This window comes from Bradyrhizobium jicamae (genome assembly GCF_018130695.1).
Classification (GTDB): Bacteria; Pseudomonadota; Alphaproteobacteria; order Rhizobiales; family Xanthobacteraceae; genus Bradyrhizobium; species Bradyrhizobium jicamae_B.
The window spans coordinates 1-56,439 of sequence record NZ_JAFCJX010000023.1 but is presented as its reverse complement, the minus strand read 5'-3'; the positions used below and the strand labels follow the sequence as shown (position 1 = coordinate 56,439).

Annotated in this window: 53 protein-coding genes and 1 tRNA gene (1 of these 54 only partly in view); 27 read left to right on the top strand and 27 right to left on the bottom strand. The window is 64.1% G+C overall.

Going from position 1 to position 56,439, the window contains the following annotated elements; all coding sequences use genetic code 11:
- A protein-coding gene (locus tag JQ604_RS29095; protein ID WP_212364124.1) for an enoyl-CoA hydratase/isomerase family protein crosses the window boundary here: on the bottom strand, positions 1-735 show its 5' portion. 96 nt of this gene lie to the left of the window's left edge; 735 of the gene's 831 nt are visible here — the first part of the coding sequence; its start codon is at positions 733-735; its stop codon lies beyond the left edge, outside the window.
- 327 nt (positions 736-1,062) lie between these two features.
- Here JQ604_RS29095 and JQ604_RS29090 point away from each other — a divergent pair, with 327 nt between their 5' ends.
- The 9 genes from JQ604_RS29090 to JQ604_RS29050 all read left to right on the top strand — a co-directional run bounded on the left by JQ604_RS29090 (position 1,063) and on the right by JQ604_RS29050 (position 12,068).
- Positions 1,063-1,851: an ABC transporter ATP-binding protein gene (locus tag JQ604_RS29090; RefSeq protein WP_212364123.1), complete on the top strand. Its 789-nt coding sequence runs from the start codon at positions 1,063-1,065 to the stop codon at positions 1,849-1,851.
- Positions 1,848-2,624 (top strand): ABC transporter ATP-binding protein, encoded by a 777-nt coding sequence (locus JQ604_RS29085; protein WP_212364122.1) that lies wholly within the window; start codon positions 1,848-1,850, stop codon positions 2,622-2,624. Before JQ604_RS29090 ends, JQ604_RS29085 begins: the two co-directional genes overlap by 4 nt.
- Positions 2,621-4,468 carry an AMP-dependent synthetase/ligase gene (locus JQ604_RS29080; protein ID WP_212364121.1) on the top strand — a complete coding sequence of 616 codons (1,848 nt, stop codon included), beginning with the start codon at positions 2,621-2,623 and terminating at the stop codon, positions 4,466-4,468. Before JQ604_RS29085 ends, JQ604_RS29080 begins: the two co-directional genes overlap by 4 nt.
- Complete coding sequence (locus JQ604_RS29075) at positions 4,468-5,340, top strand: branched-chain amino acid ABC transporter permease (protein WP_212364120.1); 873 nt, start codon at positions 4,468-4,470, stop codon at positions 5,338-5,340. Before JQ604_RS29080 ends, JQ604_RS29075 begins: the two co-directional genes overlap by 1 nt.
- Positions 5,341-5,342: 2 nt before the next feature.
- A complete protein-coding gene (locus JQ604_RS29070) occupies positions 5,343-6,389 on the top strand; it encodes a branched-chain amino acid ABC transporter permease (RefSeq protein ID WP_212364119.1) in 1,047 nt (348 codons plus the stop codon).
- Positions 6,390-6,420: 31 nt separating this feature from the next.
- The gene (locus tag JQ604_RS29065) at positions 6,421-7,590 is read left to right on the top strand and encodes an ABC transporter substrate-binding protein (RefSeq protein WP_212364118.1); all 1,170 of its coding nucleotides are present in this window, start codon (positions 6,421-6,423) and stop codon (positions 7,588-7,590) included.
- 61 nt (positions 7,591-7,651) lie between these two features.
- Complete coding sequence (locus JQ604_RS29060) at positions 7,652-8,602, top strand: NAD(P)H-dependent flavin oxidoreductase (RefSeq protein ID WP_212364117.1); 951 nt, start codon at positions 7,652-7,654, stop codon at positions 8,600-8,602.
- 72 nt (positions 8,603-8,674) lie between these two features.
- Complete coding sequence (locus JQ604_RS29055) at positions 8,675-10,273, top strand: class I adenylate-forming enzyme family protein (protein WP_212364116.1); 1,599 nt, start codon at positions 8,675-8,677, stop codon at positions 10,271-10,273.
- Between the two features lie 79 nt (positions 10,274-10,352).
- Positions 10,353-12,068 (top strand): tannase/feruloyl esterase family alpha/beta hydrolase, encoded by a 1,716-nt coding sequence (locus JQ604_RS29050; RefSeq protein WP_212364115.1) that lies wholly within the window; start codon positions 10,353-10,355, stop codon positions 12,066-12,068.
- Positions 12,069-12,744: 676 nt separating this feature from the next.
- Here the strand turns inward: JQ604_RS29050 and eutC are convergent.
- The 6 genes from eutC to JQ604_RS29020 form a co-directional block, all read right to left on the bottom strand.
- Entirely contained in the window at positions 12,745-13,539 is a 795-nt protein-coding gene (gene eutC / locus JQ604_RS29045; RefSeq protein WP_212364114.1) for an ethanolamine ammonia-lyase subunit EutC, read from the bottom strand.
- A 2-nt stretch (positions 13,540-13,541) separates the two neighbouring features.
- The gene (locus tag JQ604_RS29040) at positions 13,542-14,939 is read right to left on the bottom strand and encodes an ethanolamine ammonia-lyase subunit EutB (RefSeq protein WP_212364113.1); all 1,398 of its coding nucleotides are present in this window, start codon (positions 14,937-14,939) and stop codon (positions 13,542-13,544) included.
- An 11-nt stretch (positions 14,940-14,950) separates the two neighbouring features.
- The gene (locus JQ604_RS29035; protein ID WP_212364112.1) at positions 14,951-15,775 is read right to left on the bottom strand and encodes an ABC transporter permease; all 825 of its coding nucleotides are present in this window, start codon (positions 15,773-15,775) and stop codon (positions 14,951-14,953) included.
- 6 nt (positions 15,776-15,781) lie between these two features.
- Complete coding sequence (locus tag JQ604_RS29030; protein WP_212364111.1) at positions 15,782-17,005, bottom strand: ABC transporter permease; 1,224 nt, start codon at positions 17,003-17,005, stop codon at positions 15,782-15,784.
- 67 nt (positions 17,006-17,072) lie between these two features.
- A complete protein-coding gene (locus JQ604_RS29025; RefSeq protein WP_212364110.1) occupies positions 17,073-18,134 on the bottom strand; it encodes an ABC transporter substrate-binding protein in 1,062 nt (353 codons plus the stop codon).
- Complete coding sequence (locus JQ604_RS29020; protein ID WP_249158797.1) at positions 18,131-19,369, bottom strand: ABC transporter ATP-binding protein; 1,239 nt, start codon at positions 19,367-19,369, stop codon at positions 18,131-18,133. Before JQ604_RS29020 ends, JQ604_RS29025 begins: the two co-directional genes overlap by 4 nt.
- A 238-nt stretch (positions 19,370-19,607) precedes the next feature.
- On the opposite strand from JQ604_RS29020, the gene JQ604_RS29015 reads away from it, so the two are divergent.
- Positions 19,608-20,993 (top strand): PLP-dependent aminotransferase family protein, encoded by a 1,386-nt coding sequence (locus JQ604_RS29015; RefSeq protein ID WP_212364109.1) that lies wholly within the window; start codon positions 19,608-19,610, stop codon positions 20,991-20,993.
- A gap of 6 nt (positions 20,994-20,999) precedes the next feature.
- Positions 21,000-22,247: an NAD(P)/FAD-dependent oxidoreductase gene (locus tag JQ604_RS29010; RefSeq protein ID WP_212364108.1), complete on the top strand. Its 1,248-nt coding sequence runs from the start codon at positions 21,000-21,002 to the stop codon at positions 22,245-22,247.
- Between the two features lie 422 nt (positions 22,248-22,669).
- Here JQ604_RS29010 and JQ604_RS29005 read toward each other — a convergent pair whose 3' ends face one another.
- The 8 genes from JQ604_RS29005 to JQ604_RS28970 form a co-directional block, all read right to left on the bottom strand.
- Complete coding sequence (locus JQ604_RS29005) at positions 22,670-23,314, bottom strand: hypothetical protein (protein ID WP_212364107.1); 645 nt, start codon at positions 23,312-23,314, stop codon at positions 22,670-22,672.
- Between the two features lie 267 nt (positions 23,315-23,581).
- Complete coding sequence (locus JQ604_RS29000) at positions 23,582-25,006, bottom strand: MmgE/PrpD family protein (RefSeq protein WP_212364106.1); 1,425 nt, start codon at positions 25,004-25,006, stop codon at positions 23,582-23,584.
- A 165-nt stretch (positions 25,007-25,171) separates the two neighbouring features.
- On the bottom strand, positions 25,172-26,557 hold the full coding sequence (locus JQ604_RS28995) for a M20 family metallopeptidase (protein WP_212364105.1): 1,386 nt from the start codon (positions 26,555-26,557) through the stop codon (positions 25,172-25,174).
- Between the two features lie 67 nt (positions 26,558-26,624).
- Complete coding sequence (locus tag JQ604_RS28990) at positions 26,625-27,623, bottom strand: ABC transporter ATP-binding protein (protein WP_212364104.1); 999 nt, start codon at positions 27,621-27,623, stop codon at positions 26,625-26,627.
- A complete protein-coding gene (locus JQ604_RS28985) occupies positions 27,620-28,606 on the bottom strand; it encodes an ABC transporter ATP-binding protein (RefSeq protein ID WP_212364103.1) in 987 nt (328 codons plus the stop codon). The genes JQ604_RS28990 and JQ604_RS28985 overlap by 4 nt, the downstream gene beginning before the upstream one ends.
- On the bottom strand, positions 28,606-29,517 hold the full coding sequence (locus JQ604_RS28980) for an ABC transporter permease (protein WP_212364102.1): 912 nt from the start codon (positions 29,515-29,517) through the stop codon (positions 28,606-28,608). Before JQ604_RS28980 ends, JQ604_RS28985 begins: the two co-directional genes overlap by 1 nt.
- A 1-nt stretch (position 29,518) precedes the next feature.
- Positions 29,519-30,436: an ABC transporter permease gene (locus tag JQ604_RS28975; protein WP_212364101.1), complete on the bottom strand. Its 918-nt coding sequence runs from the start codon at positions 30,434-30,436 to the stop codon at positions 29,519-29,521.
- A 105-nt stretch (positions 30,437-30,541) separates the two neighbouring features.
- Positions 30,542-32,062, bottom strand: a complete 1,521-nt coding sequence (locus JQ604_RS28970) for an ABC transporter substrate-binding protein (protein ID WP_212364100.1) — start codon at positions 32,060-32,062, stop codon at positions 30,542-30,544.
- Between the two features lie 195 nt (positions 32,063-32,257).
- On the opposite strand from JQ604_RS28970, the gene JQ604_RS28965 reads away from it, so the two are divergent.
- Entirely contained in the window at positions 32,258-33,154 is an 897-nt protein-coding gene (locus tag JQ604_RS28965; protein ID WP_212364099.1) for a LysR family transcriptional regulator, read from the top strand.
- Positions 33,155-33,379: 225 nt separating this feature from the next.
- Here the strand turns inward: JQ604_RS28965 and JQ604_RS28960 are convergent.
- Positions 33,380-33,464: transfer RNA gene (locus JQ604_RS28960), tRNA-Leu, on the bottom strand.
- Between the two features lie 151 nt (positions 33,465-33,615).
- On the opposite strand from JQ604_RS28960, the gene JQ604_RS28955 reads away from it, so the two are divergent.
- On the top strand, positions 33,616-34,152 hold the full coding sequence (locus JQ604_RS28955) for a disulfide bond formation protein B (RefSeq protein WP_212364098.1): 537 nt from the start codon (positions 33,616-33,618) through the stop codon (positions 34,150-34,152).
- Positions 34,153-34,266: 114 nt separating this feature from the next.
- Here the strand turns inward: JQ604_RS28955 and JQ604_RS28950 are convergent, their stop codons facing one another.
- On the bottom strand, positions 34,267-35,331 hold the full coding sequence (locus JQ604_RS28950; RefSeq protein ID WP_212364097.1) for an AbrB family transcriptional regulator: 1,065 nt from the start codon (positions 35,329-35,331) through the stop codon (positions 34,267-34,269).
- Positions 35,332-35,484: 153 nt separating this feature from the next.
- Positions 35,485-35,763 (bottom strand): PsiF family protein, encoded by a 279-nt coding sequence (locus JQ604_RS28945; protein ID WP_212364096.1) that lies wholly within the window; start codon positions 35,761-35,763, stop codon positions 35,485-35,487.
- 181 nt (positions 35,764-35,944) lie between these two features.
- On the opposite strand from JQ604_RS28945, the gene JQ604_RS28940 reads away from it, so the two are divergent.
- Positions 35,945-36,442, top strand: a complete 498-nt coding sequence (locus JQ604_RS28940) for a hypothetical protein (protein ID WP_212364095.1) — start codon at positions 35,945-35,947, stop codon at positions 36,440-36,442.
- A gap of 87 nt (positions 36,443-36,529) precedes the next feature.
- On the opposite strand, the gene JQ604_RS28935 is transcribed toward JQ604_RS28940, so the two are convergent.
- Positions 36,530-38,323 carry a winged helix-turn-helix domain-containing protein gene (locus tag JQ604_RS28935; RefSeq protein WP_212364094.1) on the bottom strand — a complete coding sequence of 598 codons (1,794 nt, stop codon included), beginning with the start codon at positions 38,321-38,323 and terminating at the stop codon, positions 36,530-36,532.
- 187 nt (positions 38,324-38,510) lie between these two features.
- Here JQ604_RS28935 and JQ604_RS28930 point away from each other — a divergent pair, with 187 nt between their 5' ends.
- The 4 genes from JQ604_RS28930 (at position 38,511) to mddA (ending at position 40,263) form a co-directional block, all read left to right on the top strand.
- Positions 38,511-38,816: a nickel-binding protein gene (locus JQ604_RS28930; RefSeq protein WP_212364093.1), complete on the top strand. Its 306-nt coding sequence runs from the start codon at positions 38,511-38,513 to the stop codon at positions 38,814-38,816.
- 57 nt (positions 38,817-38,873) lie between these two features.
- Complete coding sequence (locus JQ604_RS28925; RefSeq protein ID WP_212364092.1) at positions 38,874-39,212, top strand: hypothetical protein; 339 nt, start codon at positions 38,874-38,876, stop codon at positions 39,210-39,212.
- Between the two features lie 4 nt (positions 39,213-39,216).
- Positions 39,217-39,426, top strand: a complete 210-nt coding sequence (locus JQ604_RS28920; RefSeq protein ID WP_212364091.1) for a hypothetical protein — start codon at positions 39,217-39,219, stop codon at positions 39,424-39,426.
- Between the two features lie 63 nt (positions 39,427-39,489).
- Positions 39,490-40,263: a methanethiol S-methyltransferase gene (gene mddA, locus JQ604_RS28915; protein WP_212364090.1), complete on the top strand. Its 774-nt coding sequence runs from the start codon at positions 39,490-39,492 to the stop codon at positions 40,261-40,263.
- A gap of 230 nt (positions 40,264-40,493) precedes the next feature.
- Here the strand turns inward: mddA and JQ604_RS28910 are convergent, their stop codons facing one another.
- Positions 40,494-41,048 carry a TetR/AcrR family transcriptional regulator gene (locus JQ604_RS28910; RefSeq protein WP_212364089.1) on the bottom strand — a complete coding sequence of 185 codons (555 nt, stop codon included), beginning with the start codon at positions 41,046-41,048 and terminating at the stop codon, positions 40,494-40,496.
- Positions 41,049-41,142: 94 nt separating this feature from the next.
- Here JQ604_RS28910 and JQ604_RS28905 point away from each other — a divergent pair, with 94 nt between their 5' ends.
- The 4 genes from JQ604_RS28905 to JQ604_RS28890 all read left to right on the top strand — a co-directional run bounded on the left by JQ604_RS28905 (position 41,143) and on the right by JQ604_RS28890 (position 43,624).
- Entirely contained in the window at positions 41,143-41,577 is a 435-nt protein-coding gene (locus JQ604_RS28905; protein WP_212364088.1) for an acyl-CoA thioesterase, read from the top strand.
- Between the two features lie 5 nt (positions 41,578-41,582).
- Positions 41,583-42,026, top strand: a complete 444-nt coding sequence (locus JQ604_RS28900) for a PaaI family thioesterase (RefSeq protein WP_212364195.1) — start codon at positions 41,583-41,585, stop codon at positions 42,024-42,026.
- 124 nt (positions 42,027-42,150) lie between these two features.
- Positions 42,151-42,933: a sulfite exporter TauE/SafE family protein gene (locus tag JQ604_RS28895; RefSeq protein ID WP_212364087.1), complete on the top strand. Its 783-nt coding sequence runs from the start codon at positions 42,151-42,153 to the stop codon at positions 42,931-42,933.
- 34 nt (positions 42,934-42,967) lie between these two features.
- A complete protein-coding gene (locus tag JQ604_RS28890; RefSeq protein ID WP_212364086.1) occupies positions 42,968-43,624 on the top strand; it encodes a DsbA family protein in 657 nt (218 codons plus the stop codon).
- Between the two features lie 220 nt (positions 43,625-43,844).
- On the opposite strand, the gene JQ604_RS28885 is transcribed toward JQ604_RS28890, so the two are convergent.
- Positions 43,845-44,051: a hypothetical protein gene (locus JQ604_RS28885; RefSeq protein WP_212364085.1), complete on the bottom strand. Its 207-nt coding sequence runs from the start codon at positions 44,049-44,051 to the stop codon at positions 43,845-43,847.
- A gap of 62 nt (positions 44,052-44,113) precedes the next feature.
- Positions 44,114-45,001, bottom strand: coding sequence for a LysR family transcriptional regulator (locus tag JQ604_RS28880; RefSeq protein WP_212364084.1), 888 nt, complete (start codon positions 44,999-45,001; stop codon positions 44,114-44,116).
- Positions 45,002-45,122: 121 nt separating this feature from the next.
- On the opposite strand from JQ604_RS28880, the gene JQ604_RS28875 reads away from it, so the two are divergent.
- Positions 45,123-45,863 carry an SDR family oxidoreductase gene (locus tag JQ604_RS28875; protein ID WP_212364083.1) on the top strand — a complete coding sequence of 247 codons (741 nt, stop codon included), beginning with the start codon at positions 45,123-45,125 and terminating at the stop codon, positions 45,861-45,863.
- Positions 45,864-45,865: 2 nt separating this feature from the next.
- On the opposite strand, the gene JQ604_RS28870 is transcribed toward JQ604_RS28875, so the two are convergent.
- The 4 genes from JQ604_RS28870 to JQ604_RS28855 form a co-directional block, all read right to left on the bottom strand.
- A complete protein-coding gene (locus JQ604_RS28870) occupies positions 45,866-46,951 on the bottom strand; it encodes a dienelactone hydrolase family protein (protein WP_212364082.1) in 1,086 nt (361 codons plus the stop codon).
- Positions 46,952-46,973: 22 nt separating this feature from the next.
- Positions 46,974-47,945 (bottom strand): S1C family serine protease, encoded by a 972-nt coding sequence (locus JQ604_RS28865; protein WP_212364081.1) that lies wholly within the window; start codon positions 47,943-47,945, stop codon positions 46,974-46,976.
- Between the two features lie 152 nt (positions 47,946-48,097).
- A complete protein-coding gene (locus JQ604_RS28860) occupies positions 48,098-49,156 on the bottom strand; it encodes a DUF2252 family protein (protein WP_212364080.1) in 1,059 nt (352 codons plus the stop codon).
- A 96-nt stretch (positions 49,157-49,252) separates the two neighbouring features.
- Positions 49,253-50,770 (bottom strand): AMP-binding protein, encoded by a 1,518-nt coding sequence (locus tag JQ604_RS28855; protein WP_212364079.1) that lies wholly within the window; start codon positions 50,768-50,770, stop codon positions 49,253-49,255.
- Between the two features lie 320 nt (positions 50,771-51,090).
- On the opposite strand from JQ604_RS28855, the gene JQ604_RS28850 reads away from it, so the two are divergent.
- From JQ604_RS28850 to JQ604_RS28840, 3 genes are all read left to right on the top strand, one after another.
- Entirely contained in the window at positions 51,091-51,411 is a 321-nt protein-coding gene (locus JQ604_RS28850; protein WP_212364078.1) for a PilZ domain-containing protein, read from the top strand.
- Between the two features lie 96 nt (positions 51,412-51,507).
- On the top strand, positions 51,508-52,542 hold the full coding sequence (locus tag JQ604_RS28845; RefSeq protein WP_212364077.1) for an FUSC family protein: 1,035 nt from the start codon (positions 51,508-51,510) through the stop codon (positions 52,540-52,542).
- 234 nt (positions 52,543-52,776) lie between these two features.
- A complete protein-coding gene (locus JQ604_RS28840) occupies positions 52,777-53,595 on the top strand; it encodes a YkgJ family cysteine cluster protein (protein ID WP_212364076.1) in 819 nt (272 codons plus the stop codon).
- A 299-nt stretch (positions 53,596-53,894) separates the two neighbouring features.
- Here JQ604_RS28840 and JQ604_RS28835 read toward each other — a convergent pair whose 3' ends face one another.
- Entirely contained in the window at positions 53,895-54,788 is an 894-nt protein-coding gene (locus JQ604_RS28835; protein ID WP_212364075.1) for a LysR family transcriptional regulator, read from the bottom strand.
- A gap of 110 nt (positions 54,789-54,898) precedes the next feature.
- On the opposite strand from JQ604_RS28835, the gene JQ604_RS28830 reads away from it, so the two are divergent.
- Positions 54,899-55,891: an aldo/keto reductase gene (locus JQ604_RS28830; RefSeq protein ID WP_212364074.1), complete on the top strand. Its 993-nt coding sequence runs from the start codon at positions 54,899-54,901 to the stop codon at positions 55,889-55,891.
- Positions 55,892-56,439: the final 548 nt, after the last annotated feature.

The window sequence follows — 56,439 nt, the reverse complement described above, 5'->3', positions numbered from 1 at the left end:
CCGGACTGCGTCGAGCGCGATTTCGTCCGCCTCATCCGGGTTCGCCGTTTCGCACGCGTAGATCGCCGCCTTCGATGCGGCGATCGCCGTCGGGCTGCAGAGCAATAGCCGGCGCGCCAGCGCGAGCGCCGCTTCCGACAGTTCCTCCCGGTCGTGCACCGCGGTGACAAGTCCCGCCGATAACGCCTGCTCGGCTGACCATTGATCGGCGAGGAGGATCATCTCGAGCGCCCTGGCGCGGCCGACAATCCTGGCCAGCAGTTGAAGGCCTCCGGCGCCCGGCACCGCGCCGAGCCGCGCTTCCGTGAGGCCAATCCGCGCTCGCGCCGCCATCAGCCGGAAGTCGCAGGACAGCGCGAGTTCGCAGCCGCCACCGAGCGCGAAGCCATTGATCGCCGCGATCGTGGCGAAGGGGGCGTCCTGAAGTTTTCGAAATGCGGCGACGATCGATTTCACATAGACGTCGCGGATGCCGGCGGGATCGTCGGCGAGGCCGGCTGCCGGGTCGGTGAAGTAGGTGATGTGCGCGCCCGAGCAGAAGGCTCGTCCGTCCCCCGTCATGATGACGACGCGCGCACGTTCAGCCAACGCAGTGTCCAGCGCGTGATGCAGGCTCTCGATCAACTCGAAGGTCAGGGTGTTGAGCTCCGAACCGCGGGCGAGCGTGAGGCGCGCCACCTCGGGCAGCGGCCAGTCGAGCCGTATGGCGTCGGCCGAACCGTTTTGTCTTTCCATCGACTTTCTCCTCGCGTTGTCAGGTCGCGGAGCCTGCTGCGAAGTTCCCGGTTGACAAACACCAGCTCCTCATCGCTAATAAAGACAATTCATTATTCTTCGCTCACGCGCAAGCACCATTCAAAAGGTGTCGTGAAATTACGAGGAGGGTGAATGTGGTGGAGGAAATAGCTTGAAAATGAGGAAAGAGGGCATTTGGCCTGCCTCGAGGGCGGTGGCTATTCGCGTCTCGTCACGGCGTGGCCGCGCGACAGGTTTTGCTGCTACGCCGTCATTGATAAATATCATTCATCAACGACTTGGGCCGATCCAGGCCATGAGGCCGGCATGCTGGCCCTGAACAACATCCAGGTGCTCTACGACAAGTCGATCGAGGCGGTGCGCGACGTCTCGCTCGAAGTACCCGCGGGCGCCATTGTCGCCCTGCTGGGTTCGAACGGCGCCGGCAAGTCCACCATCCTCAAGGCGATCTCCGGCGTGCTCGGCCAGGAGGACGGCGAAATCACCAGCGGGGTGATCCATCTCGAAGGCAACGCTATCTCGGGCGAGACGCCGCGCGCCATCATTCAGCACGGCCTGCTTCAGGTTCCTGAAGGCCGCGCGCTGTTCGCGACGCTGACGGTCGAAGAGAATCTGCTGATGGGCGGTTTCACGCGAACCCGCGCCGAGACCGCCGAAGAGCTCGAGCGGGTCTACACTTTATTCCCGCGGGTCCACGAGCGCAGGACCCAGACCGCGGGCTATCTCTCCGGCGGCGAGCAGCAGATGGTGGCGATCGGCCGCGCGCTGATGGGCCGTCCGCGTCTCCTGATGCTCGACGAACCCTCACTCGGGCTCGCGCCTCAGATCGTGGATGTGATCTTCGAGGCCATCCTCGGCCTCAACCACAACACCGGCCTCACCGTGCTGCTGGTCGAGCAGAACGCTCAACTCGCACTCCAGGTCTCATCCTATGGATACATCATCGAGAATGGCCGCATCGTGCTCGACGGCAAGGCGGAAAAACTGCGAGCCAACGACGACGTGCAGGAATTCTACCTCGGATTCGCCGGCGGGGCGCGGAAAAGCATGCGCGACGTGAAGCACTACAAGCGGCGCAAGAGGTGGCTGTCATGACGGCGCTGCTTCAATTGGAGGGAGTCACCAAGCGTTTCGGAGGACTGACGGCGGTCAACGACGTCAGCCTCACGGTGGGACGCGGCGAGATCTACAGCCTGATCGGTCCCAACGGTGCGGGCAAGACGACGTTGTTCAACCTGATCAGCGCGGTGTTCCGTCCGACCTCGGGCACGATCACGTTCGAGGGCAAGAACCTGACGCGGGCGCCGACCTATACGCTGGCGCGATTGGGGATCGCCCGCACGTTCCAGAACCTGGCGGTCTTCAAGCATGAGACGGTCGTCAACAATCTCCTGGTCGGGATGCACGCCCATCTGCGCAGTGATCCGCTGTCCGCCGCGATCTTCTGGGGCAGGGCGCGGAACGAGGAGCTCCGGGCGCGCGAGCGCGTCGAGGAGATCATCGAGTTCCTGGAGATCGAGGACATCCGCGACCACACCGTCGGCACGCTGTCCTATGGCCTGCAGAAGCGTGTCGAGCTCGGACGGGCGCTCGCGATCTCGCCGAAGCTGCTGCTGCTCGACGAGATGGTCTCCGGCATGAACCTCGAGGAGCGCGAGGACATCGCCCGTTTCATTCTCGATCTGAAGGACGAATTCGGCATGACCATCTTCATGGTCGAGCATGACATGGGCATCGTGATGGATATTTCGGACCATGTCTGCGTGGTCAATTACGGCCGCAAGATCGCCGAGGGACGTCCTGCCGAGGTCGCAGCCAATCCGGCCGTCATCGAGGCTTATCTCGGCTCCAAGCGGGCTGCGGCATGAAGCTCAGTTCCAGCCAGATCTCTTCCATGACGCTGCCGCAGATTCTCAAACTGCGCGCGGAAACCCATGGCGATGCGCTGGCCTTGCGCGAAAAGGACCGCGGGCTGTGGCGACGCACGACCTGGAAGGGCTATTTCGAGCAGGCCAGACTGTTCGCGATCGGCCTTTATGCCATCGGCTTTCGCGCCGGCGACCGCCTCGCGATCGCTGGCGACGATGCGCCGGAATGGCTGATCGCCGATCTGGCCGCGCAGATGCTCGGAGGCGCGGGGCTCGGGATCTATCCGACCAATCCCTGGCCGGAGCTGCAATACATCGTCCGCCATTCGCGCGCGAAAATCGTCGTCTGCGGCGACCAGGAGCAGACCGACAAGGTCATCGATGCGCGCCGCAACGAAGGCGGCCTGCCCGATCTCACCACGATCATCTGCATCGACATGAAGGGCATGCGTCACTACGCGGAAGAGGGCCTGATGTCCTTTGACGCGGTGATCGAGCTCGGTCGGAAGAGCGAAGCCGAGCTGGGGCCGCGCGTCGACGCTGCGCTTGCGGCGGGGCAGCCGGACGATGTCGCGATCATCGTCTATACGTCCGGCACGACCGGCATGCCAAAGGGCGCGATGCTGACCCATCGCAACATGCTCTATTCGAGCGCCGAAACCGTCGCGATCCACGGGCTCGACGAGAGCAGCTACTCGGTGCTCTGCTATCTGCCGCTTTGCCACGTCGCGGAGCGCTGCTTCTCGACCGTGATGCAGATGGTGACGGGCTGCGTGGTCAGCTTCGCCGAATCCGTCGACACCGTCGTGGTCAATTTGCGCGAGATCGCGCCGAAAGGATTCCTCGGTGTGCCGCGCATCTGGGAGAAGATGCAGCAAAGCGTGCTCTATCGGCTCAAGGACACGACGCCGCTGCAGCGCTACGTGGTCGAGGCCTGCCTCGCCCGCGGCCGCCCCATCGCGCTGCGCCGGCTCGCCAACGGCGGCAGACTGGCCACGATGGCCGATCGGCTGATGTACACGCTGCTCTGGCTCGTCTGCTTCCGCAGCCTGCAACATTATCTCGGGATCAACCGCGTGCGGGCCGGCTTCTGCGGCGGAGCGACTGTCTCGCAGGAAGTGCTGCTGTTCTTCTGGATTCTCGGCATACCGCTGTACCAGATCTACGGCATGACCGAGAGCGCGGGCGTCTGCCACACCCAGCGTCCGGGCGACACGCGGCTCGGCTCTTCGGGCCGGCACATCAGCGGGCTCGAGCAGAAGCTCGGCCCGGATGGCGAACTCCTGATCCGCGCGCCGAGCGTGTTCAAGGGCTATCTGTTCGACGAGGCCGCGACCGCCCGGGCTATCACCGATGGCTGGCTGCATACCGGCGATATCGTCGAGATCGAGGGCGATAGCGGCATCCGGGTGCTCGACCGCAAGAAGGACATTCTGATCACGTCGGGCGGCAAGAACATCACGCCCTCGCTGATCGAGAACGCGCTCAAGGATTCACCCTACATCCGCGAAGCGATCCTGCTTGGCGACGGACGCCATTTCCTGGCGGCGCTGATCCAGATCGACCTCGAGAGCACCGGAAAGTGGGCGCAGGAACTGAACATCCAATACACCAACTATCGCTCGCTCGCCCAGAACGACAAGGTGAGGGAGCTGGTGGAGGAAGAGGTCAAGCGCGTCAATGACCGTTTCGCGCGGGTCGAGAACGTTCGCAAGTTCGTCATCCTGGCCAAGGAGCTCGACCATGATGACGGCGAACTGACCGCGACCATGAAGGTGCGCCGCAAGGTCATCGAGGAGAAATTCCGCGAAGAGATCGCGACCATCTACGGGAGCGCCGCCTGATGGATTTCCTCATGCTGCTGATCTCCACCGGGCTGGTCTCGGGCGCCGCCTACGGCCTGATCGCGATGGGCTTCGCCCTGGTCTACAAGTCGACGGGCGTTGTGAACTTCGCGCAAGGCGAGATCGTGATGCTCACCGCCTACATCGCCTTCAGCATCGCCAACGGCCTCCATCTTTCGTTCGTTCCGCTGGTGCTGGTGACGATTCCGATCTCGATGCTCATTGGCCTCGTGCTCGAACGAATCTTCATCCGCCCGATGCTCGGCGAACCCGTGTTCGCGATCGTGATGGCGACCGTGGGTCTTGCCGTGATCCTGCGCAGCGCCACGATCATGATCTGGGGATCGGAGCCGTTCAATTTCACCGCGGGGATGTCGACGGCCGTCATCAAGCTCGGCGGCATTCCGTTCTATCCGGCGCAGCTTTACCTGATGGCTGCCTTGGGAATGGTCGTGCTCGCCATCTGGCTGTTCCTGCGCTTCAGCCGATACGGCATCGCCATGCGCGCGGTGGCGGCAAACGAGACCGCTGCGCTGCTGACCGGTGTCAGCGTCAACCAGGTCCACGCCTTGGCCTGGATGCTGTCCTCGGGGATCGCCGCGGTCGCCGGCCTGCTGTTCGCGGCCAATTTCAAGCTAGCGCCGGACATCTGGTTCCAGGGGCTGAAATCCTTCCCGGCCGTGATCCTCGGTGGAATGGATTCGGTGACCGGGGCGGCGCTCGGCGGATTGATCATCGGCCTGATCGAGAACCTGTCGCAGGGTTACATCGGTGAGGGCATGCGGGAGATCGCTGGCTTCATCGTCATCATCCTCGTGCTGATGATCCGGCCGTACGGACTGTTCGGCAGTCGCGACATTGAGCGGGTCTGATCATGCGAACAGGACATTTCAAGGAAAATCCGGGGCAGCTCGTCGCGCTCAGTGACAGCAGGGTCGTGTGGACCTGGTTTGCCGGAATGCTTTGCGTGATGGTGCTTGCACCTTTCCTGATCGGAAATTACGGCCTCACGCTGGTGGTTTCCTCACTGATCGCCATCATCGGCGCGGTCGCGCTCAACATGCTCACCGGTCAGACCGGACTGATCTCGCTCGGACAGGCGGGCTTCCTCGCCGTCGGGGCCTATTCCAATGCGCTCCTGCTCACGGACTATCACTGGCCGGTCTGGCTGACGCTTCCGGCGTCCGGCCTGATCGCCGCGCTGATCAGTCTTCTCGTGGGCATTCCCTCGCTGCGGCTCAAGGGGCTGTATCTGGCGATTACCACGCTGGCCTTCTCCTTCATCATCAGCCATGTCATCCTCTATGCGGAGGGAGTGACGCATGGTCCCAATGGCGTCTTCGTGAAGGGCGCCACGATCTTCGGTTACGACGTCCAGAAGGGCGTGCCGCTCTATTACCTGGTGCTGGGCTTGACCGTTGCGACCATTCTGGCCGCCCTCAACATCTCGCGGACGCGGATCGGGCGCGCCTGGATGGCGATCCGCGATCATGACATTGCCGCGCGGGTGATGGGCATCGACCTCGTGCGATACAAGCTGCTGGCATTTGCGATCAGTTCGTTCTTCGTAGGTATCGCAGGTGCGCTGATGTCGCTGCAGCTGCGCTTCGTCAATGTCGACGTGTTCGCGCTGATTCTCTCCATCGAGGCGCTGGCGATCATCATTCTCGGCGGCCTCGGCTCGATAGCAGGCGCAGTGCTCGGCGCGATCTTCCTGTCGTTTCTGCCCGAGACGTTGCGGCTGTTCTTCTCGATGTTTGCCGACGAGAAATCCGCGCTGTTCACCGACTACGTCTACGAGATCCGCGGTGCGGCCTACGGCGTCGTCATCGTGCTGTTTCTGCGCTTCAAGCCCGAGGGCCTGATCGGCGTCTGGAAAGACGCGCGCAAATACTGGAGCAACTGGCCACTCGCATACTGACAAGACATCTCAACTTCGCCGGGAGGGTATCATGAGAACAAGCATTATTACATGTGCCGCAGCATTGCTGCTGTCGACGGTTGCGTACGCGGCCGAACCTGGGGTGACGGATACCGAGATCAAGGTCGGTGACGTCAACATCATGACCGGCCCGGCGGCCTTCGTCGGCAAGGGTTTTGCGCTGGGCTCCAAGATCGCCGCGGCCGAGATCAACGCCGCGGGAGGCATCAACGGACGCAAGCTGACCGTCATCACGGAAGACGATGGCTACATTCCGGCCCGCTCGTTCCAGGCGCTGACCAAGCTGATCGAGGTCGACGGCATCTTCGCGCTCAACGGCACGTCCGGCACCGCCAACGTGCTCGCGATGATGCCGCTGATCACCGAGCACAACCTGCCGACCGTCGTCACCGAAGCTCCGGCCAAGCTGGTCTACACGCCGGTCCGTCCATCAGTCTTCACGTTCGGCGCCAATTACGAGGATGCCTTCTACGCGCAGCTGAAATACATTCACGACAACATGGAAGGTAAGGATGCGGTCTACGGCATCCTTCGGCAGGATGATGACTTCGGCAAGGACGTCGAAGCCGGTTTCAACCGCGCGGTGAAGGAGTTCGGCGGCAAGGCCGCAGTCCGCGTCGCCTTCAAGAAGGGGACCACCAACTTCTCCGCCGAGATGGCGCAGATGAAGCAGGCCGGCGTGACCGTGCTGGCCAATGGCGGGATCTTCGCGGGCGCCGCCAATATCCTCGCCGAGGCCCGCAAGCTCGACATGAAGATCCAGTCGGCGGGCGTCTGGAGCGAAGGTATCCCGGCCTCCGCTGCCCTGTCCGCGCCGGCCGGCTACGACTTCATGGTCGCCGATTACGTTTCGCTGGTCGGCCCGGCCAATGACAAGTTCAAGGTGCTGGCGAAGAAGTTCGTCACCGACGACGAGCTCTCCAACATCAGTCGCTACACCTATGTCGCCTATATCGGGCTGAAGACGCTGGCCGAGGGCATGAGGCAGTGCGGCAAGGAGCTGACGCGCACCTGCACCATCGAGAAGTTGAGGGGCTTGAAGAATTTCGAGACCGGCGGCCTCAGCGCCCCGATCAGTTTCGATAATCCCCTGCAACTCTCGGGAACGGCCGTCGGCGTCTACCAGTTCGACACCAAGGCGAACGCGTTCAAGGCCCTGAGCGAGTTCAAGCAGTATTAGTCGAGACCGGGCTCTGCGGGCCGCCGCGGAGTCCGGATGTTTCTCCTTTGGGATGATTCCGATGCCAATTCCGAGTCGGTTCGCCAACCGCCTGACCGTCCCGGTCGTGGCCGCACCGATGTTCCTGATCTCCGGTCCGGATCTCGTCGTCGGTTGCTGTCAATCCGGCGTGGTTGGTACGTTCCCCGCGCTCAACGCGCGCACCACGGAGGGTTACGCCGGTTGGCTTGACGAGATCGGCCAGCGTCTGGCTGCCTTGCCGAGAGCCGCGCCCTTCGGCGTCAATCTCGTCGTGCATCGAAGCAATTCCCGGCTCGAGGCCGATCTCGCCCTCACCATCGCGCGCAAGGTGCCGCTGGTGATTACGTCCCTCGGCCTCAACCGCGACCTGATCGCAGCGGTGCATGATTACGGTGGTCTTGTCTTTCACGACGTCACCAATCTCAAATTCGCGGCCAAGGCGGCGGAGGCCGGCGTCGACGGGCTGATCGCTGTCACCTTCGGCGCGGGCGGCCATGCCGGCATGATCAGCGCCTTTGCCGCGCTGCAGGAAATCCGCAGCATCTTCGACGGCGTGTTGCTGCTCGGCGGCTCGATCAGCAATGGCGCGCAGATTGCCGCCGCGCGGCTGATGGGCGCTGATATGGCCTATGTCGGGACACGCTTCATGGCGACGCAGGAAAGTCTTGCCGTCGAGCGCCTGAAGCAAATGCTGGTGGAATCCAAGGCGGCCGACATTGTCTACACTCCGGCGATCAGCGGCATCGCCGGCAACTTCCTGCGCCAGAGCATTGCCGCAGCGGGGCGGGATCCCGACAATCTCACGCCTCCGCAGCAGCTTGATTTCGGCACCACCGACGCCAAGGCCTGGAAGGACATCTGGGCCGCCGGCCAGGGCGTCGGCGGGATCGAGACCATTCCACCGGTGCAGGATCTCTGCCGCCAGCTGGCCCGCGAATATGAAACGAGCCTCGCCACCGCCGGCCAGTTCAGTTGCCGGCAGGCGAGCTAAAGCATGATCCGGAAAAGTGTGGAGCGGTTTTCCGAAGAGATCATGCTCAAACGAGAGCCACGGAGCCCCACGATGCCGCATCGCCATGACCCGTCGCCTCCGCCGATGGCCGCCGCGGCCCAGGCTGCCGCATGTTCCTCAACCACCATCGACAGTGTGTTCCGCCGTGCCTTCACTGTCTTCGCGGATCGCGTTGCCGTAACCTCCGAGCACGGCTCCCTGACCTATGCCGAGCTGCGACAACGTTCGTGGCGTCTTGCAGGCGCGCTGGCGAATCTCGGATTGCAGCGCGGTGGGCGGATCGCCGTGCTGTGCGAGACCCGACCCGAATATATCGAGGCTTATGCCGCCTGCGCGGCGCTCGGCGTCACCGTCGTTGCACTGAACATCCGGCTGCATCCGGAGGAATTGCTTCATTGCCTCGAAAAGACGCTGCCCAGCGTCGTGATCGCCTCTGGCACCCACGCTGCCGCGATCGTTCCGTCGCGCGACCGCGCTCCCTTCCTCGAGCACTGGATCGGCCTCGACGGTTTCGAAAGCAAGGGTTGGCTCGACTATGAAGCGTTGCTCGCGGCCGCCGCGCCGGACGAGCCGCCCCTCGTCGCTTCCCCCGAGGACATCCACAACGTCCTCTTCACCAGCGGCACCACCGGGCGACCGAAGGGCGCCATGATCAGCCAGCGCGCCGCTGCGATCCGAGGCCTCAGGCTGGCGCAATGGTTCGGACTCACCGGAGCTGACGGCTTCGTCGGCTGGCTACCTCTATTCCACTGCGGCGGCGACGAGTCGCTCTACGCGACCTTGATCACGGGCGGCATCTACGCCACCTTCGCCAAGGCCGATGCCGAGACGATGTTTCGCGCAATGGAGCGTTATCGCCTGACCTGGACCCTGCTGTTGCCGGGCGTCCTGACCGATGTCCTCAACCATCAACGCCGCGGTGACTACGATCTTTCGAGCTTCCGCTTTGCGATCGGCTACGCCAACATGATGCCGGATATCGTCGCGCAGCTCACCACAACCTTCAAAATCGATTTCTATGATGCCTTCGGCCAGAGCGAGGTTTCCTATCTGCTGGCACATGGCGTCTGCCGTCCCGGCGAGAAGCCGAGCCTACGCAAGCAACCGAGCCCGCTGCTCGACGTTCGCATCGTGGATGATGCGATGAACGAGGTGCCGAACGGCCAGGCCGGCGAATGCGTGGTGCGAGGGCCGAGCGTCATGAGCGGCTACCTCGACGATCCCAAGGCCAATGAGGAGGTGTTCCAGGGCGGCTGGCTTCATACCGGCGACCTGCTGCGGCGCGAGTCCGACGGCACGCTGACCTATGTCGACCGCAAGCGTTATCTGATCAAGAGTGGTGGCGAAAATGTCTATCCGGCGGAGGTCGAGCAGGTGATCGCGCGCCACCCCGCCGTGCAGGAAGTTTGCGTGCTCGGCATCCCGGACCCGCATTGGGGTGAAACGATCAAGGCCGTGCTGGTGCTGCGCCAGAATCAGCAGGCCTCGGCAGCTGATATCGTCGCCTGGTGCCGCGAGCATTTGGCCGGCTACAAGCGCCCGCGCTTCATCGAATTCGTGCGGCCCGAACAACTTCCGCGCAGCACCACCGGCAAGCTCCAGCGGCATGAGCTCGCCAAATGGCCTGTGACGGAGGCGCAGAAAGTGTAGTGGTCACGGTTGCGGCGATAAGACGATAAGATCAGATAGCCGACGGGAGCGCGAAGGCCCGAAGTAATGGGAGGTGCAGATGAATCACGGCTTGCTGCTTGGAACGTCACTGCTATTGCTGTCCGTGCTGGTGGCGAGCAGCGACCCCTGCCGCGCAGAGAACGGTCCTGCCGCGCGGCCCGGCGCGGAGCAGCTCAAGGCCGCTTGTTCGACGCTTGCCGGTCGTGTCATTCCCGCCGCGTCGATCGGACTGCCAAGCGGCGACGCCAGCGTTGCCTCGGCTGTCATCGTCGTCGCCAACGCCGCGGCCACGCCAGCGACGCCCGATTTCTGCAAGGTGCTCGGCAGCATCGCACCGATCGATCCCGCCGCGCAGCTGATCAATTTCGAGATCAACCTGCCGATCTCCTGGAACGGCAAGGCGCTGCAATATGGCGGTGGCGGATACAACGGCGTGCTGATCACCGGACTTGCGCCGTTGCGCGACGCAGCGCCCGACGATCCGCTCCCGCTGATGCGCGGCTATGCGACCTTCGGAACCGATTCCGGTCACCAGGCGTCCGCTTATGCGCCGGCTAACGTGGCGCAGTTCGGCCTCAATGACGAAATGCTCCTGAACTACGCTTACGCCTCCTACAAGAAGGTCAAGGACGTCAGCGTGGATGTGATCCGCGCGTTTTACGACCAGTCGCCATCCCGGACGTATTATTTCGGTGGCTCCGAGGGAGGGCGCGAGGGCCTGACGATGGCCCAGCGCTTCCCGGCGGATTACGACGGCATCGTCAGCGTCGTGCCGGCGATTCAAATCTCGATGATTTTCCAGGCTTTCGTTCATCATGAGGCGCCACAGCTTCGAGGCGGATGGGTATCGCCCGCGAAAGTCGGCATGTTCGCGAAATTCGTCGCCGACCGCTGCGATGCGCTGGACGGACTCGCGGACGGCGTGATCAACAACTATCTCGGCTGTCCCGCAAAGATCGATCTGCAGCAATTGCGCTGTGCCGACGGTGCGGACAGCGGCGATACCTGTCTCTCCGACAAGCAGATTGCAGCCATCGCGGCCGTCCATTCGCCCTATACCCTGCCGTTTCCGGTCGCAAACGGCCTCTCGACCTATCCAAAGTGGCTGTACGGCAACGAGATCACGCCGGACCCTCGCAGCCCGCATATGGTGCGGTGGGTGACAGGAGCAGCCGTGCCGACGTCAGTCGTGGACCCGGAGACGTCTTCGATCCACTGGCTGTATGGCGCGAATTTTGTTCGGTTCTTCGTCACCAAGGACGCGACGTTCGATCCGGGTGCGTTCGATCCGGAAAAATTTCGCGATCGCCTGCTGCAATTGTCTGAATTGCTCGATTCGACGAACCCGGATCTGTCGGTATTTTTCGCGCGCGGCGGCAAGTTGATCATTCGCTCCAACTCCGGCGATCTTGCGCTCAGCCCGCTCTCGGCCATCAATTACGTCGATGCCGTTACGGCAAGGATCGGGAAATCAACCGTCGATCAATCCGTTCGTCTCTTCATATCGCCCGCCTCCACGCATTCAGGGCCGGCGACGAGCGTGACCGACGGCAAGCTGGTGCCGACCATGGTCGATCTGCTCGACCCGCTGGACAAGTGGGTCAACGAGGGCGTGCCGCCGGCGGATGCGTTGGTCCAGACCGTCAAAGAGACGGCCGCGCCGTTCAAGCTCCTGGCATCCCGTCCGATGTGCCGTTACCCGAACTATCCTCACTACGCTGGCGGCGACCGTCTGCGCGCCGAAAGCTATCGGTGCATGCCGTCGTCGCCATGAACGGTCTTGAGATCGTCCAAATGCGAAACGGACCAGCCCGAACATTTCACGTTGTCGAAAATGATGCGGCCGACCGAATCCGGCCGGCTGTTGTGGCGGACCAGGGGGGCGCTTCGCTACGGGAGACCGGCTTGCGAAGCCGTAGCTGCGAAGCAGCGAAGGCTGGTGCCCCTGGCCGACAATCGCTTACTACCATAACGGTTTGAAATCATAATGATTCTTGTCACCCGTTGCTGCCGATACCAGCAGAAATACCAGCAGGAGGGCACGCGACATTGGCTGGCAAAAACAAATCAGCAAGCGCTCTACAGCAGGCACGGTCCAGGCGGTTCTTGTCTCCACAATCACCCGACCGGAATCGAACCCCGCTCGGACTCAAAATCTTTGGAGGAGGCAGGCACTTACTCAGCAGCTTCAAGTGGAATGATTAAAAACCGTTGGTTCGACTCCCACTCTCTCCGCCATTTGTGCGATTTTCTGCGCCTGCCCACGACTTTGTATGATTCTGTGCCCCCGACTGAGACGATCTAGGGCCATCCCTTGCAGTCGCGCAGTTCGGGCTCATGGCGCGGCGACTGGATCGCTACCGACGCCGGTGCCATTCAATATGCAGGTGCAGCATGCACCGTGAGAGTGAAAGTAGCTACCAGTTGGCCAGGCGACCGATTTGGTTTGCCTATTCTTGAGGCCCGACTACAGGGATTGCTTCACCTCCCCGCAAGTCGTTCAGCTGGACGCCTGTCACGGCATGCTTGAACGCTAGCTCGATTATGCCGATGATCTGTGTCGCAGCCTCTTCCGGCGGCAGTCCCGCCGGGCGAATATTGGATATGCAGTTTCGGTTTGAATCCATCGTGCCGATCCGTGGCCGCCACGTCATGTAGGCGCCGAGCGAGTCCGCCGCGGACAGACCCGGACGTTCGCCGATCAGGACGACGACCAGCCCCGCGCCAAGCATTTCACCAATCTCGTCACCGATCGCGACGCGTCCCTGCTCGACCAGAACGAGGGGACCGATTGTGAGGCCCCGGGCCAACAACAGCCGTCGCAGATGATCGAGCAATGGCTGAAGGTTGATCTCGATGGCCGAAGCGGAGAGACCATCGGCGGCGACGATCGCGATATTGTCGCCACGCCGCAGGCCCTCGATGGCAAGACGTCCCTCGGGCGAAAGGCGGCGTCCCAGATCCGGGCGGCGCAGATACTCGGTCCGATCGGCCGCAGCGCTCCGGACGGTAACGGCGCTCCAGCCTCGCTCTCGAAGCGATTGTCCAATCGCCTCGAAATCAAGTGCAGCGTGAACGGCGTCGCGTGCGCGGGCATGATCGAGCATGAAGCGGAGGCTCGTCCCGGTCGGTTGCCCGGACCCGGCGCGACCGAGCGCGATGCGCGCCGGCGTGAATTGTCGCAGGCGCGCGAGTTGGTCGGTCGTTGCGAGCTGATCGCTTTTTCCGGGACCGTCGTCGCGCATGATCAGGCCTTCATCGCCTCGATCAGCGCTAGGGCCGGGCCGATCGTTCCGGATGTGACTTGCTCGAGCGGGCGGCCGTCCAAATCGGCAAGGCCGGTTCGTTGCAGCCAGTTCTCGAACTCCGGCGCGCAACGCCGGCCGAGAGCCTGGCGGACGTAGAGGATGTCGTGAAACGCCAGGCTCTGATAGTTCAGCATGACGTCGTCGGCGCCGGGGACCGCGATGACGAAGCTGACGCCCGCGGCGCTGAGCAGCGTCAGCAGCGCATCCATGTCGTCCTGATCGGCTTCGGCGTGGTTGGTGTAGCAGACGTCACATCCCATCGGCACGCCGAGCAGTTTTCCGCAGAAATGGTCCTCGAGCCCGGCCCGCGTGATTTCCTTGCCGTTGTAGAGATATTCGGGGCCGATGAAGCCGACGACGGTGTTGACCAGCAGCGGCTTGAAGTGCCGTGCGATGGCGTAGGCGCGCGCCTCCATCGTCTGCTGGTCCAGCCCAAAATGCGCATCGGCGGACAATGCGCTGCCTTGTCCGGTCTCAAAATACATGACGTTGCGGCCGACTTTGCCGCGATTCAACGAAAGCGCAGCATCGTGGGCCTCGGCGAGGGTGGACAGGCTGATCCCGAATCCACGGTTGGCTTTTTCCGAGCCGGCAATGGATTGAAAGACGAGATCGACAGGGGCGCCGAGATTGATGGCCTGGATCGCGGTCGTGACATGACCCAAGCAGCAGGTCTGCGTCGGAACATCGAGGCGCTGGCGGACCTCGTCGAGTAGGCTGACGATGCGCATATAATCCTGCAACGTATCGGTCGCGGGATTGACGCCGATCACGGCGTCGCCGGCGCCAAACAGCAGTCCGTCCAGCAGGCTCGCGGCAATGCCGCGGGAATCGTCGGTCGGATGGTTCGGTTGCAGCCGCGTGGAGAGCCGGCCGGGCAATCCGATGGTGTTGTGGAAGGCCGTCACGACGCTGCATTTGGCGGCGACCGCGATGAGGTCCTGCGCGCGCATGATCTTGGAGACCGCAGCAGTCATTTCCGGGGTCAGGCCGGGGGCCAGCGCCGTCAGCTGGCCTGTCGTGGTCCCGGTGTCGAGGAGCCATTCGCGAAACCCGCCCACGGTCAGATGCGACACCGGTTCGAATGCCGCGAGGTCATGGCCGTCGACGATCAGACGCGTGACCTCGTCGTCTTCATACGGCACGAGATCGACATTCAGGAAGGTCTTGAGCGGAAGATCGGCCAGCGCCATCTGCGCGGCGACGCGCTCGATCGCGCTCTGCGCCGCGACGCCGGCCAGAGCATCACCGGAGCGCGCCGGCGACGCCTTGGCGAGCAGCGTTCTGAGGTCGGGAAAGCTCCAGCGCGTGCCGTTGATCGTGGTGTGGTAGGACATGCGACAAGGCCTCACTCGGCCGGCGCGCCGGCTTGCCGCGACCGGCGGGCGAGCAGATTGGCGACGATCAGCAGCAGGATCGACAGGCCCATCATCAGCGTGGCGGCCGCCGTGATTGCCGGGCTCAATTGCTCGCGCAGGCCTGTGAACATTTCCAGTGGCAGGGTGCGCTGCTGCGCGTTGGCGAGAAACTGGGCGACGACGACCTCGTCGAAGGACGTCACAAAGGCGAAGGCTGCACCCGACAAGACACCGGGCAGGATCATCGGCAGCATGACCCGGAGGAACCCGGTCAGCGGCTTGGCGCCGAGAATCGATGTCGCCCGCATCAGGTTGCGATCGAAGCCAGAGAGGCTGGCGCCGACGGTCACCACGACAAAGGGGCTCGCCAGCACGGTGTGGGCGAGGATGATGCCGAAATAGGTGTTGGCGAGCCCGATGCGAGCATAGAACAGATAGGTGCCGACCGCGGTCACGACGACCGGGACGATCAGGGGCGAGATCAAGAGCGGGACGACAAAGCGGCGTGCCGGGAATTTCGGATCCGACAGTCCGATCGCAGTCAGCGTTCCCAGCAATGTCGCCAGGACGGTGGCGCCCAACCCGATCAGCAGGCTGTTGCCGATGGCGGCACGCCAGCGCGCCGTCCCGAGCACGACCTCGTACCAACGGGTCGATACGCCCGCGAGCGGGAATGTGAAGAATGATCCACTGTTGAAGGACAGCGGCACGGGCACGAAGATCGGCACGACGAGGTAGATCAGAACCAGCACGCACCAGATCCATAGCGCGGCGACACGAATCCGTTCAGCCGTGGTCGGGTAGGGTGACAGCATGGCACTTCATCCCATCTTGAAGAGGTCGAGACCGAGATAGCGTGTCATCGTCACGTACAGGCCGAGCGTGGACGCCAGCAGCACGAAGCTGAGTGCCGCCGCCATTTCCCAATTCAGTTCGACGTTGACGTAGTTGGCGATGAAATTGCTGATCAACTGGTCGCTGGCGCCACCGATCAGGACCGGCGTGATGTAGTAGCCCAGGCACAGGATGAAGGTGAGCAGGCAGCCTGCCAGCACGCCCGGCATGACCTGGGGCAGATAGACCCTGCGAAACACGGTGAAGGGCCGGCCGCCGAGCGATTGGGCCGCGCGGAGCTGCGACGGCTGCACCGCGCGCATCACGCTGTAGATCGGCAGCAGCGTGAAAGGCAGCTGGATGTGCGTCATCGCGATGATGAGGCCGGTCCGGCTGTACATCAGCTCGATGCGGTCCGACGTCACGCCGAGCCAGAGCAGCAGGTCGTTGAGCAGGCCGTATTTTTGCAGGATCACGGTCCACGCCGCCGTGCGCACCAGGATCGACGTCCAGAACGGCAGCAGCACCAGCACGAGCACGATGCCGGCGATCACCGGCCGCACATTGGTCATCACGTAGGCCAGCGGGAAGGCGAGTGCCAGCGTTGCCAGCGTCACCAGCGTCGCGATCAGGAAGGTCCGGCCGAACACCCGGGTGAACACAGCCTGAGCGGACGGGACCGCGCCGATCGTTCCCTGATCGGTCCAGCGCAGATCGAAAGCGCTGAGCAGAAAAAACGAGGTGAAGCGGTTGGTCCCCGAGCGGATCGCCGCCCAGCCCTGGTCTTCGCCGAGCAGTGGCGCAGCCTTGATGATCGCCTCCTTGGTGGCGGCCGGGTCCTGGCCGGCGAGCCGCGCGAGGCGCAACACCTGGCTCCGCGCCCCGGGCAGGCGCGTGTTGAGCGTCTTGGCGAATTCATAGATCGTGCCGCCCGCCTGGGCCGCTTTCAGGTCGGCCGCGAAGGCACGGAACACCGGCTCGCCCGGCACGCCCGCGCCGCTGTCGGCGCGCAGGGCCGCAATCGTCTGCGGCAACGTATTGGCGATGGTCGGCTCGTAGACGGCGCGCGACAGCAACAGCACGATCGGTGCCCCGAAGCTGAAGGCGAGCAGCAGCAAGAGCGGCGCGGCCAATGCCAATGGCCGCAGGCTGTCGCTGCGATCCGTCGCGCCGGTCCGTGCCTTGATGCCTGGTATCGCAATCGACGACATGAACGTCACCTCGCATGGTCGCTGGCGATCTGGCGGTGTTGCCCGATCGCGATGGTGCCGCACTATCTCACTGGGCGAGCCAGGCGTTGAAGCGCTTCACCAGATCCTCACCCTGGTCGCCCCAGAATTCGACGTCGCCGACCAGGTAGGCCTTCATGTGGTCCGGCGCCGTCGGCAGTTTCGACAGCACATCCTTGGGTACGAACGGCGTCGCGTCGGCCATCACAGGGCCATAGGGGATGTGACGGCCGAGCTGCGCGCTCACTTCGGGCTCGGCGGCATAGGCGAGGTATTTGTAGGCGAGGTCGAGATTCTTGGCGCCTTTGGGGATCGCAATCATATCGTATTCGACGATTTGATTGTCCCAGACGATGGCGAACGGGCGCTTGTCCTTGTCGATCGCGTTTTGAATGCGTCCGTTCCATGCGGTCGTCATCACCACTTCCTTGGATGCGAGCAGTTGCGGCGGCTGCGCGCCGGCCTCCCACCAGACGATATCCTTCTTGATCGTATCGAGCTTCTTGAAGGCGCGGTCGACGCCTTCAGGCGTCGCCAGCACTTTGTAGACGTCGGCGATCGGCACGCCGTCGGCCATCAGCGCCCATTCGAGATTCTGCGCCGGCGCCTTGCGCATGGCGCGCTTGCCGGGGAATTTCTTGGTATCGAAGATATCGAGCACCGATGTCGGAGCTTCCTTCAGCACCGTGGTGTCGTAAGCAAGGACGTCGCCATAGACGTCGATGCCGACACCGCAGTCCAAGGCCGTGCCCGGCAGGAATCGCGAGCGATCGGCGACCTTCGAATAGTCGAGGCGGATTAGCACGCCGGCGTCGCAGCCTTGCAGAACGGTCGAGGTCTCGACGGTGACGAGGTCGATCGGCACATTGCCGGTCTCGACCATCGCTTTGATCTTGCCGAGCTCGCCGGTGTATTCCTGCTCGTTGAACGTGATACCCATCTTCTTGGCGAACGGCTCGAACCAGGCCTTGCGCAGCGCCGCCTGCCATTCGCCGCCTGTAGCCATGACGGTGAGCTCCGCAGCGGCGGCCGACCGGATTTGCGACATGATCCCGGCGCTCGCGAGCGCAGGCAACAAGGCAAGCAAGGTCGTCCTGTAGATCAGCTTCATGAAACACTCCCTGTGTTCGCGGTGTTAGCGTTTGGAGCTGCGCCCGCCGCAAAGGCCCGGCAGTCGACCGTGCGCCAGCCCAGATCGATGGTTTCGCCCGCCGCCATCGCGGCATCGGGGCTGACCTTGACGGTCAGCACCTGCCCGCTCGGCAAGCGCGCGAGCAGGCGTTGATGGTCGCCGTGATAGATTCGGCCGTCGACCGTCGCCTTGAAACGATTGTCCGCCGGCTCGTCGCTGCCTCCGATTCGCTCCGGCCGGATCGCCAGCTGGACTGCAGCGCCGGGCCGGATACCGCCGACCGCCATCGCTGTTGTCGTCAGTCCCGTCGGCAGCGCGACCAGGCATTGGTTGCCGTCGACCCGCTCGACGATGCCGTCCAGCGCATTATTTTCACCGATGAAGCCGGCGACGAAGGCGGTCGCGGGCTCGTTGTAGAGCGCGTCCGGAGTCCCGATCTGCGCGATGTCGCCGCTTTCGAAGATCGCGACGCGATCCGACATCGTCAGCGCCTCGCTCTGGTCGTGCGTCACGTAGACGACGGTGACGCCGAGCATTTCGTGGATCTGCTTCAACTCGATCTGCATATGCTCGCGCAGCTTCTTGTCGAGCGCGCCGAGCGGCTCGTCCATCAGCACCAGGGTCGGCTGGAAGACCAGCGCCCGGGCGAGCGCGACGCGCTGCTGCTGTCCGCCGGAGAGCTGCGTCGGCCTGCGGTCCTTGAAGCGCTCCAGCTTCACCATTTCGAGCGCGCGGATGACGCGGGGCCCGATCTCGGCCTTCGGCACCTTTCGCACCGACAGCGGGAATGCGACGTTGTCGGCCACACTCATGTGCGGAAATAGCGCGTAGTTCTGGAACACCATACCGATGTTCCGCTCATAGGGCGGCAGACGGTCGACCGATTTCCCGTCGAGCGTGATCACGCCCTGGCTCGGGCGTTCGAAGCCCGCCAGCATGTTCAAGGTGGTGGTCTTGCCGGAGCCCGATGGCCCGAGGAATGTCAGAAACTCCCCTCGGCCAATGCTCAGATTGAGCCGGCGGACGGCGTGAAAGTTTCCATACAGCTTTTCGACATCGATGAATTCGACGAACTTTGCGTCGGCCGGTTTCCCCTTCTCGTGACCGGCAACCGGCTTGCCTGCCGCCGCGGCGGCTTCCGGCTGGCCGGTTGTGGAAGGCGCGCCTTCGGCCATGGCTTCACGAAGCGACGAACTTTGTCCGGTTGAAACCATCGCTCGACCTCCAGGCACCTTGCCGCAGTTATGTGGTCAGACAATAGGATATTGAGTGACCGTACAATGTGACGCTTTAAGCGTCAAGGTGGTCGTATGATGCAATTTATGGCAGATAATATGCCATATAATAGGTTGATGAAGCTGTTGGTATGCATACAAGTTCGGTTGTCTGGTGCTTTTCTCCATGATAAGAAGGCTTTGCTGACGACAAGAACGTTCGAGGCGCCAAGCCGCAATGCTCGAAAATCTGGAACTGCCGGACAACGACCGACCAATTTATCAGCGCTTGGCGGACGCCATCGGTGAGCGAATTGCACGCGGGGAGTTGGCTGAGGGCGACCGGTTGCCACCGCACCGGGAAATTGCGCGCCTGCTCGGCATCAATGTCACGACCGTGACCCGTGCCTTCTCGGCCTTGCAGCAGCGCGGGCTCGTCGAGGCGCGCCCCGGTCGTGGAACGCTTGTCGCCGGCAAGGAGGCCGAGGAAGGTGGCTTCAAATCGGCTCCGAGCGATGAGGCCGGGCTGATCGATCTGTCTGTCAACAGGCCGGCGACGTCGGCCTATCGCGAGGCGCTCGCGCTGCTGCTGCCACACCTCGCAAAGGATCGCCGGTTCGGCGCCTTGCAGGACTACCATCCCCCCGAAGGTCCGGAATGGGCGCGCGCCGCGGTGGCAGATTGGCTCGATGGCGTTGCCGGTGACGGTGACGCCGGTCGTGTCGTCCTGACCGACGGTGCCCAGCATGGCCTTGCCTGCGTGTTGCGGGCCCTGACCCAGCCCGACGATATCGTGCTCGCCGATTCTATCACCTACCAAGGCATCAGCGCGCTTTGCCGGTCGCACGGCGTCGACCTCCGCGGGGTATCGATCGATCGCGAGGGCATGCGGCCCGACGCGTTCGAGTCGGCCTGCGCGACCTTGCGCCCTCGTGCCGTGTTCGTCGTGCCCAGCCTGCACAATCCGACAACGGTCACATTGAGCGAAGAACGCCGCCGCGCACTCGCCGCGATCGCGCGCCGCCACAATGTTCTGATCATCGAGGACGACGTCTACCGTCCGCTGCTCGATCGTGCCGTTCCGTCGTTCGCTGCTCTCGAGCCGGAACTCACCGTCCACATCAGCGGACTGTCGAAATGCATCGCGCCCGGCCTGCGCTATGGGTTCGTTGTCGCGCCCCGTGCGGTGCTGGGCAATGTCGCGGCGGCGCTGCGGATCGATTGCTGGAGCATCAGTCCGCTCACGGCCTTGATCGCCACGATCTTGCTGGAGGAGGGGACCGCGACGCGCATCATCGAGGTCCAGCGCGAGGAGCTGCGCCGGCGTCAGGCAATCCTGCGCGAGGCGCTTGTGGCGTTCGATGTTCAGACGCAGGAGACGTCGCCGCACGCCTGGCTGCATTTGCCCGAACCCTGGCGCGGTGCGGCGTTCGCCCGCGCCTGCCGTCAGCGCGGCGTTGGCGTGCTCCCGGCCGACGCGTTCGCCGTCGGACGCGAGACGCTTGCCCATGCGGTGCGGATCAATGTCGGCGCCGCTCCCTCATCCGGCGAGTTGCGGCAGGCGCTGTCGATCATGGCCGACCTGCTGAACGCCGGTCATTTCGAAATCTCCGGCGCGGTCTGAGGCGTCGTGGCCGAATCGATCAAAACAGACGTTGTGATCGTCGGAGCCGGAATCATTGGGCTTGCGATTGCGTTCCAGGTGGCGAGCGATGGCCGTGATGTCGTCGTCATTGATCCCAACGACCCAGGTTCGGGCGCCTCCTACGGCAATGCCGGAACACTGGCGCCCTATGCCTGCGCACCCGTCGGCAACCCCGACGTTCTCCGGAATCTGCCGAGCCTGCTTGTCAATCGGGACAGCCCTCTCGCCGTCAGGCCGGCTGCATTGCCCGCGCTTTTTCCCTGGCTGTCGCGCTTCCTTTGGCAATCCACGCCCGTCCGCGCGCGCCGCAACGCTTACGCGCTGGCGGAGCTGCTTAAAGATGCGATGCCGACTTGGCGTGAACTCGCAGAGCAAGCCCGACTGTCAGATCTAATCCGATATGAGGGGTGCCTCTATCTCTATCGGGGAAAAATGCCGCGAGAAGACGGCGAGTGGGGCGCCCGGCTGCGCAACGAGCTAGGCGTCCGACAGGAGCGGTTGACGTCAGAAGAGGTCGCAAGGCTGGAGCCTGCGCTGCCTCGCGCATCCGGCGGAATTCTTTTCCCTGATGCAGCTCACATTGTCGATCCAGCAGCGCTGACCGGTCGGCTGGCGGTCGCGGCCGCGGCGAAGGGCGCTTCGTTCGAACGGGCGCGGGTTGATAGGCTGCAACCACAGGACGGAGGCCAAATCCGTCTGGCGTGCAGCGATCGCTCGATCGAAGCGCAAACGGTTGTCCTCGCAGCCGGTGCTTGGTCCCGGGATCTGGCCGCACAAGCTGGCGAGAAAATCCCGCTCGATACCGAGCGCGGCTATCACATCGAGTTCGCGATGGACACCTGTCCGATCAAGCGGCCGGTCAGCCCAGTCGATCTCGGCTTCTATGCCACGCCTATGACGGGCCGGCTGCGGGTTGCGGGAACTGTCGAGCTCGGGGGTCTTTCCGCGCCGCTCAATCCGAAGCAAACCGCGCTTCTAGAGCGGGGCGTCCGCAAGCTTTTCCCTGACCTCGGAGCCGTCCAGTCGCGATGGCTGGGCTTTCGTCCCTCGCTTCCCGATTCCTTGCCGGTCATCGGACACAGTCGGCGCTATCCGAACCTGATCTACGCTTTTGGCCATGGACATCTCGGCATGACCCTGGCCGGCGCCACGAGCCGCATGGTTGCCAGTCTCATCGAAAATCGAAATGAGGCTTTGAACCTTGACGCTTTTCGGCCGGATCGGTTTGCTTGAGCGATTTTTCGCGGCTCGGTTGTGTCTCGAGCCCGGACATCGAGGTGAAGACCAAAACTGAGGCGCGAACGATCGATCGACCACTTTTCAACGGATGTCGGTCTTCGCGGTTGCGCTTCCCCGCAACCACGTCGCGCTATTACGACAGCAATTTGCCCTTGGTCAGGCGCGTAATGGCGTTGTTGTCTGGACTCAGGAAGTGAAACACCATTTTGGTCGTGACTCAAATGGTGGGTTCTGGTCTATGAAAGCCAAAAGTCCTTTATCTTTCAACGGGGATTGACTGACACTCTCTCCGCCATTTCTACGCCACAGCTCTCTCCGGTATCCGATTGTTCGAATCTCCCGCAAGGGTGCCTATGCAAATGATTGGATGAGGTATCGTAAGTTTGGTTGGTGTGGGGAAAGGCACACTCTGCCGTTTAGGCGAACAGATCTCGATCTATTGAGTGCAAATCTTTCGGATCGTAGTATTTCGCCGCCCAACCATCACTGGTCGACAGAAGCCAGCCGGCATCGACAGCCATCTGCTGCGTTTCGGCCTGCTTCTTTTCCTTTGGTCCTCGCTTCTTGGCTTTCGGACCTCTTGCTGCACTGTCCAAGAAGTTGAAATGATCGATCAACAACAACGCCTCGATGACAAAGACGGTAGCAACATCGTCATCGTAGATCGCAAGCAGATTGTCGCCATTGGATTCTTCACCGCCGAGCGCGAGATTCGACGATCCGCAGAACACCACCGGGTCGTTTCCCCTGAAGCCGCACACCACAAACTTGTGGTGGATTTGGTGGCCGACTCCCAGGATGTTGGGTACCTGGCTGAAAGGCGGCGGCAACTGGGTATTGACGGGCTTGCCGGTGACTAGGACGCCGGTTTTCTTGCCTAGTGGATAAAGATACGTGCCGCCGGGACTGTCGGAGATACCAAAGCTGAAGACCTTGTCGTTGTAATGAATCTCTTTCAGCGCGTCGTAGACCGGGTTTGGCGCGGGCTTGCAGATGACGGATCGTTCGGCAGGTAGTGGAACGCCTTCATCTCGGCCGCGATTGCAGCTTGGATTTGCCAACATCGCTATCCTTTATCACCGCGCATTGGCTTGGCGCAAAATCCATTTTTGTGCGGCTCGGAGAAAGAGGCTAGGCGCGGGTTTACAGATCCCGACGTCATAAGAACTGAACAGGTAACGGCCAAAGTAGGGTGCAAGTCCACTCCGGTATTTCGCCGGAACAGCCGCATTCTCACAATTAACTGCCAAGCGACACCTGAGCCCGTCACCAGGCAGCATGCACCTCTTCGCGCCCGCCGGAGGGTAACGAGGCCGCGCCGATGGTGCTCAGGATGTGCACCCAGTGGTGCGGTGAAAACGCTCTCCGTCATCCACGTGAGTCTCGAACTGGAGCAGTTCCAGCAAGCGGCGAACCTTGATGCCCTGCGGAGCGGACAGAATCTGGCGAACCTGCATGAGGTGTTCTGCGGGAGCGATGCCGGCCATGCACTGGTCAAACTTTGCTTGCCGATCCAATGCAGAAAACGGGTTCAACAAGGACCCCTTGGCGTGCTGCAAGGTTCGCGTCAGGCGTCGGCCGTCCTTCAAGGTCACGATCGTTGTGTGAGGGAATAGATTCTTCGCAGTTTCCGTGCCGGTTTCGGCCTTCGGATCCAGTCGCATTTCGACGATTTGCATGTGGCGCCGGGTCTTGGCATCGCGCACCGCCTGCGGGGTGAAGTCGGCGAGTTCCACGGTGCCATAGCGAAGCATGGTTGCAAGGGCATACTGCATCGAGAACATGGCTTCCCGCGAATCCTGGGGCTCGGAATACATGAGGTTCACCATGTTGACCCGCCCTACCAGCGTTTCGACGTGTGCGACCTCATCTGCATCGAAGCGGTGCTCTGCCGTAAGAGATTGCAAAGCGTCAAGGCATCGATGTGTTGACGCGCAGTTCGGGTACAGCTTGAATGAAAGCCCGTGGCTCTCAATGGCCAAGGGTTCGTCATGGACGTTTGCCACAACGGACCAGTCAGCCATCGTGTGGCCGGCATACAGCGCGCCAAAGCCGTGCGGGCCTTCCAGCGCCACGTCACTGCCTCTCACTCCCGCTGCCGCCAATGAGGCCGCCAAGACGCCACCCTGCGCGGCCAGCCCAGCATGCATCGGCTTGGCGTCAGTGCCGAACTGCACCTTGGGGCCCGCGGCCATGGAAACCGCCAGGCTGAGCGCGTGAGTCATCTTGTCGGTGTCCAGGCCCCGGAGTCTTGCGCAAGCGGCGGCAGCGGCGATCACGCCGATCGTCTGCGTGCCGTGCCAGCCTTTTTCGAAATGCGCCCTGTTCATGGCCAAGCCAATTCGGGCCATCACTTCGCTGCCAACAATCAGCGAATCCAGAACCTGGTCCAGCGAGGCGTCCATCTCGAAAGCCTGCGCCAGAATCGCCGGAATGACGGCGCAGCCGAAATGGCCTCCCGCAACCAAGAACATCTCGTCCAGCTCTCTTGCATGCGCCGCTGTTCCGTTCGCGAGCGCACTCAATGGCGCGCACAACCCCTTGGTGCTGCCAATGACGGGAACGGATCCTGCTCCAGACCCCAGCCCCAGCCGGACGGACGCCGAAACGCGGTCTCCTGCGCCCGCCACCATCGCTGCGATGGTGTCCTCCAGGGAATGCTCGGCGATCCGGAGCGTCGATGGTGCCCATCGCGCTGGTACCGTGGCCGCCCAATGCGAGAGGGTTTTCGTGGCCTGTTGGTTCGCGCTCATGTTTTCTCCTTGAATCGTCTGTGGCTACCTGACTGGGGGACTGCAACTCTTGTCGTGGAAACAGCCGGGAGCTGTCATGAATGTATCTTCCCCAGTCTGTCGGCCAGGGCCCCGCCCGCCATGTTCCGCCGGAAAGGGCGCCGCGCCGGCCGAACGCATGAGGGCTCAGAGCGCCGGCGTCGTTCCCTCGCCCAAATCCCAGTACAGACCCGCCATCATCGTCAGGCCCTCGCGCGCGATTGCCGCCGGCAGATGCTCGTCGGGCGCATGTTGCGAGCAGCCAGGATAGGAATGCGGCACCCAGATCGTGCGCAGGCCGAGAATCTCCGAGAAGATATCGTTGGGCAGCGAGCCGCCGAGATTGGGCAGAAGGGCCGGTTTCTTGTTGGTGGATCGGGCGATCGAAGCCACCGCCCAATGTACCCAGGCGTCTTCGGGATCGAGGCGGGTGGCGTTGAAGATCTCCTTCCGCGCGACGATCTCGACCATGGGGAAGTCATGGCGCGCCAGGTGGCGGCGCAGGGCCGGGATCGCCTCCTGCGGGTCGACGCCGACGACGAAGCGCAACTGGCAGCGCGCCCAGGCGCTCGGTGGCACTGCGCTGACCGGCGTTTCCGGCTCGCCCGACTTCATCGCCAGCACGTCGAACGAGCACCAGCCGAAGACCTGTTCGGCCGGCGACAGACCGGGCTCGCCCCAATCCGGATCGATCGTCGGGCCGTCAGGCCCGCCATCGACCTCGCAATCGGCCAGCGCCCTGCGCACGGGCTCGGGCAGTTCCTTCGGCACCCATTCATGGATGCGGATCCGGCCGGTCGGCGACGCGATCGAGGCGATGGCGTGGGCGAGCTGGATCGCGGGATCGGAGAGGATGCCGCCCCAATTGCCGGAATGATGGCCGCCCTCGCGGGCGGTGATGGTCAGGTCGAACATGACGCCGCCGCGCGATCCCAGGAAGATCGTCGGGCGTTCGGCATTGAGGCGCGGGCCGTCCGACGCGATCAGCACATCAGCCCTGAACAGCTCCGCCTGCTCGGCGCAGAGTTCGCGCAGGCCCGGCGATCCGCACTCTTCGCCCATCTCGATCAGGTATTTGGCGTTGAAACCGAGTTTTCCGCGCGTCTCCAGCACGGCGCGCAGCGCATTGAGGTTGATGACGTGCTGGCCCTTGTTGTCGACGACGCCGCGGCCATACCAGCGGTCGCCGCGCTCGGTCAGAGTCCAGGGTGACAATCCCGCGCTCCATTGCTGGTCGAGGCCGCGAATGACGTCGCCATGGCCGTAGCCGAAGATCGTCGGCAGGCTCGGATCCTCCAGGCGCTCGGCGAAGAGGAACGGCCCCTTGGCGCGGGGATGGGTCAGAATCCGGCACGTGAAGCCGAGCTTCTCCAGCAGCGGGCGCATTTCGGTCTCGAGATATGCTGCAAGCACCGGCGCACGCTCGGGGTTCTGGCTCTCGGTCGGCATCGCAACGAGCCGGGTCAGGTCACTCTTGAAGGCGCCCGAGTCGAAATAGTCTTGCGCATGCGCGATGGCCTGGGTGCGGGTCACGTTGATCTCCGTTAGGTATTCGAGTGCGATAACTCTCTGTCCTCAGGATGAGGCTGCGAGAAGCGTCTCAAGCCACGACCGTTGGCGCTGCCGTCCGTGGCTCATACAAATGGCACGCAACCAGTCCGCTCTCGTCCTGGCGCAAAGGCGGCGTCACGGTCGCGCAATGCGGCATCCTCGAAGGGCAGCGAGGATGGAAAGGGCAGCCCGGCGGCGGGTCGAGCGGATCGGGGAAGGCGAGGCCGAGGCCGGTGTCGGGGATGCCGGCGCGCGGCTCCGGCGTCAGCACCGAGGCCAGCAGCGCCCTGGTGTAGGGGTGGCGCGGCGCCCTGAAGAGGGTCGCGGTCCCGGTCAGCTCGACGATGCGCCCGAGATACATCACCGCGACACGGGTCGCGATGTGCTCCACGACCACGAGATTGTGGCTGATGAAGACATAGGTGAGCCCCAACTCGCGGCGCAGATCGCCGAGCAGATTCAGGATCTGCGACTGGACGGAGACGTCGAGCGCCGAGGTCGGCTCGTCGCAGATCACCACGTCGGGGTTCAGGATCAGGGCGCGGGCAATGGCGACACGCTGGCGCTGGCCACCGGAAAGTTCGCGTGGGTAGCGGTCGGCGAAGCGTTTGGGCAGGCCGACCTTGTCGAGGATGTCGAGCGCGCGCTTACGGCGTTCGGCGCTGCTGCCGATGCCCTGGACGGCGAGCGGCAGGGCGACGATCGAGGCGACGGTCCGGCGCGGGTTGAGCGAGGAATAAGGATCCTGGAAGACTGGCTGGACGCGCCTTGCCATGCCGAGCCGGCCGAGCCTGCGGACATCCTCGCCACCGAACGCGATCGCGCCCGCGCTGGGCGGCAGCAGGCCGAGCAGCATGCGCGCGAGCGTGGACTTGCCGCAGCCGGATTCACCGACGATGCAGAGAACCTCGCCCTTGGCGATCGAGAGCGATACGCCGTTGACCGCATGCAAAATGCGCCTGCCCTCGAACAGGCCCTGGCTGACCGAGAAGGAGCGGGTCAGGTCGTGGGCTTCCAGCAGGGCGCCGGGTGACGATGGTGAGCTCATGCCGCGTCCTCCAGGATGCAGCGCCAGTTATGGCCGTCAGCCCTGTGGCGAACCGGCGGCTCCTGCGCGCAGGCGGCCTCGGCATATTTGCAGCGGTCGCGGAAGCTGCAGCCCCTGATCTGGCCGACAAGGGAGGGCACGACGCCGGGAATGACGCCGAGCGTTCCGCCGGGCTCGGTCCGGCCCGGAACCGGAATGCAGTCGATCAGCCCTTGCGTATAGGGATGGCGGGGGCGCCGGAAGATCGCCTCGGTCGGCCCCTCCTCGACGATCTGGCCGGCATACATCACGCCGACCCAGTCGGCGATGCGCGCGACGATGCCGAGATCATGGGTGATCAGCACCATGGCGATGCCGAACTCGGCCTGGAGATCGGCCAGCAGGCGCAGGATTTGGGCCTGGATGGTGACGTCGAGCGCCGTCGTCGGTTCGTCCGCGATTAGCAACTCGGGATCGCACATCAGCGCCATCGCGATCATCACGCGCTGGCGCAGTCCGCCCGAGAGCTGGTGCGGATATTGCCCGAGGCGCTGCGTGGCGTTGGCGATACCGACTTTGCCGAGCAGGTAGATGGCGCGCTTGCGGGCTTCCTCAGCACTCGCCTTTTTATGCAGGCGGTAGGCCTCGGTCATCTGGTCGCCGATGGTGTAGGCAGGGTTCAGCGCCGTCACCGGTTCCTGGAAGATCATCGCCATGCGGTCGCCGCGCAGGCGGTTGATGCGCTTGGCCCCGGCCCCGGCGAGGTCCTCGCCGGTGAAGGCGAGCTTGCGCGCGCTGCGCCTGGCCGCCTGCGGCAGCAGATCCATGATGGCGAGCGAGGTCATCGACTTGCCGCAACCGGATTCGCCGACGAGGCAGAGCGTCTTGCCGCGCTCGACCTTGAAGGACAGGTCACGCACGGCATGGAGCGGCCCGCGCGGCGTCGCGATGTCGACGCTGAGGCCGTCGACCTCGAGGATGACGGTGCTTTCCGAAGCTTGCATCAGTTGCGCCCCTCTGGCGAGATCGCGTCGCGCAAGCCGTCGCCGGCGAGATTGATCGCGAAGATCAGCAGCGCCAGCGCCGAACCGGGAAGGGCGATCTGCCAGAATGAGAAGAACATGTGGACCTTGGCCTCCGAAATCATCAGGCCCCAGGAGGGCAGGGGTGGCTGCACGCCCAAGCCAAGGAAGGAAAGGGCGGCCTCGAGCAGGATCGCGCTCGCGGCTTCCAGCGTAGCGACGACGATGAGGTGGGGGGCGATGTTGGGCAGCACTTCGCCCAGGATGATGCGCGTCGTCGAGGCGCCGGCCGCCTGGGCCGCGGCGACATAGTCGAGCGAGCGCACCTGCTGGGTCGCGCTGCGCATCACCACGGCGAAACGGTCCCATTTCAGCAGGCCGAGCACGAGGATGACGATCCAGAGTGAGGAGCCGATGATGGCGACGACGGCGAGCGCGACCAGGATTACCGGCATGGACAGCCGCGTCGTCACGAGGAAGGTCATCGCCATGTCGATGCGCCCGCCGAAATAGCCGGCGAGCACGCCCATGGTCGTGCCGACCACGCCGGAGATGATGACGACGCAGATGCCGATCAGCAGCGAGATCCGGGCGCCGTAGATCAGGCGGGAGAGGTAGTCGCGGCCGAGCGGGTCGGTGCCGAGCGGATGGACCCAGTCGCCCTTGGCGTACCAGAAGGGCGGGACGTTGCGGGCGGTCAAATCCTGCCCATAGGGATCGTGCGGCGCGAGCAGCGGGGCCAGCAGCGCGATCGCGATGAACAGCGCGAGCAGGCCGAAGCCCAGGGTGAAGGCTTTCTGGCCGAGGAACCGGCGCAGTAGCTTGCGGCCTTCCGAGAGCTCGGGCGCATCCGCGACCGAGAGAACCGCCGTTCCTGTTTCGGGATTTTGCATCTCAGGCCACCCGGATGCGCGGATCGAGCCAGGCATTGGCGATGTCAGCGAGCAGCGTCAGCAGGACGTAGACCACCGAGAGCAGCAGGACGACGGCCTGCATGACCGGGAAATCCTTGTAGGTGATGCTCTGATAGGCGAGGTAGCCCAGACCATCGAGCGCGAAGATGGTCTCGATCACCACCGAGCCGCCGAGGAGGAAGCCGAGCTGCACCGCCGCCAGCGCCACCACGGGCACGACTGCGTTGCGTAGCGCGTGCTTGAAGATGATCTTGTGCGCCGGCAGGCCCTTGGCGCGGGCGGTGCGGACATAATCGGCCGAGAGCACCTCGATCATGCCCGCCCGGATCAGGCGCATGAAGGCGGGAGCGGCGTAATAGCCGAGTGCGATCGTCGGCATGACATAGTGCTGCCAGGTCTGCGAGCCGGAGACCGGCAGCCAGCGCAGCGTGATCGAGAAAAGCATGACCAGGATCAGCGCGAAGAAGAAATTCGGCAGCGCCTGGCCGACGACCGCGATGGCGAGGGCGACGCGGTCGATCCAGCTGTTGGCGTAGATCGCCGCCAGCACGCCGAGCGGAATCGAGATCGCAAGCGCGAGAGCGAGCGAGCTCAGGCCCAGGATCAGCGTCACCGGCAGCTTGTCGATGATCAACGGGGCGACATTGGTCTTGAAATAGATCGAGGTGCCGAGATCGCCGTTCAGCGTTTTCCAGAGCCAGTCGAGATACTGGATGACGACCGGTCGATCGAGCCCGTAGGTCTTGCGGATCAGCTCGATATCGGCCTGCCGCGCGCCCTCGCCGGCGATCGCCACCGCGACATCGCCCGTAAGCCGTAGCAGGAAGAAGGCGATGGCGGAGACCGCGAGCGCGACGAGGAGCGCGAGGCCGAGGCGCTTGAGGATGAAGCCTAGCAAGGGGTTTGTCCGGGTTTTTTCATGATTTTCCGATATTCCGTTCGTCATCCCGGCCGCAGCGAAGCGGAGCGCCGGAGTCGATCGTAAAGCTTCGCTCCTTTCGGACTACTTCCAGCTCATCTCCCAGAACCGCACGATCTCGTCCGGGTAGGGCTTGAAGACGAGGTCCTTGCTGGCGACGTAATAGGTCGACAGCGAAAAGAGCGGCACGGCATAGGCTTTGTCGGCGATGATCTTGAGGGCACGCCTGTAGGCGTCCTTGCGGATCTCGGGGTCTACCGAGTTGTTGCCCTTGTTGAGCAGGTCGCGGACCGCGGCGTCGCGGGTGATGTCCTCGCTGCGGAACGCGAAAAAATTCGGCGTCGAGGCCGAGACGTCGTTGACCGAGAAGGAGCCCCAGGTCTGATGGGTCAGCATCGCCTTGTTCGAGCTGACGACCTCGCGCATCGCGGCATATTGCAGGAAGCGCAGATTGGTCTTGATGCCGACCCGCTGGAGATAGCCGATCAGCGCCTCGGTCTGGTTGCGCTCGCGATAGGCGACGATGTCGAGCGTCAGGTTGGAGACGCCGGCCTCGGCCAGCAGCGCCTTGGCCTTGGCGGGATCGTAAGGGTAGCGCGCCGCGCCTTCGTCCGTGCAGCCAAACTGCGAGGGGAAGCAGATCGTGTTGAGGACGCGCGAACCCTCGCCGACGATGTTCTTGACCATGGCCTCACGGTCGATGGCGTGGATGATCGCCTTGCGCACGCGTTCGTCCTTGAGCGCGGGCGCCGGCGAGTTTTCGAGTGCGTTAATCTGCATGAAGACGATACGCATGGTCTCGCCCGAGACGACCTGCAGCGTGGGAACTGTCTTGAACTGGTCGGCCTGGTCCTTCGGCACGTTCATGATCAGGTCGACTCCGCCCGAGAGCGCTTCGGCCATCTGGGTCTGGCGATCGGGGATGAAGCGGATCTCGACCTTGCCGATCCTGGCCCTGGGCTTGGGCGAACCGCTGAAATAGTCCTTGTTGAGCTCCAGCGTGATCGACTTGCCCGGGACGTAATTCGTGACCTTGTAGGGGCCAGAGCCCACTGGCTTCTCGTTCTGGCCCTTGGGACCAACCTTCTCGTAATATTCGTTCGGATGGATCACGACCGGGCCGGCGAGATATTCGATCGCGGCCGGAAAGACCTCCCTGGTGGTCAGGCGGACCTTGTATTTGTCGAGCTTTTCCGCCTTCTCGATCCAGTTGACATTGCCTTGGGTGACGACCTTGTTCTCGGGCCTGGCGATGAAGTTCAGCGTGTAGACGACATCGTCCGCGTCGAACTCTTCGCCATTATGGAACTTCACGCCCTGGCGCAGGTCGAAATCGATCGTCCTGTCGTCGACCTGTTTCCAGCTCGTGGCGAGTTGGCCCTTGTATTCATTGGTGACGGGGTCGCGGTAGACCAGCGTGTCCCAGACATTGGCGCCGATGATGACGCCGATACGGGTATTGTTGAAGAAAGGATCGACGCTTTCGGGGGCCTGGTCATAGGCGAAACGGATGGTGTTGGCGGCCTTCTGCGCCCAAGCGGGGGTGCTCAACGCCGTTCCGGCGAGAACGACAGACGTCAGCACCAAGGCAAAGCCTCTGTTCATTCCCAGCATTTCCGATTCCCCTCGCAACCTTGCGCTCGCATGGCGGGACGCGGCTCCGGCCTCGAGGCCGGTTCGCTGTCCTTGCGGCCTGAAATCTGCCTAAGGAGCTCATTTGCTGCAATAAGAATGATTCGAATGAATCGTTGCCGTTTTGGCAAAACAGCACTATGCTCGCTGAGCATGCAGAGCACGGCCTTGCGATACTTCCTGGCGGTGGCGCGGACCGGCTCGGTCAGCGCCGCGGCGCAGCGCCTGCGCGTCGCCGCCTCGGCCGTCAGCCGCCAGATCGCCAATCTGGAGAAGGAGCTCGACTCGAGCCTGTTCGAGCGGCGTTCGCATGGCATGATCCCGACCCAGGCCGGGCAGACGCTCGCGGCCTATGCCCAGCGGCTCGAGCTCGAAACCGAGCAGATCGTCAACGAGATCCGCGAACTGCGCAGCGCCAGCAAGGGGTTGATCCGGCTCGGTGTGACCGAGGGCTTCGCGGTGAGCTTCATTCCGGAGGCGATCCTCGCCTTCCGCCAGCGACATCCCAATGTCGCCTTCGACCTCAAGGTGCTGCCGTCGCAGGTGGTGACAGAACATGTCCGTACCGGTGCAATCGATCTCGGCTTGGCCTTCGTGCTACAGCCTGAACGCGGGGTCACGATCAACTGGCAATGCGCGGCGCGGACCCGTGCCTTCGTCGCGCCGCACCATCCGCTGGCGGCGAGAGCTTCGGTGCAAATCGAGGACATTTTAGCCCATCCTGTCGCCGTGCTCGATAGCGAGACGACGGTGCGCACGATCGTAGACATCTATTTTTCGTCGCGCGGGCTGGCCGTCGAGCCGGTGCTGGTCTCGACCAATGTCGCGAGCTTGCGCCATTTCTGCAAACTCGGCGGCGCAGTGATGTTTGCTAGCCCGATCTCCTACGGCGCCTCGATCCGCGACGGCTCGATCGTAGCGCTGCCGCTCAGGGACAGCGAGTTGCCGGCGCGCAGCCTGCAGGTGCAGACCATGTCGGGCCGCGTGTTGCCGAAGCTGGTGACTAATTTCCTGAACATGCTGGTGGAGGAGCTGAAGAGCGCCGATGCGGCGCTGCGCGCATGACGAAGCGTTCTGACCAAGCGCTTGTTCTTGCGGGCCGTCTGCTCGATGTTCAGTTCTGAATATCAGAATTAACTGTTAGCGTTCGTTCATCCGATACCAGCAAAAATGCCAGCAAATCGGACGGCTGCGGTGAATTTTTACGGGTGTTTTCAAAGTGTCGCGAAAATTTTCTCGCGAAAACCGGAATCGAACCGGCGACTTAAGTTATTGTTATAATTTTTTGCGTGGTGCCCCTGGCCGGAATCGAACCAGCACTCCTTGCGGAACTCGATTTTGAGTCGAGCGCGTCTACCAGTTCCGCCACAGGGGCATTCGCCCCAACAGCCCGGAGGCTGGCGTCGCGAAGCGGGCGGACTATAGCGGGCGTTCCGTCACGGTCAACCCGCGCGGTTTTGATCGGCGGACGGCTCGACAGGCCGCCTTCGAGGGGCTAGCACGCTGGGATCGCAGGAGATTTTTCCGTGACGCTCGCGACCGCCGATTCGCTGTCCACACCCGGCGCCAACAACCCCGCGCTGACCTCAGCCGCCGCGGTGGCGCTGATCGCGGCCGCGACGCTGGCGGCGGCCTGGTTCTTCCAGCTGGTGCTCGAAATCCTGCCCTGTCCGCTCTGCCTCGAGCAGCGCTATGCCTATTATCTCGCCGTCCCGCTCGGCGCGGTTGTCGCCTTCGCCGCGGCGAAGGGCGCGCCGCGCCCGGTCTTGCTGGCGGGGCTTGCGATCCTGGCGCTGGCTGCGCTCGCCAATGCCGCGCTCGGCACCTATCACGCCGGGGTCGAATGGGGCTTCTGGCCGGGACCGACCGATTGCTCCGGGCCGATCGTGGATTTCGGCAAGGCCGGCTCGCTGCTGGATCAGCTCGACAAGGTCAAGGTGGTCCGCTGCGACGAGGTGCAGTGGCGCTTCCTCGGCATCTCGCTCGCCGGCTACAACGTGCTGATCTCGCTCGTGATGGCCGCGATCGCCGGCTGGGGCGTGGCGAAGACCGCCAGGGTTTGATCGGGAATTGTAGGGTGGGCAAAGCGTAGCGTGCCCACCTTCTCGAGCACGCTGGGAATGGTGGGCACGTCGCTACGCTCCTTTGCCCACCCTACGCAGCACCTGCCCGTTTAGCTAATCGTCCACGTCGTCCTGCGTTCGCGCGAACAGATGGACGATGCCCGGCGTCGTGATCGAGACGAACACGAAGCGCGACAGATGATGCGCGCCGACGAAGATCGGATCGATGTGCAGGGTCAGCGCCAGCGCCAGCATGGCGTCCATCGCGCCCGGCGCGAAGGCGACCACGACGTCGGACAGCCGCACATTGGTGGTGAAGGCGATCACCGTGACGAAGATCGCCGAGATGATGATCGCGACCGCGAACGAGCCGAGCCCGGCATTGACATGGCTGAGCAAGGTCGAGGTCTTCATCCGCGCGAAGCGGGTGACGATCAGCGCGCCGATCCCGACCAGCGCAACGTTGCGGATCCAGGGCGGCAGGCCGCCGTCGACCAGACCTGCGCCATGCAGCAGGCTGGAGGCGAGCATCGCGCCGAACATCCAGCTCGCCGGAAAATTCACGAAGCGCAGGAACAGCGCGACCCCTGCGGAAGCGCCGACCAGGACCGCGAGCCCGAGCGGGGAGGCGACCGTGGTCGGCAGCGGCAGCGGCGCGCCGTGCGTCACGCCGGTGACGGCGAGCATCAGCGGCAGCGCCGCGGTCAGGATGATCACGCGCATGGTCTGCACGACCGCGATCGCGGCGACGTCGGCGCCCTTCTCGGCGGCGAGCACGGTGATCTGCGACAGTGCGCCGGGGCTGCCGGCGAGCAGCGCCGAGGTCTGGTCCCAGCCATGGACGCGCTGCAAATAGAGGCTCGAGCCGAAGGTCGAGCAGAACGTCGCGAGCGCCAACAGGCCGATGGTCAGCGGATAGGAGCTCATGTGCTGGATCAGCTGGCGCGACACCAGCGAGCCCAGCGAGATGCCGAGCAGCAGCAGCACGGACTGCGTCACCATCGGCGGCAGCGCCAGCGGCCGGCCGAACAGCGCGGCGATCGCCACCGCAGCCATCGCACCCGAGATCAGCCCGCCCGGCAGGTTCAGCCACAGGAACAGCAGGCCGCCGGCGGTGCCGAGGACGAGCGTCTCCAGCATGCTGAGGATCTTGCTGCGGTCGGGAATGGCCGTTGCCATCGGAGCGGGGATCAGGGTCACGCCGCGTTATGGCAAATTCGCAACCGCGGGACAAATGCATCTCGCGATTGCAGCATTGCATCCGCTGCCTCCGTCACGCCAGGCGTGGTCGGCGTCGCCTCACCCCCACGCAGAGGGCGATCGCATCGCGCGTTACTTCGCGGCCGGCGCCGCGGCTGCGGATTTTTCCTTCATGCACTCTTTCCTGAACTTCTTGCGCTCCTTGCCCTTGAGGCCCTTGGCGTCGGCATCCTTCGAACACTCCAGCGACACCGCGCTGCGCTGCTTCTTGTCCGCTGCAGGTGCAGGCGCCTTCGCCTCGGTCTTGGTGGCGTCCTTGGCGGCGGGCGCAGGCGTCTGCGCGAAGGCCGAGCCGGTCAGCAGCAGGGCGGCAAGAGCGGTTGCAGTCGCGAGCGCGGAGATTTTCGTCATGGGGCACCTCACAGGAGAATGGAGGCCGGACGGTTGCGCGCGGATGCTGAACCGCACATGAACATGCGGCATTCGCGCCGGCACAATATTTTGATGCCGTGGTTGGACCATGCGTTGCCGCAAGTTCGGGTTGAGCTAGGATAACTGTCTTAAAGCCAATGCCCCCCAAGGGAGACCAAGGATGAACATTCAAGCCAAACTGTTGTGCGCGATTGCGGTGTCGGGTTTTGCCTTCGCGGCGACCGCGCCGGCGCAGGCGCTGACCATGCAGGAATGCAGCGCCAAGTATAAGGCCGCGAAGGCTGCCGGTACGGCCGGCGATGTGAAGTGGAACGACTTCCGCAAGGCCCAGTGCGGCGCCGATGCGACGGCGGCCCCAGCGCCTGCGCCGGTCGCTGCGCCTGCTCCGGCGCCCGCACCCGCAGCGCCAAAGGAAGCCAAGAAGGAAGCCGCACCGCCGCCCGCTGCAGCACCTGCGATGCCCGGCATGCCGGCGGTGTATCCCAACGCGGTCGATCCGAAATACGCCAAGGAGAGCGCAGGCAAGGCCCGCATGCACACCTGCGTCGACCAGTACAACGCCAACAAGACCACCAACGGCAATGGCGGGCTGAAGTGGATCCAGAAGGGCGGCGGCTATTACAGCGAATGCACCAAGCGGCTGAAGGGCGCGGCCTGACAATCCACGAAGCGAATGACGAAAGCGGCCGGCGTGATGCCGGCCGCTTTTTCGTTTGGATGCCGCAAGCATTCCGACGCGATGGCCTTACGCCGCGTGTCCGGCCTTTCGCAGATCGATGTCCCGCTGCAATGCCGTGCATTCGGCGCGGAGCGTGTCGGAGCCCAACTCGCCGGCGAGCAGTTGCGCCGCATGAATCTCCGCGGCTGCGCCGCGAACGTCCTCACGTTCCAGCTGGAGCTTCGCGATCTGCAGCCTCAGCCTCGCGACCTGCACTTTTCCTTCGATGCTCGACCAGAGTTGCCGGGCCAGATGCAGATGCCGTAGCGCGGCTTCGCCGTCGCCCCCGGCGCGCGCGAGCACGGACTGGGCTTCGTTGGTCAGCGCCCGGATCGACGGCATCGGCCAGCGGTCGGGACTTCCCGCCAGTTCATCAATCAATTCCAGCGCCTGCGCGTGCCGGCCCGTGTGCGCGGCAACGAGCGCCAGATTTGCGAACAGGATGCCCCGGCGCTGCAGGGTCCACCAGGTCTTGCCGATCAGGCTGCGCTCGAGGCTGGCATAGGCGGCCTCCGCTTCACCGCGCTTCAGCAACAGCATCGCGCGGCCGGGTTCCGGACACCAGCCCAGCGAATAGGCCTTGTCATAGGCTTCGAGCGCGGCGTCATCATTGCCGATGGCGGATTGAATGTCGCCGAGCACGCGGTTGGCATCGCCGATCGACCAGGGCGCCTCGCCGCTCAGGCGCGCCAGCGAATCCTGGATCCGCGCCAGCGCTTCGCCGAGCGAGCCCCTGACGCCAAGCACTTCCGCACGATGCAACTGGCACGAGCCGGTCAATTCCATCCCGCTCTCGGAGCAGAATGTTTGATAGCCCCGCGTCCATTGGTCCGCCCGCGCCCAATCGCCGAACATGCGCGCAGCCCACAGGATGTTGCAGTAGAGGATGCCGCCCAGGATCGGATCGAGATCGCTGCTGGACAGCGCCAGCGTCGCGGCATGGTCCTGATCGGCCAATCCTGCGCGCGTATCGCCAAGGCACAGCCGATAGAAGCCGCGGTAGACGAGGCTGAGCGCCTCGATGTTGACGGCATCCCCGTGCCGGACCGCGCCATAGGCGTCGTCGGCAAGTGACAGCGCCAGTTCCGGCTCGCCGTCGAACGCGGCCACCTTCGACTTCATCCAGAGGATCAGCGCCGTCGTCGCCGGATTCTCGATCTCGGACGCCCAATCCTCCGCGCGCGCCAGCCAGCCCTTGGCGATGGCGGCCTGACCGCGCTCGAAATGCAGGCCGGACAGCGTGACGGCGTCGATGACGGCCAGCGGCACTTTGGCGGCCTTGGTGTGCGCGCTCACGGCGCGAACCAGCAGCGGGATCGCCGCATCGCTCTTGCCGGTGCATTGCAGGGCGAGGGCCCATTGGTGCAGATCTTCACCGTCGAGCGGACCAATCGTCTCGGCCTGCTCGAACAGCGTTGCGGCCTCGTCCCATGCCTGCGCGGTCGCGGCGCCCCGCGCTTGCGCGCGCACGTCCAGCGCTTCGGTCTCGGTCGCCTCCGGCGCGCGAGCCTGCTGGTCGCGGGCGGCGTCGATGCAGAATCGATAGCCGGTGCCCGGAACATTCCGCACGGCATTGTCGATGCCGCCCTTGCGCAGCACGGTGCGCAGGATGCTCACGGCGCGCTGCAGTGAATTGTCGGTGACGGTCACATGCGGCCAGATGGCGTCAAGCAACTCGTCCTTCGTGACGACCCGATCGCGATGTTTCGCCAGATAGACCAAAAGATCGAAGACGCGCGGCTGCAAGGAGATTTCCTTCCGCGCGCAGGTCAGGGCGCGGCTCGCTTCATCGAGCTCGAAGAGTCCAAACCTGAGGGTCATATCGTTATGTCCGGGCAGACGGGAAAAGGTTCAGCCAGGGACAAGGATCAGCCGAGGATCGGACAAGGATCAGGAAATGATCAGGCCGCGGTAAGGACCGTCAGCCGCGCTCGCCCCTATAGCTCCTCGTGCCTTCGGTCGTTTCCGGCCGATCGGTCAACGGTTCCAACCCATGAGGAGATATCAGATGGAACTCTACGTCATTCGCCGTCCGAGCGCCTGGGCCAACATGAGCGAGCTGGAAGCCGCCGGCGCCACGTCGGCACGGATCGGCAACGAGCAGATGTCCGACCGCGTCCGCTGGATCCGAAGCTATGTGGTCCATGAAGCCGACGGCCGCATCGGCACCTTCTGCATCTACGAGGCGCGCGACGGTGAGTCGATCCGCGAACACGCACGGCGCGTCGGCATGCCCGGCGAGGAATTCTACAAGGTCGCCGCCACTGTCGTCGTGCGCAGCGATCCCGCGCAACCGGTGGCCGCCGCTGAATAGCAGCACGTCAGCGCGGGCGCCGTCTTCAACCCATGAATCCGCTGAAAGGAAATGACCATGTCGATCCAGTTCGAGGCGCCCGCGCTCAGCCTGTCGCACCGTTATCTCACGGCTGTTCTCCTCCACGTCCGCCGGTTCATCAACCGCTCGGTCGCCGGCATGCTGGCGAAGCGCGAGCGGGCGGCCCTCCGGTTCATGAAGGAGCCCGACGATCAGGAGGACGAAAGCGACCGCAGCAGGCGCACCAGCGTACGTGCCCTGCTGTTCGGGCTGATCCTTGCCGGTTCGCTTTCGCCCGCCGCGGCGAAGCCGCAAGACACCATCGTCCAAGACACCATCGTCCAGCTGCAGCCTGACGCACGGGCGTTCCTGCAATCGCTCACTGCTGAGGAATAATCCCATGGTCACGCGATTCAAGTCCAAAGCCGCCATGCTTGCGATCGGAACGATCGTTGCCGTGGTGATGTCGCTTGCCGCGGCCTCGCAGTCATTTCGCGAGGCGACCAGCGGCCGCGTCGCAGCGCCGCAAGGCGCCGACAAGCGCAAGGCCGCCAATTGCCCGGGCGGCGATTGCAACGTGAAGAAAGCCTGCACCGGGCGACGCGTCTGATGAAGGGCTGCGCGCGATCGCCCGCAGCCGTCCATACCTCACCCCACATCTGGAGACCACGACATGTCCATCACCATGCAAAGCGGGCCGATCCAGACCCGCAGCTCGCTCGCCGCGCGCACCCTCGTGCTGAGCTACGGCGTGCTGGCCTATCTCGTTTTCCTCGGTGCCTTCCTCTACGCCATCGGCTTCGTCTCGCAGCTCGTCGTGCCCAAGTCGATCGACAGCGGTGCAGCGGGTTCGACGCTGCAAGCGATCGTCGTCGATCTTGCGCTGATGTCCCTGTTCGCCGTCCAGCACAGCGGGATGGCGCGCCAGGGCTTCAAGCGGCTGTTCGCAACCATTGCGTCGCCCGCGCTGGAACGCAGCACCTATGTGCTGCTGGCAAGCGCCAGCCTGCTCCTGCTGTTCTGGCAATGGCAGCCGATCACGATCATCGTGTGGCAGCTCGAAACACCTGCGTTGGCTTATGCCGCGGTTGCCGGCGGCTTCATCGGTTGGCTGATCGTGCTGTGGAGCACGTTTCTGATCAGCCATTTCGAATTGTTCGGGCTGACGCAGGTCGTCACGCACTTTGCGGGGCGGCTCGCGGAGCCGATGAAGTTCAGGACGCCCGGCCTCTATCGTCTGATCAGGCATCCGATCTATCTCGGTTTCATCATCGCCTTCTGGTCGACGCCGACCATGACACTGGGCCATCTGCTGTTCGCAGCCGTGACGACGGCCTATATCTTCGTCGGGATCTGGCTCGAGGAGCGCGATCTGGTGGCGCTGTTCGGCGATCAATACCGGCGCTACAGGCAGAAGGTCGCCATGCTGATCCCGGGCCTGTTTTGACGGGACAAATCAACTGCGAAAGCGACCGGCGGCAATGATCTCGGTGCACCCTCTCCCCTTGTGGGAGAGGGTGGTTTCGATGCGCGAGCATCGAAGCCGGGTGAGGGGTATCTCTCCACACGGATAAATCTCGCAAGCGGAGACATACCCCTCATCCGGCGCTTCGCGCCACCTTCTCCCACAAGGGGAGAAGGGGAGAAGCATCCGTGGCGATGCGAAGCGCCATTATCCTACCCCTCCTCCACCAGCTTGTCGGCCGATTTCGCCACCAGCTGCGCGCGCTTGCGCGGGCCGCGCTGGGGAAACAGCAGGCTCTGGCCGAAGATGAAGCAGTAGAACAGGAAAGCCTGCGCGTCGGCTTCCTCAGGGGCGAGCCCGGTCGCGCGATAGAGCTGGCCGACATTCTTCAGCCGCGCATCGTCGACGCTTGCGACCGCGGCGGCTGCGCTCTCGTCGATCCGCGCCCATTGCCGGATCGCGAGCTCGATCGCCATCGCGTCGGTGTTCATCCGCTCGGAGTAGAGTCTGATCAGCGCCTTCAGCCGCTCGCGCGCGCTGGCGCCGTCGAGCGCGGTCTGCTTCTCGATCGCGGCGACACGGCCGTCGCGCCAGTTCTGCAGCATCGCCTCGAGCAGCGCGGCACGATCCCTGAAGCGGCGATAGAAGCCGCCCTTGGTGACGCCGAGATTCTTCGCCACCACCTCGACCCGTACGCCCTCGACGCCGGAGCGCGCAAGCTCGGCAAAGCCCGCCGCCACCCAGACATCGCCTTTGCCTTCAGTCATTTGGCCCCGTCCGTCGCTGATACGGTGCCGTATTGCTAACCCGGATTCGCTGTGATACGCTACCGTATCAAGATCAAGAAGCGGGAGCGCGCACGTGGAAAGCGAGGCGACCTATCGCGGCACGGTCTATCCGTGGCACTGCGACCATGTCGGGCACATGAACATCATGTGGTATGTCGGCAAGTTCGACGAGGCGAACTGGAATTTCTTCGCGCGGCTTGGGCTGACGCCGACCTATTTGCGCGACTCCGGCCGCGGCATGGCCGCCGTGCAGCAGAACATCGCCTACAAGCGCGAGCTGCTTGCCGGTGACATCGTCGAGGTCAGGAGCCGCCTGCTCGAGATCGGCGACAAGTCGATCCGCTTCATGCACGAGATGCGCAACGCCGAGACCTCTGAGATTGCCGCGACCTGCGAGATCACGGGCGTGCACATGGATCGCAGGCTGCGCAAGTCGGCGCCGTTCGCGCCGGATATTCGCAACGCGGCGATGCGCCATCTCGCACCGGCCGAAGTGGAGGCCGTGTGACCGCCATGCCGCGTTTCGAGCCGAAGAACCCCGACTACCGCGCCAACGCCGCCGACACGTTCGAGCGCCAGCGCGCGATGAAGACGCTCGGCATCTCCATCGCGCGGATGGAGCCGGGCGAGGTCGACCTCGTGATGGGCTATTCGCCCGACTTCACCCAGCAGCACGGTTTTGTGCATGCCGGCATCATCACCGCCGGCCTCGACAATGCCTGCGGCATCGCCGCCTTCACCTTGATGCCTGTCGATACCGGCATCCTCACCGTGGAGTTCAAGACCAATCTGCTGGCGCCGGCGAAGGGGCAGCGATTTGTCTTCCGCGCTGTTGTGGTCAAGCCCGGCCGCACGCTGACCGTCTGCGACGCGAGGGCCTTTGCCGAGGACAACGGCGCCGAGACGCTGGTCGCGACCATGACGGGCACGCTGATGGCGCTGCCGATGCGGAATTAGTTGCTGGCACACGGCCATGGAATGACTGCAACGCAGATAGCTGTTGCAGTGCAGTTTTGTGCTCCTGGCATGGCGCGGGGTGAAAAATTCTTCTAGGGTCTCGCCCGTAACGTGAGTCCCAACCTTGCTTCTATCCGCAACGCAAAGTCTGCTTGGCCTGGCCTCCGGCTCGCTGGTCGGGTTTTCGCTCGGCCTGGTCGGCGGCGGCGGCTCGATCTTGGCCGTGCCGCTGATGGTCTATGTGGTCGGCGTACCCGAGCCGCATGTCGCGATCGGCACCAGCGCGATCGCGGTCGCGACCAATGCCGCGGTCAATCTCTCGAACCACGCCCGCGGCGGCACGGTGATCTGGTCCTGCGCGCTGCTGTTCGCCGTGTCTGGCATGGTCGGCGCATTCGGTGGCTCGATCCTCGGCAAGATGCTGGATGGCCAGAAGCTGCTGGCGCTGTTCTCGCTGGTGATGCTTGTCATCGCCGCGCTGATGCTGAAGAACCGCGCGCGGGTCGGGCTGTCCGACGTCAAGATGGACATGTCCAACATGCCGGCCATCGCCGGGCTTGGATTGGCGACCGGCACCATGTCCGGCTTCTTTGGCATCGGCGGCGGCTTCCTGATCGTGCCGGCGCTGATGCTGGCGACGGGCATGCCGATCATGAATGCGGTGTCGTCCTCGCTGGTCGCGGTGACCGCGTTCGGCATGACCACGGCGTTGAGCTATGCGTGGTCAGGGCTGGTCTCCTGGGGGCTGGCGGCGCTATTCGTGGCCGGCGGCGTCGTCGGCGGCCTTGCGGGAACGCGGTCGGCGCGGCACCTGTCGGAACGCCGCGGCGCGCTCAACATTGTGTTTGCGTCTGTCATTATCGTGGTGGCGATCTATATGTTGCTGCGTAACATGTCTGCCTCCTGAACGTAGGAGGGTGAGAGCTCTCGCGAGACCCAATATGACCCGTTCGATCAAACCCACTCCCACCCGCCGCGCTGCGCTTGGCCTGCTCGGCACCGGTGCCGTCCTGCTCGCCGCGGGCCGCGCCCGCGCGGAGGAAGAGGAGAAGGTGGTGACCGAATCGCAGGTGCTGCGCGACCCGGATATCCCCGTCATCGGGAACCCGCGCGGCGACATCACCATCGTCGAATGGTTCGATTACAACTGCCCGTATTGCCGCAAGATCGAGCCCGAGATGCGCCAGGTGGTGCAGGACGACGGCAAGGTCCGCCTGGTGCTGAAGGACTGGCCGATCCTCGGGCCGGTGTCGGTGGTCGCCTCGCGGATGGCGCTGGCGGCGAAATATCAGGACAAATTCGTCGCCGCGCATGAGGCGATGATCGGCGTGAGCTCGCGCATTACCGAACCGCGCATCAACGAGCTCCTGGCCGGCGCCGGCATCGACATGGATCGGCTGAAGAAGGATCTCGAAACCAACGCGAAGGCGATCGACGCCATCCTCGCGCGCAACAACGACCAGGCCGAAGCCTTCGGCTTCAAGGGCACGCCGTCCTTCATCGTCGGCAAGTACCGCGTGCCCGGCGTGCTCAGCATGGATCAGTTCGAGCAGGTCATCGCCGACGCCCGCAAGGCGAATATGGGTCGCGCGAACTAAAGCGCGATGAGATTAGATTGGATCGTCATCGCGCTTTAGCTCTTTGCTTGAGCATGATCTTTTCGGAAAACCGCTTCACACTTTTCCGGATCATGCTCTAGCGGCGGTCTCGCCTTCACCTCTTCCGCAAGCACGACGCTCGCGATTGAGAAATCTGAAATGAGAAATGGCCTCTCCCGCGGGAGAGGCCATTTGCATGTGCGGATCGTACAGGCGCGCCTTATTTGGCCGCGACCTTGGTCCATTCCTCGTGCGCACGGGTCTTCAGCGCATTCCAGTTCTCGGCGGCAACATCCCAATTGACGATGGTACGGCTGTTGTGCGCCACCTGTCCGTTGGCCACGCTCGACGTCTGCATGGAATCATAAACGTAGACGCCGCAAACCAGCAGCAGCGCGCCCAAAATCATCCCGAAAAACGTCCGCATCACAACTCCTCCGATGTTCCCGCAGATAACGTCGCGGGGGCGGAGATGGTTCCCGCGTTCCATCAGCCCCGCCCGAACGCGCGCATCACGTAATCGATGAATACGCGGACGCGGGGCGAGAGCTGGCGGTTGCGTGGGTAGAGCAGGGAGACCGGGACCGACGGCGGCGGGCATTGTGTCAACACCGCGATCAGCCGTCCTTCGGCGAGATCGGTCTCGGCGTGGAAGCGCGGCACTTGCACCAGGCCGAGGCCGAGTCTTGCGGAGGCGAGATAACTCTCCGGCCCGGTCACCGACATCGGCGCCGGCAGCGGGACTTCCTTCAACGCGCCGTCGATCACGAATTCCATCGGCCGCAAGCGTCCCGTGGTGAGCGAGCGGATGCCGATCATGCGATGACCGTCGAGCGCGAGCGGATCGGTTGGCGTGCCCCGGCGCGCGACATAACCCGGCGCGGCGCAGGTCAGGCGATCCAGCATCACGACCTGGCGCGCGATCATGTCGCTGTCGGGCAGATGGCCGAAGCGCAGCACGCAATCGACGCCTTCGCGAATGAGATCGACCCAGCGATCGCTCTCGCTCATGGTGATTTCGATCTCCGGGTATTGGTCGAGGAAGCCCGGCAGGTTCGGCAGCAGGAAGTGGCGCGCCAGCGTGCCCTGCACTTCGAGGCGCAACATTCCCTTCGGCCTGGCGCCGCCGAACGCACCCTCGGCGTCTTCGAGATCGGCGATCAGGGACAGGCAGCGGCGGTAGTGCGCCTCGCCGTCGAGCGTCGGCCGCACCGTGCGCGTGGTGCGCTCCAGCAGCCGCACGCCGAGCCGCGCCTCCAGCCCCTTCACCGCGTCGGTCACCGTCGAGCGCGGCAGGCCGAGATCGTCGGCGGCGAGCGAAAAGCTGCGCCGCTCCACCACGCGGGTGAACACGCGCATGGCCTCGAACCGGTCCATGTCATTATCCGGATATTGCGAACAGTATTGCCAGAAAATGCACGATTATCCGGCGGACGCCAAGCCGTAGCGTCCTCCCATCGAACGCGGCGCCGCCGCATCAACCGATGGGAGACAAAAAATGACCAATCAATCCAACAAGGTAGCACTGGTGACGGGTGCCTCGCGCGGGATCGGCGCGGCGGTCGCCGAACGGCTCGCGCGGGACGGCTTCATCGTCGTCATCAACTATTCCGGCGACGCCAGGCCGGCCGAGGCGTTGGCGGGCAAGATCGAGGCGGCCGGCGGCCGGGCGATGACCGCGAAGGCCGATGTCAGCGACGCCAATGCGGTGCGCGGGATGTTCGACGCGGCGGAAGCAGCGTTCGGCGGCGTCGACGTGCTCGTCAACAATGCCGGCATCATGAGGCTCGCGAAGATCGCCGACAGCGACGACGCATTGTTCGACCAGCAGGTCACGGTCAACCTGAAGGGCAGCTTCAACACCATGCGCGAGGCGGCGCGGCGGCTGCGCGACGGCGGCCGCATCGTCAACTTCTCGACCAGCGTGGTCGGCACCAGGCTCGAGAGCTACGGCATCTATGTGGCGACCAAGGCGGCGATCGAATCGTTGACCGCGATCCTGTCGAAGGAATTGCGGGGACGCTCGATCACCGTGAATGCGATCGCACCGGGCCCGACCGCGACCGATCTGTTCCTCAACGGCAAGTCGCCGGAGCTGATCGATCGCTTTGCGAAGATGGTGCCGCTGGAGCGGCTCGGCACGCCCGACGACATCGCCTCCGCCGTCGCCTTCCTCGTCGGTCCCGACGGCGCGTGGATCAACGGCCAGACGCTGCGCGCCAATGGCGGAGTGGTCTGACGTCAGGCGTCGCCGGATCTTTCGCCATTCAGCCAGCGCAGCATCTCGACATTCATCTCGCGCGGATAGCAATGGCTGAGATCGTCGAGCTCGCGATAGACCACGTCGGCGCCGGCGGCGGAGAGCAATTGCCGGGTCTGCCGCGCGGTCTGCACCGGGAACATCCAGTCCTGCTTGCCATGCACGATGTGGATCGGCAGGCCGCGCAGCCGGTCCGCGTCGGCCATCTCCGCCATCAGCGGATGGAAGGTTGCGGACACCGGCGCCAGATGCGTGAAGCGCGAGCTGTGTTCGAGCCCACTGACATAGCTGAACGTGCCGCCGTCGCTCATGCCCGTCAGCAGCAGGCGGCTGTGATCGATCCGCCAGCGCGACTGGACGTGATCGAGGATGCGGTTGAGGTTTGGCGTGTCGCTGTCCTCGCCCATCAGCGCCCAGGTCTGACCGGTCGCGGTCGGCGCGATCAGGATGGCACCAAAGCTGCGGGCGTCGCGCAGCCAGCTCCAGAGAAAGCCGCGGCCATTGCCGCTGCCGCCATGCAGCGCCATCACCAGCGGCCAGGCACGATCGGGCGTGTAATATTCGGGCACGTAGAGCGAGAAGCCGCCGCGGCTGCCGGGCTCGTTGCCCTCATGGAAGACGCCGGTGTCGTCATGCGGCGGCGCGTCGAGCTTCGCCTGCAGGGCTTGATCCTCGCGCAGCGACGGCTCGATGAAGAAGCTGCTCACCGGCGGCAGGTTGGCGCACAGCGGATACAGCGCCTCAAGCGCCCGCGGCGTGTGACGCAGCGCGCGGAACACGCTGACGAGGTCGCCTTCGCCGCGCGCCACGGCGCGCAGGCCCGCATAGCCGGCGAGCGCCGCATCGCTGGCTGTTTCCAGCGCCACCCTGATATGCGCGAAGTTCAACGGCCAATCGGTGAGGAGCGGCCGCGCCGCCTTCAACGCCTCGTCCGGCTCGCCCGCGATCTCCATCACGCGGCCGAACTCCGCCGGATTGAGATTGCGCGCGACAAAGGCGAGCCCCTCCAGCGTCTGCAACAGCGGCGGCAGCACGGCCACGATGTCGTCAACCACGGCCTCGCTCATCGCCGGCGCCTCTTGCTTGGAATTAGTGTAGCCGCGGCGCCTTCAGCAGCTTCGAGCGATCCGTCGAGCTCAGCGTCACGTCGAAGGTGACGCCCTCGTGATAGACCGTCAGCGGCACGTCGACACCGGCCGAGCCGAGCGACCAGAGTTTGCGATAAAACGCGGTCTGGCTCGTCACCTTGTCGCCGGCGATGGCGAGGATCACGTCGCCGGTCTTCAGCTCGGCGCGCGCCGCCGGGCCCTTGCTGGCGATGCCGACGACGACCAGGCGGTTGTCGATCTCGGTCGAATACATGCCGAGCCACGGCCGCGCCGGCTTGTTGACGCGGCCGAATTTGCGCAGATCGCTGATCACCGGCTTCAAGAGATCGATCGGCACGATCATGTTGACATGCTCGGCCTTGCCCGCCTTCTCGCGCTCGAGCTGCAGCGAGCCGATGCCGAGCACTTCACCGCTGTTGGAGAGCAGCGCGGTGCCGCCCCAGTTCGGATGCGAGGGATAGGTGAAGATCGCCTCGTCGAGCAGATATTCCCAGTAGCCGGCGAATTCCTGCTTGGCTGCGATCTGGCTCGCCACCGAGCGGGTGCGGCCGCCGGAGCCCGCGACCACGACATTGTCGCCGACGCGCGTCAGCGCCGACGAGCCGAGCGGCAGCGGATCGAGATCGAGCCGGCCGAGTGCCTGCACGAGGCCAAAGCCGGATTCGAAGTCGAAGCCCAGCGCATGCCCTTGCACCACGCTGCCATCGCCGAGATGCAGCCACACCGCTTCCGCCTCGGTGATCAGGTAGCCGATCGTCAGCACCAGCCCGTCGTCGATCAAGACGCCGTTGCCGGCGCGCTCGGTGCCGAGCGTCTCGGCGCTGAACGCATCGGAGGGAATGATCGAATGCAAGCCCACCACCGACGACAGTGCGCGATCAAGATCGAAGCGATAGTCTTCGGGACGGGGCTGAAAGGCCGCTGGCACTTTCCACTCGGACAAGGAAGCCATGGGGAGGTCTCCGCAGGATCGCGCGGAATGACGGGATCAACGCCGCGCAAGGTCGAATAGATCGCGATCCGGAACAACCGTCCGCTTCGGCCAAATATAACAATGAAATGGCCAATGATCGAGGTGGCAGATCGCGCGAGCCCGGCGCCGCGTCAGCCGCACCATTCGCGAAAGTCGCGCTTGACTTTCTCCTCGGCGACCGCGGCAGCGTGGTCCAGCCAGCTGCGCGGCCGCCGTTTCAGGTCGGCCTTCAATTTGTCGACCCGGGTTGCGCCTGCGGCATGGATCGATGCCAGATCGAAACCCATCGCCTTGATCAGCCTGCGCTGCAGCTTGCGGCGGACGTCGTCGCCGAGCTCGATCTTCTGCGAATCCGGCGCGATGCGTCGCAGGATGAATTCATGTTTGACATCGAGGAAGGGATCGGGCGCGCGGTACCGGCTGTCCGCCAGCGCCTTGAAATACAGTTTCGCACTGCCGGTCTTGCCATGCGCCCAATTCCATGCCGATGGCACCAGCGCCTTCGCCTCGCGCACGATCTGGCCGCCGTGCCAATAGGCGATCGCCGCATAGCGCGGCCGCCCGAGGCTGCCGCCGCCCTTCTTGAGAACGCGGCCGAAGCGAATGCTCTCGATGTCGCGCGGCATGCTTGTGCGCAGCGCGGCTGCGATCTTCGCCGGCGGCTTGCAGGTCCGATAGTCCTTGACCTCCTTCCAGAACTTCTCCGGCTTGCCTTTGCCCGGCTCGGCATAGGGCCTGAGCCAGGTTTCTCCCTCGAACAGCAGCGCCGGCTGCGGATGACGAAGCCCGTCGTGATAGCCTGCGAGCACGGCATCGGCGGCCTCGCGTGAGCTGATCGCGGGCAGCTTTGCCAGCCGGATGCTGGTCACAAGCCGCAGCAGATCGAGCACGAAGGGCATCACCGCGGCTTCGTCGAAATCGTTGACGCCCCACACCAGCCGCCCGTCGGCATCGCGCCAGGTGCCGAAATTCTCCAGATGCAGGTCGCCGACCGACAGCACCTTCGGCGCGTCCATCAGCTCCGGGCACCAGTCGCCGATCTTGCGCGCCCAGCGGAAATAGGTTGCGCGCAGGAAGCGGAACGCGTCCTCCTTCATCAGGCCGTGCTTGTAATGGATGTCGGATGTGACGACGTCGCACTGCTTCGCAAGCCAGCGCTCGAAGGCCTTGTTGTCGTCTCGAAAGGACATGGCATCCCCGGTTCGGATCTGCGCCACATGTTGGCCGCGGAAGATCCGATCCTACCTCAGGGTGTGCGACAAGAGAACGTCCCGGCGAGCTGGTATCTACTCCGCCTTCGCCTTGCCGCGCGCCGGCAGGATGCGGAATTCGCGGTTCTCCTTCAGCCAGGCCGCGCGCTCGTCGCGCAGCAGCGTGCGGCGGACCTTTCCGGAATCGTCGCGGATCGGCGTGTGCGAGATCTCGAAACTCTCGGGATGCTTGTAGCGGCTCAATCGGTCGCTGAGGAAATCGCCCATGCCGTCAGCGATCGCCTGCGCATCCGCCTTTTCGTCGAGCTCGAGGATCGCGTGCACGCGCTGGCCGAACTCCGGATCTGGCAGCCCGACCACGACGCAGGAACGGACGTCCGGATGCGCGCTCACGGCGGCCTCGACCTCCGCCGGATAGATGTTGGCGCCGCCGCGCAGCACCATGTCGGCGAGGCGGTCGCCGAGATAAAGATAGCCGTCTTCATCGAGCCGGCCGATATCGCCGAGCGACTCCCAGCCATCCGGCCGCCGCTTCGGTGCGGCGCCGAGATAATGATAGGTCGAGCCGGCGCCGTCATTGGGCAGGAAATAGATCTCGCCGGTCTGCCCCGTCGGCACGTCGTTGCCGTCCTCGCCGATGATGCGCAGCTTCGCGGTCTCGCCGATCCTGCCGACCGAACCCTTGTGCGCCATCCACTCGACGCCGGAGATCACGCAGGCGCCCTGCCGCTCGGTGCCGCCATAGAGCTCCCAGATTTTTTCCGGGCCGAGCCATTCGATCCATTTCTCCTTCAGCCATGGCGGCATCGGAGCAGCCATGTGAAACACGATCTGCAGGCTCGACACATCGTAGCGTCTGCGCACCTCCTCGGGCAGCGCCCAGATCCGGTGCATCATGGTCGGCACGAAATTGACCCACTGCACGCGGTTCTCCGCGATCAGCCGCAGCGTCTCCTCGGCGTCGAACTTCACCATGCCGGTGAGCTTCCCGCCGCTGACCAGCGCCATGTGCGACAGGATGAAGGGCGCGTTGTGATAGAGCGGCCCGGGATTGAGCAACGAGGCCTCAGGCGGAATCCCGAGCATCAGCGGCGCCGCCGTGTCGATCACGGCGGGGTTGTGATCCAGGATCACCTTCGGCCGCCCGGTCGAGCCGCCGCTCGTCATCGCCTTCCAGTAACGCGCCACCGGCGCATCCAGCGGCGCGTCGGAGAAACCGTCGGGCACGAAATCGGCGGGCAGCGCGTTCGGCGCATTCCAGTCGGCCTCGCCGCCGACCACCAGCGCGGGCTTGAGAATGTCGAGCACCGCGGCCGCCTCGCCGCGCGGCAGGCGCCACGACAGCGAGGTCGGTGTCGCCCCGCATTTCCACACCGCAAAGCTGGTCTCGAAGAACGCATTGCCGTTCGGCAGCCCGATCGCGACGAAGTCGCCCGCCTTGACGCCCTTGGCCGCAAACGCCCGCGCTCGCGCATTGGCGCGGCGCTCGAGCTGGTCCCAGGTCAGCGTATCCGTGCCGTGACTGACCGCGATCGTGTCGGCCGGCTTGCGTTCGGCGTGCCAGCGCGGCACGTCGGCGAGAGGGATCAGCATCGGGCGTTTCCTGAAAAAGGCGGCTTGCAGGCCGCTCTCGTTGCGGGGCGCGGCGCGAGGCCACGGCGACAGTTCACCAACAGAGGCTGCCGCGGTCAAGCATTCCGTGCGCCGCTAGGGAAGGTATCTTGCTGATGTGCTTGCGGAATCCCGATTGATCAAAAGCCGCATTCATAATCGCTAAAGTTCAAGATATCGCGCTAAGGCGGATTTTACGCGGGATGTTCCATCGTGGACGGCGATGTTGTAGGCCGAACGGTTTTCGCGCGCTGCGATGATCACATTAACTGCATGCGGTCCACACCTCCTCGGATGACATCATGGCGACCAACGGCGCAAGGATGAAAGTCAGTCGCGAACCGCGACGTCAGCTCAACAATCGTGCAGCCTGGATCACGGTCGGCGATGGCATGACGGAGCGCGAATGCGCCGTGGTCGACGTCTCGCCCGGCGGCGCCAAGATCACGACCGACGTCGAGCTCGACGTCAAGGACCGGCTGTCGCTGGCGCTGCTCGCCGATCATGCCAAGCGTTACCCGTGCGAGGTGGTTTGGCGCCGCGGCAAATCCTACGGCCTGAAGTTCGTCGTGGCTGAACCGGCCGCTGAGACGGCCGACGACGTGGCCAGCGCGCCCGCCTGAGCTCAATCCCGGCGTCGTCAAGCCAGGACGTGATGGACAATCCGTCACGATCCGCGCAACCTGCGGGTCCCCAAGCATTGATCCCGCCGGTGCACGTTGAGTCCGTCGTATCAACCGATCGCGAGGCTGCAAGATCTCCTGCGCCAGGAGATCAAGCATCACGAGCTGCTGCGCGCGATCGTGGTGATCGGTCCGCTGGTCGCGGCCTATGTTGTCCTGCGCGAGCCGGCGCTGTTGAACCTCGGCCTGATCGCGATCTCGCTGCTGATTCCCGCGCTGAAGCTGCGGCTGCCGCCACGCGCCGTCGCGCTGCATTATCTCGTCATCCTCGTCACCTTCGGCGTGCTCTTCCTCGTCGCGCCGATCAAGCCGCTGTTCGTGGCGTTGACGGCGCTCGCCGGTTTCCTTGCCGTCGCCGTCACGCGCTATGGCGAGGCGCTGCGCACGCTCGGCAATTGGGTGTTCATCCCGGCGGTCTATCTCGCCTGCGAGGTGCGGGAAGGGATCAGTGCGCCGGAAGCGTTGCGCCATGCCGGCATCATCGTGGCGGCATCGCCGCTGGCGCTGGCGCTGGTCTGTGCGATCCGGCTTCGCGACCGACGGCCGGATGACTACCCGGCGTCGTCTCGCTTTGGCGCCGCCGCGCAGCAATGGTTTCTCCCCGCTGCCGCGACGGCGATTGCGGTGTTTGCCGCCGCAGCCCTGGTCGAACTGCTCGACCTCAAGCAGGGGCAGTGGGTGATGTGGTCGGCCGCCAGCGTCGTGGTCGGTGACCTCTCGGCCTCCAGCGGCAAGCTGAAGCAGCGGGCGATGGGCGCGCTGGTCGGCGTTCCGCTCGGCCTGCTCGCCGGCATCGCATTACCGCAAAGCCGGATCGGCTATTCGCTCGCGATCCTCGCCGCCACGCTGACACTGATCTCCTTCTCGCGCTACGTCATTGGCTTCGGCTCGCGATGCTTCTTCATCGCGCTTGCCGCCGCTTTCGCCGGGGGCGCCAGCGGGATCGCGGAAGAGCGCATCGCCAATGTGCTGATCGGCGGTGTGTTTGGTCTCCTCGCCGTGGCCCTGACGGATCTGGTCTGGCAGCGCGTCGCGCGAAAACAGCCGGGACAGCCGCAAGCGCGGCTTTGACGGTACTTCGATCCGTCGCATCGATATCGCAATACCGTTTTCAGCGCGGCCACGCGGCGCGGCGCGCGGACATCACGACGAATTGTTTCGAATGAACGCAGCATTCATTCGCGTGCGCGCGATTCATTGCTCAATACTATTGATCTGATTACGTGACTTTCGAAGGTATTCGGCAACGCCGTCGCAGTGTCGACACTCAATAACAAGGCCTAAAGGCCGCATAAGAAAAAGAAAATGGATCAGGTGACTCTTCTGGTCGTGCGCGCGATCGAGAGCGGCGCGACCACGACAAAAAGCATCATCGACGCCACCGGACTATCCAGGCTCAAGGCCGAGCGCGCGCTGCAATCGCTGGAGAAGCAGAAGCTGCTGTTCCGCGAAGGGCAGGGTTCCTGGGCTCTCGGCATCCCCGTGACACCGACGGTGCGGAGCTGCGGCTCATGCTCGCTGTGCTGCAAGGTGCTCGAGGTGATGGATGTCGGCAAGCCGGTCAACCAGGTCTGCAAATATTCCACGTCGGGCGGCTGCACGATCTACAACGAGCGTCCGCGGATGTGCCGTTCCTTCAGCTGCGCCTGGCTGCAGGGCCATGTCGACGACGACTGGTTCCCCGAGGCGGCCGGCATCGTGCTGCATTTCAGCCTCGACGCGCTCAACGTGCAAGTCGACATCGAAAACCCGGACCGCTGGCGCGAGGAGCCCTACTTCAGCAAGCTCTGCGAATTGTCGCTGCGGGGCATCCGGGTCGGCGGTAGCCGCAGCTATGCGACGCTCGTCATCGTCGGCGACCAGAAGTTCATGCTGCTCGGACGCACCATCGTCCCTGAGCCGACGCTGTTCGGCACCGCGTTCTTCCCGCTCGGCAACGACACCTTCCGCTACTGGAAGGCGCAGTCGCTGGAGCACCTGCAGCGCCTCGGCGAACGCGTCGCCGAGATCCAGCGCATCCAGCACGAGTTCGGCCATTGCGCCGTTCCCGACAACGACGACGACGACCCGCACGCGCCGTACCGGCCGGCGCTGCTCGAACTGACGAAGCAGATGCGGGTGTGACGGATGCGGCGGCGGGCGGTGATCATTCCACGACGTGAGGTGAGCACGCTGGACGGGCTCCCTCCCCCCTTGCGGGGGAGGGCTGGGGAGAGGGGTAAGCCCCGGGCGAGATGATCGATGAGTTCATCGCTCGCGCAACCTTTCGATCATTGTCGAAACGCAGTCGGAGAGAGCACGTCGTGTAGCTACCCCTCTCCCTAACCCTCCCCCGCAAGGGGGGAGGGAACCCTTCTGCCGGTGCGTCCCTCACATTGCAGCGTTCCGCTAAGACTCGCACACTTAATCTGCATTCTTGCCACTTAACCCCGATAGCGCAGCGCATCGACCAGCAGCGCGAAGGCCGGCGAGGATTGTCGTCGGCTCGGGTAATAGAGGTGATAGCCTGGAAACGGCGGGCACCAATCGTCGAGCACGCGGACCAATTGCCCTTTCGCCAGCTGTGCGCGCACCTGATCCTCCGGCAGATAGGAAAGACCGAGCCCGGACATCACCGCGTTCATCCGCAGCGCGATGCTGTTGAACACCGTCTGTCCGTCGACCCGCACCCGCATGGCGCGGCCGCGCTTCTCGAACTCCCAGGCATAGATGCCGCCATAGGTCGGCAGGCGCATGTTGATGCAGGCGTGGTGCGTCAGGTCCTGCGGATGCTTCGGCCGCTCGCGCTGTTTAAAATAGGCCGGCGTGCCGACCACCGCCATGCGGAAATCGGGCCCGATCCGCACCGCGATCATGTCCTTTGCGACCTGCTCGCCCAGCCGGACGCCGGCGTCGTAGCGCTCGGCGACGATGTCGGTCAGGCCATAGTCGACGGTGAGCTCGACCTTGATGTCGGGATAGCGCGGCAAGAGCCTCGCCAGCGCCGGCCACAGGATGCTCTCGGCGGCATGCTCGCCGGTCGTGATGCGGATCGTGCCGGCCGGTGTCTCGCGCAAGGCGCTGAGCGCGGCGAGCTCGGCATTGATCTCGTCAAGGCGCGGGCCGACGTTCTGCAGCAGCCGATCGCCCGCTTCGGTCGGCGCGACGCTGCGCGTGGTGCGGGTCAACAGGCGAACCCCGAGACGTTCCTCCAGCGCGCGGATGGTGTGGCTCAATGCCGATTGCGACACGCCGAGCTGAGCCGCCGCGCGCGTAAAGCTGCGTTCCCGGGCAACTGCGAGGAAAGCGATCAGATCGTTGACGTCATGCCGCGGCATTGATGAACCAGATTCATGAGTACATGCCAATTTTTATGCCTAATCGCTCGCGGCCGCACGCCCTAAATCACGCCGCGACGACATTGGTTCGGCGACAGCGGAGTAAGACGATGCAGAAGCGCAAGCTTGGCGACAGCAATCTCGAAGTCTCGGCCCTCGGCCTGGGCTGCATGGGCCTGAGTTTCGGTTACGGCCCCGCGGTCGAGAAGGGGCAGGGCATCGCGCTGATCCGCGCCGCCGTCGAGCGCGGCGTCACCCTGTTCGACACCGCCGAGGTCTATGGCCCCTTCACCAACGAGGAACTGGTCGGCGAGGCGTTGGCGCCATTCCGCAAGGATGTCGTCATCGCCACCAAGTTCGGCTTCGACATCGATCCCGCAACCGGCCAGCAGCGTGGCCTGAACAGCCGTCCCGATCACATCAAGGCGGTGGCGGAGGCTTCGCTGAAGCGGCTGCGCACCGACGTGATCGATCTGTTCTATCAGCATCGCGTCGATCCCGACGTGCCGATCGAGGACGTCGCGGGTGCGGTGAAGGATCTGATCGCCGCCGGCAAGGTTCGGCATTTCGGCCTCTCCGAGGCCGGCGCGCAGACCATTCGCCGCGCGCATGCCGTGCAGCCGGTCACCGCGCTGCAGAGCGAATATTCGCTGTGGTGGCGCGAGCCCGAAGCGGTGATCCTGCCGACGCTGGAGGAACTCGGCATTGGCCTCATCCCCTACAGCCCGCTCGGCAAGGGCTTTTTGACCGGCGCGATCAACGCGACGACGACCTTTGACAGCGGCGATTTCCGCAACATCGTGCCGCGCTTCTCGCCTGAGGCGCGGCAGGTGAACCAGGCCCTCGTCGACCTGCTCGGCAAGATCGCAGCAGCCAACGGCGCGACCTCGGCCGAGATCGCGCTGGCCTGGCTGCTCGCGCAAAAACCCTGGATCGTGCCGATCCCCGGCACCACCAAGCTGCATCGGCTCGAGGAGAACATCGGTGCTGCCCATGTGGCGCTGACGCCGGCCGATCTCGCCGAGATCGCAGACGCCGTGGCGGCAGTCGACGTCCAGGGCGCACGCTATCCGGAGCACCTGCAGCGGCTGGTCGGCCGGTGAGGGCCGGTCGGTTCGTTGCCCGGATGAGCCAACGGCTCGCGCGAACGCGCGCCCGATGACAGGCTTAACGATATCCGGGGGCAGAATGCGTAGGGCGGATTAGCGAAGCGTAATCCGCCATCTTTTGCCGCGACGTCGGTCGGCGGATTACGCCTTACGGCTAATCCGCTCTACGGATCTGTGCGCTCCCGCTGACATTAGACCGCTGATTTGCCCGACGAGGCAAGAGCTCCCGGCAAAAATATTCCTCTTTACACGAACTTCTGAATATGCTAACAATATGTCCACCTCACCCGACACGAGGGGCGCTCGCGAACGCCACGAACGTGGGTGACGATGCGGTGGCCGCCGAGCGTGCGACAGGCGTGTGTGCGCAAGGCGGACGGCGAAGTCGTGTGGGCCTGCCGCCCCGATGCAGGTGGCATGCACGCGAAAGGCCCAAAGCCGATCGTGGACGATGGTGGCACAAAAGCAGAGTCTCACCAGGGCGAGCACGTATAAGCCGTAAAGCCATCGCGCAGGGAAGGCCGGATGCCTCCGCCGAACCT

Bases quoted from the DNA above. Each gene is read 5' to 3' on its own strand.
- JQ604_RS29090 (WP_212364123.1), top strand. From the start codon at position 1,063: ATGCTGGCCCTGAACAACATCCAGGTGCTCTACGACAAGTCGATCGAG.
- JQ604_RS29085 (WP_212364122.1), top strand. From the start codon at position 1,848: ATGACGGCGCTGCTTCAATTGGAGGGAGTCACCAAGCGTTTCGGAGGA.
- JQ604_RS29080 (WP_212364121.1), top strand. From the start codon at position 2,621: ATGAAGCTCAGTTCCAGCCAGATCTCTTCCATGACGCTGCCGCAGATT.
- JQ604_RS29075 (WP_212364120.1), top strand. From the start codon at position 4,468: ATGGATTTCCTCATGCTGCTGATCTCCACCGGGCTGGTCTCGGGCGCC.
- JQ604_RS29070 (WP_212364119.1), top strand. From the start codon at position 5,343: ATGCGAACAGGACATTTCAAGGAAAATCCGGGGCAGCTCGTCGCGCTC.
- JQ604_RS29065 (WP_212364118.1), top strand. From the start codon at position 6,421: ATGAGAACAAGCATTATTACATGTGCCGCAGCATTGCTGCTGTCGACG.
- JQ604_RS29060 (WP_212364117.1), top strand. From the start codon at position 7,652: ATGCCAATTCCGAGTCGGTTCGCCAACCGCCTGACCGTCCCGGTCGTG.
- JQ604_RS29055 (WP_212364116.1), top strand. From the start codon at position 8,675: ATGCCGCATCGCCATGACCCGTCGCCTCCGCCGATGGCCGCCGCGGCC.
- JQ604_RS29050 (WP_212364115.1), top strand. From the start codon at position 10,353: ATGAATCACGGCTTGCTGCTTGGAACGTCACTGCTATTGCTGTCCGTG.
- eutC (WP_212364114.1), bottom strand. From the start codon at position 13,539: ATGCGCGACGACGGTCCCGGAAAAAGCGATCAGCTCGCAACGACCGAC.
- JQ604_RS29040 (WP_212364113.1), bottom strand. From the start codon at position 14,939: ATGTCCTACCACACCACGATCAACGGCACGCGCTGGAGCTTTCCCGAC.
- JQ604_RS29035 (WP_212364112.1), bottom strand. From the start codon at position 15,775: ATGCTGTCACCCTACCCGACCACGGCTGAACGGATTCGTGTCGCCGCG.
- JQ604_RS29030 (WP_212364111.1), bottom strand. From the start codon at position 17,005: ATGTCGTCGATTGCGATACCAGGCATCAAGGCACGGACCGGCGCGACG.
- JQ604_RS29025 (WP_212364110.1), bottom strand. From the start codon at position 18,134: ATGAAGCTGATCTACAGGACGACCTTGCTTGCCTTGTTGCCTGCGCTC.
- JQ604_RS29020 (WP_249158797.1), bottom strand. From the start codon at position 19,369: ATGGTTTCAACCGGACAAAGTTCGTCGCTTCGTGAAGCCATGGCCGAA.
- JQ604_RS29015 (WP_212364109.1), top strand. From the start codon at position 19,608: ATGCTCGAAAATCTGGAACTGCCGGACAACGACCGACCAATTTATCAG.
- JQ604_RS29000 (WP_212364106.1), bottom strand. From the start codon at position 25,006: ATGAGCGCGAACCAACAGGCCACGAAAACCCTCTCGCATTGGGCGGCC.
- JQ604_RS28990 (WP_212364104.1), bottom strand. From the start codon at position 27,623: ATGAGCTCACCATCGTCACCCGGCGCCCTGCTGGAAGCCCACGACCTG.
- JQ604_RS28985 (WP_212364103.1), bottom strand. From the start codon at position 28,606: ATGCAAGCTTCGGAAAGCACCGTCATCCTCGAGGTCGACGGCCTCAGC.
- JQ604_RS28980 (WP_212364102.1), bottom strand. From the start codon at position 29,517: ATGCAAAATCCCGAAACAGGAACGGCGGTTCTCTCGGTCGCGGATGCG.
- JQ604_RS28970 (WP_212364100.1), bottom strand. From the start codon at position 32,062: ATGAACAGAGGCTTTGCCTTGGTGCTGACGTCTGTCGTTCTCGCCGGA.
- JQ604_RS28950 (WP_212364097.1), bottom strand. From the start codon at position 35,331: ATGGCAACGGCCATTCCCGACCGCAGCAAGATCCTCAGCATGCTGGAG.
- JQ604_RS28945 (WP_212364096.1), bottom strand. From the start codon at position 35,763: ATGACGAAAATCTCCGCGCTCGCGACTGCAACCGCTCTTGCCGCCCTG.
- JQ604_RS28940 (WP_212364095.1), top strand. From the start codon at position 35,945: ATGAACATTCAAGCCAAACTGTTGTGCGCGATTGCGGTGTCGGGTTTT.
- JQ604_RS28935 (WP_212364094.1), bottom strand. From the start codon at position 38,323: ATGACCCTCAGGTTTGGACTCTTCGAGCTCGATGAAGCGAGCCGCGCC.
- JQ604_RS28930 (WP_212364093.1), top strand. From the start codon at position 38,511: ATGGAACTCTACGTCATTCGCCGTCCGAGCGCCTGGGCCAACATGAGC.
- JQ604_RS28925 (WP_212364092.1), top strand. From the start codon at position 38,874: ATGTCGATCCAGTTCGAGGCGCCCGCGCTCAGCCTGTCGCACCGTTAT.
- JQ604_RS28920 (WP_212364091.1), top strand. From the start codon at position 39,217: ATGGTCACGCGATTCAAGTCCAAAGCCGCCATGCTTGCGATCGGAACG.
- mddA (WP_212364090.1), top strand. From the start codon at position 39,490: ATGTCCATCACCATGCAAAGCGGGCCGATCCAGACCCGCAGCTCGCTC.
- JQ604_RS28910 (WP_212364089.1), bottom strand. From the start codon at position 41,048: ATGACTGAAGGCAAAGGCGATGTCTGGGTGGCGGCGGGCTTTGCCGAG.
- JQ604_RS28900 (WP_212364195.1), top strand. From the start codon at position 41,583: ATGCCGCGTTTCGAGCCGAAGAACCCCGACTACCGCGCCAACGCCGCC.
- JQ604_RS28890 (WP_212364086.1), top strand. From the start codon at position 42,968: ATGACCCGTTCGATCAAACCCACTCCCACCCGCCGCGCTGCGCTTGGC.
- JQ604_RS28885 (WP_212364085.1), bottom strand. From the start codon at position 44,051: ATGCGGACGTTTTTCGGGATGATTTTGGGCGCGCTGCTGCTGGTTTGC.
- JQ604_RS28880 (WP_212364084.1), bottom strand. From the start codon at position 45,001: ATGGACCGGTTCGAGGCCATGCGCGTGTTCACCCGCGTGGTGGAGCGG.
- JQ604_RS28875 (WP_212364083.1), top strand. From the start codon at position 45,123: ATGACCAATCAATCCAACAAGGTAGCACTGGTGACGGGTGCCTCGCGC.
- JQ604_RS28870 (WP_212364082.1), bottom strand. From the start codon at position 46,951: ATGAGCGAGGCCGTGGTTGACGACATCGTGGCCGTGCTGCCGCCGCTG.
- JQ604_RS28865 (WP_212364081.1), bottom strand. From the start codon at position 47,945: ATGGCTTCCTTGTCCGAGTGGAAAGTGCCAGCGGCCTTTCAGCCCCGT.
- JQ604_RS28860 (WP_212364080.1), bottom strand. From the start codon at position 49,156: ATGTCCTTTCGAGACGACAACAAGGCCTTCGAGCGCTGGCTTGCGAAG.
- JQ604_RS28855 (WP_212364079.1), bottom strand. From the start codon at position 50,770: ATGCTGATCCCTCTCGCCGACGTGCCGCGCTGGCACGCCGAACGCAAG.
- JQ604_RS28850 (WP_212364078.1), top strand. From the start codon at position 51,091: ATGGCGACCAACGGCGCAAGGATGAAAGTCAGTCGCGAACCGCGACGT.
- JQ604_RS28840 (WP_212364076.1), top strand. From the start codon at position 52,777: ATGGATCAGGTGACTCTTCTGGTCGTGCGCGCGATCGAGAGCGGCGCG.
- JQ604_RS28835 (WP_212364075.1), bottom strand. From the start codon at position 54,788: ATGCCGCGGCATGACGTCAACGATCTGATCGCTTTCCTCGCAGTTGCC.
- JQ604_RS28830 (WP_212364074.1), top strand. From the start codon at position 54,899: ATGCAGAAGCGCAAGCTTGGCGACAGCAATCTCGAAGTCTCGGCCCTC.